General features: G+C 63.0%; 42 protein-coding genes and 4 pseudogenes. 30 read left to right on the top strand and 16 right to left on the bottom strand.

Annotated elements, in window-relative coordinates:
* The first annotated feature begins 232 nt into the window (after positions 1-232).
* The 14 genes from MRAB57_RS00245 (at position 233) to MRAB57_RS00170 (ending at position 16264) form a co-directional block, all read left to right on the top strand.
* On the top strand, positions 233-1219 hold the full coding sequence (locus MRAB57_RS00245) for an Acg family FMN-binding oxidoreductase (protein ID WP_077085774.1): 987 nt from the start codon (positions 233-235) through the stop codon (positions 1217-1219).
* A 1042-nt stretch (positions 1220-2261) separates the two neighbouring features.
* The gene (locus MRAB57_RS00235) at positions 2262-2696 is read left to right on the top strand and encodes an HSP20 family small heat-shock protein (RefSeq protein ID WP_077090292.1); all 435 of its coding nucleotides are present in this window, start codon (positions 2262-2264) and stop codon (positions 2694-2696) included.
* An 18-nt stretch (positions 2697-2714) separates the two neighbouring features.
* The gene (locus MRAB57_RS00230; protein WP_077085772.1) at positions 2715-4757 is read left to right on the top strand and encodes an erythromycin esterase family protein; all 2043 of its coding nucleotides are present in this window, start codon (positions 2715-2717) and stop codon (positions 4755-4757) included.
* Between the two features lie 512 nt (positions 4758-5269).
* On the top strand, positions 5270-6115 hold the full coding sequence (locus MRAB57_RS00220; RefSeq protein WP_077085770.1) for a universal stress protein: 846 nt from the start codon (positions 5270-5272) through the stop codon (positions 6113-6115).
* Positions 6116-6194: 79 nt separating this feature from the next.
* Positions 6195-6854, top strand: coding sequence for a response regulator (locus tag MRAB57_RS00215; protein ID WP_077085769.1), 660 nt, complete (start codon positions 6195-6197; stop codon positions 6852-6854).
* Positions 6855-7084: 230 nt separating this feature from the next.
* Positions 7085-8734: a GAF domain-containing sensor histidine kinase gene (locus MRAB57_RS00210; RefSeq protein ID WP_083743252.1), complete on the top strand. Its 1650-nt coding sequence runs from the start codon at positions 7085-7087 to the stop codon at positions 8732-8734.
* 187 nt (positions 8735-8921) lie between these two features.
* Positions 8922-9560 (top strand): GNAT family N-acetyltransferase, encoded by a 639-nt coding sequence (locus MRAB57_RS00205; RefSeq protein WP_342743331.1) that lies wholly within the window; start codon positions 8922-8924, stop codon positions 9558-9560.
* 13 nt (positions 9561-9573) lie between these two features.
* Complete coding sequence (locus MRAB57_RS00200; RefSeq protein WP_077085766.1) at positions 9574-10458, top strand: universal stress protein; 885 nt, start codon at positions 9574-9576, stop codon at positions 10456-10458.
* 99 nt (positions 10459-10557) lie between these two features.
* Complete coding sequence (gene fdxA / locus MRAB57_RS00195; protein WP_077085765.1) at positions 10558-10902, top strand: ferredoxin; 345 nt, start codon at positions 10558-10560, stop codon at positions 10900-10902.
* Between the two features lie 221 nt (positions 10903-11123).
* Positions 11124-11951, top strand: a complete 828-nt coding sequence (locus MRAB57_RS00190; RefSeq protein ID WP_077090291.1) for a slipin family protein — start codon at positions 11124-11126, stop codon at positions 11949-11951.
* A 51-nt stretch (positions 11952-12002) separates the two neighbouring features.
* A complete protein-coding gene (locus MRAB57_RS00185; RefSeq protein WP_077085764.1) occupies positions 12003-12911 on the top strand; it encodes a universal stress protein in 909 nt (302 codons plus the stop codon).
* A 117-nt stretch (positions 12912-13028) separates the two neighbouring features.
* Positions 13029-13919 carry a universal stress protein gene (locus MRAB57_RS00180; RefSeq protein ID WP_077085763.1) on the top strand — a complete coding sequence of 297 codons (891 nt, stop codon included), beginning with the start codon at positions 13029-13031 and terminating at the stop codon, positions 13917-13919.
* Positions 13920-13976: 57 nt separating this feature from the next.
* Positions 13977-15476: a bifunctional aminoglycoside phosphotransferase/ATP-binding protein gene (locus MRAB57_RS00175; RefSeq protein WP_077085762.1), complete on the top strand. Its 1500-nt coding sequence runs from the start codon at positions 13977-13979 to the stop codon at positions 15474-15476.
* A 473-nt stretch (positions 15477-15949) separates the two neighbouring features.
* Positions 15950-16264, top strand: a complete 315-nt coding sequence (locus MRAB57_RS00170; protein ID WP_157900536.1) for a hypothetical protein — start codon at positions 15950-15952, stop codon at positions 16262-16264.
* 344 nt (positions 16265-16608) lie between these two features.
* Here MRAB57_RS00170 and MRAB57_RS00165 read toward each other — a convergent pair whose 3' ends face one another.
* On the bottom strand, positions 16609-17889 hold the full coding sequence (locus MRAB57_RS00165; protein ID WP_077085760.1) for an NRAMP family divalent metal transporter: 1281 nt from the start codon (positions 17887-17889) through the stop codon (positions 16609-16611).
* A gap of 136 nt (positions 17890-18025) precedes the next feature.
* Entirely contained in the window at positions 18026-20404 is a 2379-nt protein-coding gene (locus MRAB57_RS00160; protein WP_245835771.1) for a phosphoketolase family protein, read from the bottom strand.
* A 397-nt stretch (positions 20405-20801) separates the two neighbouring features.
* Between MRAB57_RS00160 and MRAB57_RS00155 the strand changes: the two genes are divergently transcribed.
* The 4 genes and pseudogenes from MRAB57_RS00155 to MRAB57_RS00140 all read left to right on the top strand — a co-directional run.
* Positions 20802-21272 carry a hypothetical protein gene (locus MRAB57_RS00155; RefSeq protein ID WP_083743251.1) on the top strand — a complete coding sequence of 157 codons (471 nt, stop codon included), beginning with the start codon at positions 20802-20804 and terminating at the stop codon, positions 21270-21272.
* 229 nt (positions 21273-21501) lie between these two features.
* Entirely contained in the window at positions 21502-22098 is a 597-nt protein-coding gene (locus MRAB57_RS28425) for a hypothetical protein (protein ID WP_157900535.1), read from the top strand.
* A 631-nt stretch (positions 22099-22729) separates the two neighbouring features.
* The gene (locus MRAB57_RS28420; protein WP_157900534.1) at positions 22730-23011 is read left to right on the top strand and encodes a hypothetical protein; all 282 of its coding nucleotides are present in this window, start codon (positions 22730-22732) and stop codon (positions 23009-23011) included.
* A 604-nt stretch (positions 23012-23615) separates the two neighbouring features.
* A pseudogene (locus MRAB57_RS00140) lies at positions 23616-24239 on the top strand (phosphoketolase family protein); the annotation flags it as partial.
* 36 nt (positions 24240-24275) lie between these two features.
* On the opposite strand, the gene MRAB57_RS00135 reads toward MRAB57_RS00140, so the two are convergent.
* On the bottom strand, positions 24276-25088 hold the full coding sequence (locus tag MRAB57_RS00135; RefSeq protein WP_077085756.1) for a universal stress protein: 813 nt from the start codon (positions 25086-25088) through the stop codon (positions 24276-24278).
* Between the two features lie 30 nt (positions 25089-25118).
* Positions 25119-26006: a universal stress protein gene (locus tag MRAB57_RS00130; RefSeq protein WP_077085755.1), complete on the bottom strand. Its 888-nt coding sequence runs from the start codon at positions 26004-26006 to the stop codon at positions 25119-25121.
* A gap of 301 nt (positions 26007-26307) precedes the next feature.
* Here MRAB57_RS00130 and MRAB57_RS28415 point away from each other — a divergent pair, with 301 nt between their 5' ends.
* The 5 genes from MRAB57_RS28415 to MRAB57_RS00105 all read left to right on the top strand — a co-directional run bounded on the left by MRAB57_RS28415 (position 26308) and on the right by MRAB57_RS00105 (position 31280).
* Positions 26308-26640, top strand: coding sequence for a hypothetical protein (locus MRAB57_RS28415; protein ID WP_157900533.1), 333 nt, complete (start codon positions 26308-26310; stop codon positions 26638-26640).
* 148 nt (positions 26641-26788) lie between these two features.
* A complete protein-coding gene (locus MRAB57_RS00120) occupies positions 26789-27223 on the top strand; it encodes a CBS domain-containing protein (RefSeq protein WP_077085754.1) in 435 nt (144 codons plus the stop codon).
* A gap of 234 nt (positions 27224-27457) precedes the next feature.
* Positions 27458-29119 carry an HAD family hydrolase gene (locus MRAB57_RS00115; RefSeq protein ID WP_077085753.1) on the top strand — a complete coding sequence of 554 codons (1662 nt, stop codon included), beginning with the start codon at positions 27458-27460 and terminating at the stop codon, positions 29117-29119.
* 620 nt (positions 29120-29739) lie between these two features.
* Positions 29740-30489, top strand: a complete 750-nt coding sequence (locus tag MRAB57_RS00110; RefSeq protein WP_342743330.1) for an SRPBCC family protein — start codon at positions 29740-29742, stop codon at positions 30487-30489.
* A complete protein-coding gene (locus tag MRAB57_RS00105; protein WP_077085751.1) occupies positions 30486-31280 on the top strand; it encodes a universal stress protein in 795 nt (264 codons plus the stop codon). Before MRAB57_RS00110 ends, MRAB57_RS00105 begins: the two co-directional genes overlap by 4 nt.
* A gap of 299 nt (positions 31281-31579) precedes the next feature.
* Here MRAB57_RS00105 and MRAB57_RS00100 read toward each other — a convergent pair whose 3' ends face one another.
* The 6 genes and pseudogenes from MRAB57_RS00100 to MRAB57_RS28995 all read right to left on the bottom strand — a co-directional run.
* The gene (locus MRAB57_RS00100; RefSeq protein WP_077085750.1) at positions 31580-31963 is read right to left on the bottom strand and encodes a cation transporting ATPase C-terminal domain-containing protein; all 384 of its coding nucleotides are present in this window, start codon (positions 31961-31963) and stop codon (positions 31580-31582) included.
* A gap of 58 nt (positions 31964-32021) precedes the next feature.
* Positions 32022-34823, bottom strand: coding sequence for a cation-translocating P-type ATPase (locus MRAB57_RS00095; RefSeq protein ID WP_083743249.1), 2802 nt, complete (start codon positions 34821-34823; stop codon positions 32022-32024).
* Positions 34824-35188: 365 nt separating this feature from the next.
* The gene (locus MRAB57_RS00090; protein WP_077085748.1) at positions 35189-35431 is read right to left on the bottom strand and encodes a dsRBD fold-containing protein; all 243 of its coding nucleotides are present in this window, start codon (positions 35429-35431) and stop codon (positions 35189-35191) included.
* 863 nt (positions 35432-36294) lie between these two features.
* Positions 36295-39945 (bottom strand): trehalose-phosphatase, encoded by a 3651-nt coding sequence (otsB, locus tag MRAB57_RS00085; RefSeq protein WP_077090289.1) that lies wholly within the window; start codon positions 39943-39945, stop codon positions 36295-36297.
* Complete coding sequence (locus MRAB57_RS00080; RefSeq protein ID WP_083743248.1) at positions 39942-40982, bottom strand: 1-phosphofructokinase family hexose kinase; 1041 nt, start codon at positions 40980-40982, stop codon at positions 39942-39944. Before MRAB57_RS00080 ends, otsB begins: the two co-directional genes overlap by 4 nt.
* A 151-nt stretch (positions 40983-41133) precedes the next feature.
* A pseudogene (locus tag MRAB57_RS28995) lies at positions 41134-41332 on the bottom strand (3-oxoacyl-ACP synthase); the annotation flags it as partial.
* 258 nt (positions 41333-41590) lie between these two features.
* Here MRAB57_RS28995 and ppsA point away from each other — a divergent pair.
* The 3 genes from ppsA (at position 41591) to MRAB57_RS00060 (ending at position 46492) form a co-directional block, all read left to right on the top strand.
* A complete protein-coding gene (gene ppsA, locus MRAB57_RS00070) occupies positions 41591-43864 on the top strand; it encodes a phosphoenolpyruvate synthase (RefSeq protein WP_077090288.1) in 2274 nt (757 codons plus the stop codon).
* A 27-nt stretch (positions 43865-43891) separates the two neighbouring features.
* The gene (gap, locus tag MRAB57_RS00065; RefSeq protein WP_077085747.1) at positions 43892-44908 is read left to right on the top strand and encodes a type I glyceraldehyde-3-phosphate dehydrogenase; all 1017 of its coding nucleotides are present in this window, start codon (positions 43892-43894) and stop codon (positions 44906-44908) included.
* Positions 44909-45334: 426 nt separating this feature from the next.
* On the top strand, positions 45335-46492 hold the full coding sequence (locus tag MRAB57_RS00060) for a cation:proton antiporter (protein WP_077085746.1): 1158 nt from the start codon (positions 45335-45337) through the stop codon (positions 46490-46492).
* 397 nt (positions 46493-46889) lie between these two features.
* Here MRAB57_RS00060 and MRAB57_RS29355 read toward each other — a convergent pair whose 3' ends face one another.
* The 3 genes and pseudogenes from MRAB57_RS29355 to MRAB57_RS00040 all read right to left on the bottom strand — a co-directional run bounded on the left by MRAB57_RS29355 (position 46890) and on the right by MRAB57_RS00040 (position 50608).
* Complete coding sequence (locus tag MRAB57_RS29355; RefSeq protein ID WP_281254349.1) at positions 46890-47126, bottom strand: DUF5709 domain-containing protein; 237 nt, start codon at positions 47124-47126, stop codon at positions 46890-46892.
* A pseudogene (locus MRAB57_RS00045) lies at positions 47029-49358 on the bottom strand (heavy metal translocating P-type ATPase); the annotation flags it as partial. The pseudogene MRAB57_RS00045 and the gene MRAB57_RS29355, both read right to left, overlap by 98 nt.
* Positions 49359-49766: 408 nt before the next feature.
* A pseudogene (locus tag MRAB57_RS00040) lies at positions 49767-50608 on the bottom strand (universal stress protein).
* A gap of 197 nt (positions 50609-50805) precedes the next feature.
* Between MRAB57_RS00040 and MRAB57_RS00035 the strand changes: the two are divergent.
* The 3 genes from MRAB57_RS00035 to MRAB57_RS00025 all read left to right on the top strand — a co-directional run bounded on the left by MRAB57_RS00035 (position 50806) and on the right by MRAB57_RS00025 (position 52557).
* On the top strand, positions 50806-51201 hold the full coding sequence (locus MRAB57_RS00035) for an XRE family transcriptional regulator (protein ID WP_077085745.1): 396 nt from the start codon (positions 50806-50808) through the stop codon (positions 51199-51201).
* Positions 51198-51857 carry an RES family NAD+ phosphorylase gene (locus MRAB57_RS00030; RefSeq protein ID WP_077085744.1) on the top strand — a complete coding sequence of 220 codons (660 nt, stop codon included), beginning with the start codon at positions 51198-51200 and terminating at the stop codon, positions 51855-51857. Before MRAB57_RS00035 ends, MRAB57_RS00030 begins: the two co-directional genes overlap by 4 nt.
* Before the next feature lie 457 nt (positions 51858-52314).
* Complete coding sequence (locus tag MRAB57_RS00025; protein ID WP_077085743.1) at positions 52315-52557, top strand: hypothetical protein; 243 nt, start codon at positions 52315-52317, stop codon at positions 52555-52557.
* 295 nt (positions 52558-52852) lie between these two features.
* Here MRAB57_RS00025 and MRAB57_RS00020 read toward each other — a convergent pair whose 3' ends face one another.
* The 3 genes from MRAB57_RS00020 to MRAB57_RS00010 form a co-directional block, all read right to left on the bottom strand.
* A complete protein-coding gene (locus tag MRAB57_RS00020; RefSeq protein WP_077085742.1) occupies positions 52853-53107 on the bottom strand; it encodes a hypothetical protein in 255 nt (84 codons plus the stop codon).
* A gap of 117 nt (positions 53108-53224) precedes the next feature.
* Positions 53225-55003 carry an ATP-dependent helicase gene (locus MRAB57_RS00015; RefSeq protein ID WP_077085741.1) on the bottom strand — a complete coding sequence of 593 codons (1779 nt, stop codon included), beginning with the start codon at positions 55001-55003 and terminating at the stop codon, positions 53225-53227.
* Positions 55004-56764 (bottom strand): ATP-dependent nuclease, encoded by a 1761-nt coding sequence (locus tag MRAB57_RS00010; RefSeq protein ID WP_077085740.1) that lies wholly within the window; start codon positions 56762-56764, stop codon positions 55004-55006.
* 530 nt (positions 56765-57294) lie between these two features.
* On the opposite strand from MRAB57_RS00010, the gene MRAB57_RS00005 reads away from it, so the two are divergent.
* Positions 57295-57543, top strand: a complete 249-nt coding sequence (locus MRAB57_RS00005) for a DUF2188 domain-containing protein (RefSeq protein ID WP_077090287.1) — start codon at positions 57295-57297, stop codon at positions 57541-57543.
* The last annotated feature ends 128 nt before the right edge of the window (positions 57544-57671 follow it).

Genomic DNA, 57671 nt, shown 5'->3' with positions numbered 1-57671 from the left:
GGCGGCACTGGTGACTAGGGTCGTATGTCCCCGTCGGCAAGGGCCGTTCGCCAGGAAACGCTGCTGTGCCAACGCTCGACGACGACGACCCACCGAACATGTCGCGGACGGCCCTATGAACGGTCTAGCAGCCTGGCAGGGTCCAATGACCTGACGCTGAGGACCAAGGACTCTGGCGTCAGATGTTCGGCTGCCAGAGGGTCGTAGCTATACAGGAGGAAGGTGAAGCGCAATGACCCAGACCATGGCGGACACCGGGGTGATCAAGACGGCAGTCGAATTAGCCTGTCGTGCTCCCTCGCTGCACAACAGCCAGCCTTGGCGGTGGATCGCTGGCCCGACGAGTGTCGATTTGTTCGTTGACCCGCATCGAACAATCACATCGACTGACAGGTCAGGTCGCGAAGCGATCATCAGCTGTGGCGCGGCGCTCGATCACTTCCGGGTCGCGATGGCTGCCGTTGATTGGACCACGAACGTCGCACAGTTTCCCAATCCGAACAATCTCGACCACCTCGCCTCGATCGACTTCACTTCGGTCGAATACGCGTCGCAATCCCGGCGCGAGCTTGCGAACGCGATACTGCGTCGCCGAACCAACCGACTACCCTTCCGAGCGCCAAAGCACTGGCCAAGGATAGAAGCCTTGCTGCGCAGCTCATTAGGAAACGATTTGGTCACCCTTGACGTATTGACCGACGATGTGCGACCGCGGCTGGTGGAGGCTTCTAGACTCACCGAAGTCCTCCGCCGCTATGACGACCTATATCACCATGAACTACGTTGGTGGACAGAGCCGTTGAGGGACTCGGAAGGGATACCCGCAAGCGCGCTGGTGTCAGAGTCGGATAGCCGCCGAGTCGAACTGAACCGCCGTTTTCCCGCCGACCGGTATTCTGAGCGAAGTTCTGCGGGCACCGACGACCAGGCGAAGATCCTCGTGTTGTCCACACCCACAGACACGCGTGTCGATGCCCTTAATTGCGGCGAGGCGCTTTCAACGATCCTGCTTGAGTGCACGCTGGCGGAACTGGCAACGTGCCCGGTAACGCACATCACGGAACTGAATGCCAGTCGCGACGTTATTCGCGATCTGACGAGTGGTCCCGCAGCGGTACCCCAGGTCTTGATCCGCGTCGGCATCGAACCTCCCGACGAGTTGACTCCCAAACCGACGCCGCGGCGACCCTTGAGCGAAGTGTTTGCGATTCGTCGCTAACCCATCACCTCACCCGGAAGACGCATCTTGCAACAGGCACACAAGTGAAGCCGACCCTTTCTCGACCCGCATGAGGGAAAGAGTGATAAAGGCTGAAGGAGTGAGACAAATGGACATAGGTCAGGCAGCAACACCTGCGATGCTTTTCCGCGCGCAGAAATCTGTCGAACACACGATTGCTGAGCCTCCTGCCGAAGCGCGGTCATCGCACCCTGATAGATGCGGTCTTCATCGGAGGATTCCTGAACGTAAGCAGCTGAATTGGTGTCAAGCATTCATCATCGCCAGTTCGCTCTGGCCGCTTCTTGGAAAGTCTTTCAACAAGCCGGCAGGCGGATTGGCAGCAACAAGCGGACATACGAAGGACGCGCTTTCGTCACCGGTCGTGTGATGCCTAGCAATCGCGTGTCATCCGAGAGGCAGCGGACCGTGTCAGTAGATGACTTCGGGCCCTATCCCGTGCTGCTCCCGACCGAAATCATAGGACAAACATAACGACTCGACTCGAGCCGTCTACATGGCAAAGGATGTGAAATGGCTACCACGTCAGGCGATCCGCCTCAGTTGACTGATTCCGACGTAGATGGGTTGGCGTGGAAATTTTTGAACTCGGCCTACGCTGACAAAACGTATGCCGATTGGCCGCTGGATCAGCGCCTCGACGGATTTCTAGGGCGGCAGGGATTGCGGCGTATCGCTGAGGACGGCGATGCATACGGCCGGGTCCTTGCCCGTGTCATGAGGCACATCGGCGTGGCGTCCCGCTCGGGTTTTGAACAGCCGAAGCGGTCGTCGTCAACGTCGAGACGGCAATCTAGGTCACAGCATTAAGAACCGGGTCAAGCCCCGCGCAGTCTGTCGGCGTTTCGCGGCGACGTTTCTGCTGCCCGTGGGCCGCGGCATTCGTTCCACCTGCCAACGCGGCAACGAGATTCGACAAACGTCCCCTGCAGCGGGGACTTCGGTCCCTATCGCCGAGTGTGACGGGGCTGGTCGAATGGATGTTGTCCGTTTGTACGAACTTCACGATTCAGGAGACACCATGACCACCCTTCCCGTTCGGCGTCCTCACCCGAGGTCGTTTTTCCCTGAGTTTTCTGAGCTGTTCGCCGGCTTTCCTGCCCTAGCCGGAGTCCGTCACGCGTTCGACACCCGCGTCATGCGGCTCGAGGACGAGATGAAGGACGGCCGCTACGTAGTCCGCGCGGAAATGCCAGGCATCGACCCGGCGAAGGACGTCGACATCACGGTGCGCGATGGGCAACTGAGCATCAAGGCCGAGCGCACCGAGAAGAAAGATTTCGATGGGCGTTCGGAATTCTCATACGGCTCATTCCTTCGCACCGTGTCGCTGCCGACCGGCGCCGACGAGGAGAACATTGAGGCCACGTACGACAACGGCATTCTCACTGTCTCGGTGGCGGTTTCGGAGCCGAAACCGGCCGAGCGGCACGTCCAGATCCAGTCTGCCAACTGACAAGAACCGTGGTGCACAATGACCGGAGCAGCTGATGTCGCCCTGCACTCGCCGCGGCGCGTGTTCCGCGACCGTCGCGAGGCCGGGCGGGTGTTAGCAAACCTCCTCACCGCCTACCGCGATCGACGGGATGTGATCGTCTTGGGCTTGGCGAGGGGTGGAATACCGGTTGCGTGGGAGGTGGCGGCAGCGCTGCGCGCCCCGCTGGATGCCTTCGTCGTCCGCAAACTCGGCGCCCCCGGTCATGAAGAGTTTGCAGTTGGAGCGTTGGCGAGTGGTGGCCGCGTCGTGGTCAACGACGATGTCGTGCGGGGCCTGCGGATCACGCCGCAGGAACTGCGCGACATCGCCGAGCGTGAAGGTCGGGAGCTGGTCCGGCGGGAAGCTGCATACCGCGGCGGACGTCCACCTGCCGATGTGACCGGAAAGACGGTCATTCTTGTGGATGACGGTTTGGCCACCGGCGCAAGCATGTTCGCGGCGGTGCAGGCGCTGCGCGAAGCCGAACCCGCGCACATCGTAATTGCGGTACCGGCGGCCCCGGAATCCACTTGCCGGGAATTCGCGGGTCTTATAGACGATGTCGTATGCGCGAGTATGCCCACCCCCTTTCTCGCGGTGGGAGATTCGTTCTGGGATTTCCGCCAGGTGTCCGACGAGGAGGTTGCTCAGCTGCTTGCTACTCCGACGACAGGGGTCTCGATGACGAGACCTGTGGAGCGAACAGCGGCCGAGATGGTCCGCAGCGTTGCTATCGATGCCCCAGCGGGCATTCCGCCGCGGGAGACGTTGGAGGAGCTGATCGGCGACGCGCGCATTGTCTTGATCGGCGAGAGTTCGCATGGGACGCACGAGTTTTACGAGGCCCGCGCCGCTATTACCAAATGGCTGATCGAGGAGAAGGGATTCGGCGCGGTCGCCGCGGAAGCGGACTGGCCCGACGCTTATCGCGTGAATCGGTATGTTCGCGGTCTCGGCGAGGACGAGAACGCCGATGAGGCGTTGAGTGGATTTGAGCGCTTCCCGGCCTGGATGTGGCGTAACACCGTCGTCCGTGACTTCGTTGACTGGTTACGCACCCACAACCGAGAGCAGCGGTCAACCGGTCAACCCCAGACTGGCTTCTATGGACTGGATCTCTACAGCCTGCATCGGTCGATGCACGAAGTGATCATTTATCTCGACAAGATCGACCCGAAGGCCGCGGCCCGCGCTAGGGCTCGTTATGCGTGCTTCGACCATGCGTCGGCCGACGATGCTCAGGCGTACGGATTTTCGGCCGCGTTCGGCGCCGGTCCATCGTGTGAACGCGAGGCGATCGAGCAACTGGTTGACTTCCAGCGCAACGCGTTGGCCTATGCGCGTAGGGACGGACTGCTAGCCGAGGACGAACTCTTCTACGCCCAGCAAAATGCCCAAACGGTGCGCAACGCCGAGGTGTACTACCGTGCGATGTTCGGCGGCCGTGTCACGTCGTGGAATTTGCGAGACAAGCACATGGCGCAGACGCTGGAGGCGCTTTTGACACATCTGGACCGCCACCACGATGAGCCATCCGCACGAATAGTGGTGTGGGCCCACAACTCACACGTCGGGGACGCGCGGGCGACTGAAGTTTGGGCCGACGGACAGCTGACGCTCGGTCAACTCGTTCGTCAGCGATTTGACGATGAGGCCCGCCTCATTGGGTTCAGCACCTACGGCGGCACGGTCACCGCTGCCAGCGAGTGGGGCGGCGTTGCCGAACGCAAGGCCATTCGGCCGGCACTCAACGGGAGCATCGAAGAACTCCTACACGCGACCGGCGGGAAAGCTTTCCTGGTATCGGCCCGCATTAGCCCGGAAGCCGCAGAGCCGCTGAGTGTCGTTCGATTGGGCCGCGCCATCGGAGTGATCTACCAGCCCACCACCGAACGACAGAGCCATTACTTCCACGTGCGACCAGCCGATCAGTTCGACGCGATGATTCACATCGACAGGACACGTGCGCTCGAGCCTTTGGAGCCGACGAGTCGGTGGATTGCCGGCGAAACGCCGGAGACCTTCCCGAGCGGGCTATAGCCTGGATACCGGACGGAGCCGACGAAATGTGGAGACGCCGGCGGAGTCGGCTCCTCGCCGAGCACCCGTCACGTTGACCATTACTCCAGCGATCGACGTAACGACAAGCGTTGTCTCTGTGCGTCGACCGAGAAAATGCGCTGCGGTGTTGCCCCCATGCCGCGCGCGATCGCCAGGGCAAAGCGGACTAACGGCTCCCGTTGGGGGACGTAAGTCCCTACCGGTGAATGCGGCGGGCTGGTCGGATGGATCTCGTAAGTAAGGCACTTTCGAGAGTTGTCCTGAGAGGAGTTGACCGTCATGGCGTTTACGTCAAGGGCGAGAGTAGTCATTCTTCGGTCACACCCGGTTTGGGTTGCTGCTCAGCAGCGTGCATATGAGCGCAGTGAAGCCATGCGCCGTCATCCGTCATATTTGGCACGAAAGATCGCTGCCGGACAGGGCGGCAACGACATTTCGACGAGGGACGGCTCGCCCGTTCTGGTCCGTCATTAGATCTGGGAAAGCGCGTGATGCAACAGTTGGCGACACCTGGGTCGATCGTCGTCGGTATCGACGGCTCAAAGGCCGCAATAAGCGCAGCACTGTGGGCCGTCGACGAGGCGGTTAGTCGTGATGTCCCGCTGCGTCTCCTGTACGCGGTCGAACAGGACGGCACTCGGGCCGACGGCATCGCGGCCAAACTCACCGTCGCAAATGACGCGCTCCGCCAGGCGGTCACGGCAGTCGAGGCCACCGGACAGCCCGTAAAAATCGAGACGGAGATGATGGATGGATCTCCGGTCAGCTCGTTGATTCGCGCGTCGGCGTCCGCGGCCATGTTGTGTTTAGGCGCGGTCGGATTACGTCACTTCCAACCCGGCCGGATGGGTTCCACCGCAGCGGCTCTGGCCCTCTCTGGACGATGTCCTGTGGCGATTGTTCGAGGTCGCGATGGCTACCGCCGACAGCCGGATGAGATTGTCGTCGATGTAGACGGGTCTCCCGAGAACGGGGTATTGCTGGGCGCCGCCATGGGGGAAGCTTTGCTGCGGAACACCCCAATTCGGGCGGTCATCTGCCGGCAGACCGTGTCGGGTGATGAGGGAGCAGAGCGGGACCGCGATCGCCGGTCGGGTGCCGACCTGGATCGTCGACTGGCCCGCTGGCGGCGGCAGTATCCGCACCTCGAAGTGCAGTCGGTGGTGGCGCACGGCAGCCTGCCGGACTACCTGGCCCGCAACCCCCGGTCTATGCGGTTGGTGATTGTCGGCGCTACGAACCGCCAGCACCTGAGGGAACTTGTCGGGCCAATTGGCACTGCGGTGCTGCAGGACGCTGATAGTTCATTGCTCATCGTCAATCGCCAAAATTTGTGAAATTCAGCAATTATCAAGATGTGGGATATTGAGTCAGCGTCCCATGATTTTGCCTTTGACCGGTCAGGGAGGATTTGCAATGGTTACGGTTTTCTTGGTCGACGACCATGAAGTCGTTCGCCGCGGGCTCGCTGACCTGCTCGCATCCGACCCTGAGCTCGAAATCGTCGGAGATGCGGGCTCGGTCTCCGAAGCAAAGGTGAGGATAGCGGCGTTGAAGCCCGACGTCGCCGTACTTGACGTTCGTCTTCCCGACGGCAGCGGAATCGAACTGTGCCGCGACCTGCTGTCCGACCTCCCGGACTTGCGGTGTTTGATGTTGACGTCGTTCACCTCCGATGAAGCGATGCTCGAGGCGATCCTGGCCGGGGCCAGCGGCTACGTCGTCAAAGACATCAGGGGCATGGAGCTGGCTCAGGCCATCAAAGACGTCGGTGCAGGTAAATCACTGCTGGACAACCGGGCGGCCGCCGCGTTGATGTCGAAACTCCGCGGCTCCGCGGAGCGCAAGGATCCACTATCGGGATTGACCGACCGCGAGCGGACGCTACTTGCACTTCTTAGCGAAGGGTTGACAAATAGGCAGATCGCCACCCGAATGTTTCTGGCCGAGAAAACGGTGAAGAACTACGTGTCGCGGCTGCTGGCCAAGCTCGGCATGGAGCGGCGGACCCAAGCAGCAGTGTTCGCCTCGAAGTTAGACCAACAGTCCGCCCCACCGATTACGGGGACCGAATAAGCGCCGGATTGAGCAGCCCGTGGATCTAAGCCGTGTTTTGGGGCGAGAATCACCTGTTATTTGACGTCTGCCTCACTGGGCCTAAACTCAGCTAAGGCTCCTTCACATTCTCGCTCTGGGTAACCACCAGCTGCCAAGGGGTCGAAGTGTCGTGGAGGTATCGGGCGTTGTCCGGCGACGATAGTGGCTCGGCTTTCGCCGGTCTCGGTCGGCGTGGGCTTGTGCACAGGATGCATGAGCAACTCGACGAGTTGCTGACCGCGCGCGACCAAATGGAGCAATTGCTGCGCTTGATCGTCGAGATCGGTGCAGATCTGGATCTGGACTCAACACTGCGCCGGATCGTTTCGGCGGCCAGGAAATTGACCTCGGCCCCCTACGGCGCCATCGCCGTACGTGATCCAGCGGGCGCGTTGATCGCGTTTGTCCACCAGGGAATTGACGATGACCGCGTACAGCGAATCGGGCACTTGCCGGTTGGCAAGGGAGTTCTTAGCCTGTCGCTCTTCGATACGCCGGTGTTGAGTCTGGATGATCTCGGGGCGCACCCGGCTTCGGTCGGGTTCCCCGAGCACCATCCTCCGATGCAGGCTTTTCTTGGAGTGCCGATCACCATCCGGGGAACGATATTCGGCAACCTGTACATAACCCATGACGAGCCGGGCCGGGTGTTCTCGGAATCCGATAAGGTCGCCGCCCGTGCGTTGGCGTTCGCCGCGGCGGTCGCCATCGACAACGCGCAACTATTCGAGCGCGAACGCACGTCGGTGAAGTGGATGGACGCGAGCCGCGAAATCACCACCGCCCTGCTGTCCAGTGTCGAGCCAACCCGGTCGCCTTTGCAGTTGATCGCCGAACGCGCGTGTGCTCTGACCGAAGCCGAACAGGCGATCGTTCTTGTCCCAGACGACGCCGACCTGCCCAGTGACGAAGTCGACACGCTGGTTGTCTCTGCCGCGGTGGGGCTTCGTGCCTCCGAAGTTATCGGCCAGCGGGTTCCGGTGGACGCTTCCTCCAGCGGCAGCGTTTTCCGCTCTGGCCAGCCGCTGATCACCGAGTTGTTGAGTTACCCGATTCAGGCGTTCACCGATGTCGGACAACGCAGTGCGATTTTGATGCCGCTGTGCGCTGACCATGAAGTCGCCGGGGTGATCGCCGTCGCCCGCAGCGCAGACCGGCCCCCATTCGACAACAGTTACCTCGACCTGGTGAGTGATTTTGCGAGTCATGCTGCGATAGCACTCATGCTCGCTTCGGGCCGCGAGCATGCACGCCAGCTGACCGTTGTCGCCGAGCGTGAGCGCATCGCGCATGACTTGCATGACCATGTCATTCAAAGGTTGTTTGCCGCTGGCATGAATCTGCAGGGCACGGTCGCCCGGGTACGCTCACCCGAGGTTTCCGAGCGGCTCAACCGCACGCTCGACGATCTTCAAGCCATCATCGAGGAGATTCGCACGACCATCTTCCAGCTGAAATCCCCGTTAGAGACCGATGGCGGGTTTCGAAATCGGATTCAACAAGTGGTTGCCGACCTGACCGAAGATCGCGACATTGTGACTACTGTGCGCCTGCACGGGCCGATGACCGCCGTTGGCGGCGAACTCGCTGCGCACGCCGAAGCGGTTACCGCGGAAGGTATCAGCAACGCCGTTCGGCACTCCGGTGCTTCACGACTGACCGTCGAGGTCAGTGTCGCCGACATGTTGACTCTCGACATCATCGACAACGGTTGTGGCGTGCCCGCCGACAATCCGCGCCGCAGCGGACTGGCCAATATGTCGCACCGTGCTGAGCAGGCTGGGGGCAGCTGCGAGATCACTAGTCCACCAGAGGGTGGTACCTGGGTGCACTGGGCCGCTCCGCTGACCGACCACTGATACCCAGCGAAACCCTCGTCAGCACCCGCGAACACGAGGCTAACGGAGCACCAAATCCGTTGCCGCGCGGTCCCCGAGGTGATCAGCATGAACGACGAGGCACGTCTGTGCCGGGACCAACGGCGCAGACGTCGGGCCCAATGACCCTGCCAAATCGCACGGATCAGCCATAACGTCATGTGCAGTCATGGGCATGACCGGACGGTTATATCTGTGTGGTCGACCTTCAGGACCACTTCGGGTTCGATCGGTCGAGACGCGTCGAGGAGGGACGATGAGCAGTCATGCGGTGGGATTCGCGGACACATGTCGACTGCAAGATGGGCGACTCGTCTCGCTGCGCAGCCTTGGTGCCGCTGACGCCGAAGCTGTTGTGGCGCTTCATCGATGCCTCAACGATCATGACCGTTACTACCGTTTCTTCACACTGAGCCCCGTTCATCTCGACCAGCTGGTAAGTAAGTTGATTGAACCCACGGACGGGCGTTGTGCCCTTGGCGCATTTGACGGAGAACGACTCATTGGTATTGCGAACTACGCGGTCGTTGATGACCCGACGGTCGCCGATGTCGCGATCGTTGTCGCTCATGCGGATCACCTGCATGGCGTCGGAACGGCACTGCTTAGACGGCTGGCTCAGATCGCCAAAACTCGCGGGATACGACGATTCGTAGCCGACATCCTGTCCGAAAACCACACCATGTTCCAGGTCTTGTCCGATCTGGGTTGGTTGGGGGACCGACGGCCTTGCGGATCAGTTCGTCACGTGGAGATCGAGCTTCCCGACTGTCCCGCAGACGCGTCGACCTCCAACGATCTTCCATAGCGAGGAGTATGAAATGGTCTCGACTACAACGAAATACGGAATATTAGTTTGTGTTGATGGGTCGGCGGCATCTGACACTGCGGTAGCCTGGGCAACCCACGAGGCCATCATGCGGCATCTGCCTATCACGCTGCTGCACGCTGAGGCTCCAGTTGTAGTCGGCTGGCCAGTGGGTCCGCTGTATTTGGACATGCCCGAGTGGCAGAAAGAAAACGGACAGCACGTTATCGACCAGGCCCGAAAGACGCTGAGCGCTAGCCTGGGCGGGTCTAAGCTGCCCGAAACGCACACCGAGATGGTGTATTCCAGCGTTGTTCCTACACTGATTGACGCCTCCAGAAGTGCTTCGATGATCGTCGCCGGCAGCCAGGGCCTGGGTGCGTTGGGCCGCCTGCTGCTAGGTTCGGTCGCTACGGCGCTGATGCACCATGCGCATTGCCCGGTCGCGATTATTCATTCCGGTGAAACCGCGGCCGCTGACTCCAATGCGCCTGTGCTACTGGGCATCGACGGATCCCCTGCGTCGGAAGCGGCGACCGCCCTGGCCTTTGATGAAGCTTCCCGCCGAGGGGTTGGGCTGTTGGCGCTGCACGCGTGGAGCGACGTGGGAGTGTTTCCGATGCTCGGGATGGACTGGCGGGATAGCGAGCGTAAAGGGCAGGAGATCCTCGCCGAACGCCTCGCCGGTTGGCAAGAGCAGTATCCCGATGTGCACGTCGAGCGGTTGCTGTTCTGCGATAAGCCTTCCCGGTGGTTGCTTGAGGAGTCTGAACGCGCCCAGCTGGCGGTAGTCGGTAGCCACGGGCGCGGGGGGTTTCCCGGCATGCTTCTGGGTTCGGTCAGCTCCGCTGTCGCTCAATCGGCAACAGTCCCAGTTATCGTGGTTCGCGGCAGTTGATAAGACGCCCATCGTTGCGCTGCAGGGTCTTTGGTCCCTCCATGATGAGTACATTCGGCAGGCACCTGGCCCCAACCGCGTCCGCTAGTTTCATGGCTTATGACCTATGTGATCGGCACGGCGTGCATAGATGTGATGGATAAGTCCTGTGTTCAGGAATGCCCAGTCGACTGCATCTACGAGGGTGCCCGGGCAATGTACATCAACCCCGACGAGTGCGTGGATTGTGGGGCTTGCAAGTCGATTTGCCGCCTCGACGCGATTTACTGGGAGGGCGATCTTCCCGACGACCAGCAACAGCACCTCGATGACAATGCTGGCTTCTTCAGCCAAGTGCTCCCGGGTCGCAGTTCCCCCCTGGGCTGCCCGGGTGGTGCCGCCGGTGTGGGGCCAATCGGCGTTGACACGCCGTTGATAGCCGCGGTGCCTGCACCCAGCGAGTGATCGTTCCAGTTCGCGATTCGTGTGCTGAGTGATGCGAAAGCTCCATCGGGTCTGGCGCCGGTTGGTCGTTTTCGATAATGGGGCCTTTCGGCCGCGCGGATCGGGACTTCTGGCTCCTGACTGACGGTAACCGGGCTCATAGAGTTCTTAGTCGTACGAAGTGGATGCCGTCGTCGACTGGTAACGGCGACAGGGAGATTGGATGGTCGATGAGCCACAACATGACAGTTTTTACGGGTATCGCGGTTGCGGCGCTGCTGCTCTTGCTGACCGCCTCGATTCGGGTGGTGCAGCAGTATCAGCGCGGTGTGCATTTCCGACTCGGCCGGGTAATCGCGGTTCGCGAACCGGGACTGCGCCTGATCATCCCGGTGATCGACCGGCTGTGGCGGGTTTCGATGCGCATCGTGACCATGCCGATTCAATCGCAGGGCATCATCACCCGCGACAACGTCAGCGTCGACATCGCCGCAGTCGCGTACTTCCGCGTCGTCGATGCCCGCAAATCGGTCGTGGTGATCGAAAACGTCGGTGCTGCAATAGATCAAATCGCGCAGACGACGCTGCGCAATGTTGTGGGACAACATTCCCTCGATGAGGTCCTCGCCCAAACGGAGAAGATCAACGCCAGCATCCGCCAGATCCTGGACACCACCACCGTGGAATGGGGCGTGGAGGTGACCCTCGTCGAACTCAAGGACATCCAGCTTCCAGACAGCATGAAACGCGCCATGGCCCGCGAGGCCGAGGCTGAGCGTGAGAAGCGAGCCAAAATCATTGCTGCCGAGGGGGAAGCACGCGCCGCGGCGGCGCTCGGCGACGCTTCCGACACCATGATGCAGCACCCGCTGGCATTACAGCTGCGGAATCTGCAGACTCTGGCGGAACTGGGGGTGGAGAAAAACACCACCATTGTGTTTCCCGCCCCTTTGATGACCGCGATCGGAGAGCTCACCGGCTTTCTGAACCGCGAGCGGACCGCCTCGAGGTCCGGCCAGCCTAACGGGCTGTCCGACCCCTTACTCACTCATGCCACGAATTTGCACTGAACGCCGTAGCGCTTCCCAGATTGAGTACGTTTAGCTGAGAGTAGGAACGAAATGTCAAGTCACGAAGTGAATTCGGGCGTATTGGTCGGCGTCGACGGGTCTCGATCATCCAAGAGGGCTGTTCAGTGGGCTGCGCGCGAGGCGAGGATGCGCAATGAGCCGCTCACCGTGGTTCATGTGGTCGTCACACCGTCGTGGGGTCCGGCGCCATGGCTCTTGTCTAATGCCCCTCTGCCGCTGCCCGCCGAGGAAGACCCGGCATTGGAAAGGTCAGGCCGGAAGATCATCGCGGATGCGATCAAAATCGCCGAAGAAAGTACTCGCGAAAATGGCTGTCCTGCAATTAACAGTGAGCTCTTCTTTTCAGTGCCCGTGCCGACACTTGTCGGCCTGTCCAAAGAGGCGCGACTTGTAGTTGTGGGACGCCGCGGGCAGCACCGTCTGCGTGGAGTCCTGCTCGGCTCGGTCAGTACGGGCCTGATCCATCATGCGCACTGCCCAGTCGCGGTGATCGGCGACGGGGCTCCAACAGGGTCGAAGGACTCCGGGCGGCCAGTAGTGGTCGGTATCGACGGTTCGCCCGCCTCGGAATTAGCCACCGAAATCGCGTTCGACGAGGCATCATTCCGGCGTGTTGACTTGGTCGCCATACACGCTTGGAGAGATCCAGATCTGTCAAAAGGGTTGAGCATGGAATGGACGGCGCAACAATCGATCGCAAGTAAAGACCTCGCCGAGCGGCTGGCCGGTTGGCGCGAACGCTTTCCGGACGTCACCGTCCATCCCCGCATCATGTGGGGCGATCCGGCCGATCACCTGCTCGATGAGGCCAAGTCAGCCCAGCTGCTAGTTGTCGGCAGTCACGGCCGCGGAGGATTCGCCGGGATGATGCTGGGATCAGTCAGTACGGCCGTTGCACATGCTGCCCGCATCCCCGTGATTGTAGCCCGGCGACGCTAACCGCCACCCGGGGGAACCAACAAGGTCTGACGGCCACGTGGTTGGGGACTAAAGCCTCATGACCGACGACTATCGGGCCAATAGTGTTTCGGTTACCGGAAACAAGGGAGAAACGAAATGTCTTTGTCGACAAAGCGTTACGGCATCGTCGTCGGCGTCGACGGGTCGCCCGCATCGGATTTCGCCGTCTGCTGGGCCGCGCGCGACGCGGCTATGCGAAACGTCGCCCTGACCCTTGTCCACATGCTCAAGACATTCGTGCCCACGTATCCTCAGATACCGATGCCGGCCGGAGTTGCGCTATGGCAGGAAGACGACGGGCGCCGGGTCCTTGAAGAAGCGGTCAAGATCGCCGAAGACGCCGCCAAGACATGCCGCAGCATCGACATCGCAAGCCAACTGCTGCTTTCACCTCCGGTGCCCACGCTGGTCGATTTGTCCGAGGACGCAGTGATGGTCGTCGTCGGCAATAACGGACGCGGCGCAATGGCCCGGGTTGTGCTCGGGTCGGTCAGCTCCGGTGTGGTGCGGCGCGCGAAGTGTCCGGTCGCCGTCGTCCGCGACGAAGACCCGTTGATGTCTCACCCTCTGCAAGCGCCCGTGCTGGTGGGAATCGATGGTTCGCCGGCCTCGGAACTTGCGGCAGCCATTGCGTTCGAAGAAGCGTCGCGTCGCGGTGTCGTGCTGAAGGCGCTACACGCGTGGCGCACCGTTGAGGATTTGGACCTCCCTGGATTGGACTGGTCGGCGATACAGTCCGAAGCGGAGCGCAGTCTGGACGAACGCCTAGCGGGCTGGCAAGAACGCTATCCCGATGTCAAAGTTGATCGACTCGTTGTCGGTGACCGGTCCCCCGCTCGAGAGTTGGTCGAACAGTCTGAATCGGCGCAGCTGGTGGTGGTGGGCAGCCACGGCCGAGGCGGCTTGACCGGCGTGCTGTTGGGCTCAGTCAGCAACGCGGTGGTACACGCAGTCCGTGTGCCTGTGATCGTGGCGCGGCCGGTCTAAGTGGACCCCGCGAAATCGACCTAAGACAACCAGATTTCGAATTACGAAGGGGCGGTCATGGCGAACAGGCTCGTTGAGTCGAGAACAACTGCGGTGCCTTACGTCGATGTGCACGAAACTCATACGGGCATGGTTGTGCTGGTCGGCGACCGAGCGTTCAAGGCGAAAAAGCCAGTCTTCACTGACTTTCTCGACTTCCGCACGCTCGAGCAGCGTGAGCGCGCGTGCTTTCGGGAAGTCAAGTTGAACAGTCGGCTGTCTCCCGACAGTTACTTTGGAGTCGCGCACCTCAGCGACCCCACCGGCGGCCCAGCCGAACCGATTGTCGTCATGCGACGGTACCGCGATGAGGACCGGTTGGCGTCCATAGTGACCGGTGACCGGTCTGGCCAGTCGGCCCAGCGACTACTCGACCGTATCGCCGAAGTGCTGGCCGACTTTCACGAACAAGCCGAGCGCGATCCGGTAATCAGTCAGCAGGGGACACTCAGTGCGATCGAGCAACGCTGGCACGAGAACCTGACGGAATTGAACAGGCATGCAGCCGAGACGATTTCGGGTGTATCGAGCCCGTCTGTATCGAAAATTGAGCATCTAGTCACCGAATTTATCTCGGGGCGTGCGGCTTTGCTTTCGAGTCGCATCGAAGGAGGTTACATCGTCGATGGCCATGGCGACTTGCTCGCCGACGACATTTTTTGCGTCGATGGTGAACCGGCTCTGCTCGACTGCTTGGAATTCGACGACGAGCTCCGCTACATCGACCGCGTCGATGACGCCGCGTTTCTTGCGATGGACGTAGAGTTTCTGGGCCGCAAAGATCTTGGAGAGTATTTCCTCGAACAATACGTCGCACACTCGGCGGACACGGCACCGCCGTCACTTCGAGACTTCTACATCGCGTACCGTGCAGTCGTAAGAGCCAAGGTTGACTGCGTGCGACTGTCGCAGGGAAAAACGGAGGCTGAAGCCGACGCCGCTGCGCATGTGGACATTGCGCTCCGGCACCTGGAAAGCGGAGCCATTCGGCTAGCGCTGATCGGTGGCAATCCGGGCACCGGAAAGTCCACCCTCGCGCGGGCTCTTGCTGAAAAGGTTGGAGCACAGGTCATCTCCACCGATGACGTTCGTCGAGAACTACGAGAATCGGGCGCGATCGACGGAGATCCGGGTGTGATGAACTCGGGACTGTACACCCCGGACAACGTCACGGCCGTGTATGAGGTAACGCTGCGCCGGGCCCGCGCGCTTTTAGGCAAGGGCCACTCAGTGATCCTCGACGCTACCTGGCGTGATCCCCAAATGCGTGCACACGCTCAGTGCCTTGCGACGGAAACGCACTCGGTGATGGTGGAACTCATGTGCGTGGCCACGATTGACACGGCCGCACAGAGAATAAGGGCGCGGCGGCCTGGGAACTCCGACGTGACTCCGGAGATCGCGGTGGAATTAGCCACCCAAAGCGACCGCTGGGACGACGCATACCGCGTGGACACCTCGCGGGGACGCGACCTCTCAGTGCTATCGGCTCACTCTGTCTGGCGCCGAGCAGTCTAGGCAAGGAGTAGACATGTCATCGAAAACTACTGTTTGAGGTTATGTCTCGGACATATCAACTTTGCGTATTCGCGATACCGAGGAGGCCGGCGGTAGGGCGACAGCGTGGGTGAGCTGTCGATACCGACCTTCCGGTTCCACCGGGCTTCGTATTGATGCGGAGCAGCTATCTGGCGTCGATGCAGAGCGTCATGGTCAGCCGCTCGTCGCGCCGCAAACGCAGGTTCAACCGCTTCGTCAAAGGGCTGCCGTGCGCCATTTGTGATGTGACCGCGAGTCCAAAAGACAGCAAGGGGCACAACCGCTGGGCCGACCGATGATTGGCGGCGGGGATACTGCACACGCTTCGACCATGAGCCCTTCGGCTCAGGCGAAAGGACTTTCGGCCATGGCGCCAGTCGCCGGATTGCATAAATCTTAGTTAGAGCAATGGCCGCAATCGGCCTCCGACGAACGTGTAGGACTAATCGACTATGCCTCACATTGCACCGCCTGCTTTCGTCAATTTGCCCGCGCTGCTGTCTTCGGTTTCAGACCAGACATTGCTTGCCGATCCGGCACTGCGGGCGCTCGTGGTCGAGCACTCCTGCTACGAGCTGCACCTGGCCGACTGGTATGCGCGACAACCGCCGCGACGCCATTGTGAATTCAACGACTGGATCATCGAAGGCCGGGGACTGCTCGACGGACTCGACGAGCTCAAAAAAACGGTCTACGGCTACCTTCGACGTGAGACTGACGCGCAGTCGGCGCTGGGCAACGCACGTAAGAACGGAAGGCCATCGTGATGTTGACCGTACGTCCGGCAACCACAGCCGACCTCGCAGAAGCCTGCCGCAGCCGCTTTAACCTTCGCCTCAATCGCTGCGCGTCCTCGCCGATGTAACGGCCTTGCCCTGTGCGACAGATGAATTTGCCAAGAGCGCCGCTCGGGTCAAGCACCCTTTGAGCCGTCCGGACGAGATACCTATGGGCCGACGCGGCTCGGCCTGGCCAGGACGATGATCGAAAGTCCAGCACGCCGGGGTCGCTATCGGCTTCTTCGTCCTGTCGGACGAAGAAGCTGCTCATCGGCCCAATGCACAGCGCATGGTCGCCGCGCCCAAGCCGACGCCGCCCGGCCACTCGCGTCCTACATGTCGGCGATCAGCGACCCGATCAAGGCCAGCGCGCACACGCCCATGATCACGACGATCGCCCAGCCCGTGAGGTTAGCAAACCAGTTATTGACATGGCGGCCCATGATTGCCCGGTTATTACCGACCAACGTGATCATCGCCATCAAAGGTGGTGCCAGCACGCCATTAACCGCAGCGGCGTAGTACAGCAACCGAAACGGGGGAATACCTACGAAGTTCAGGCCCACGCCTACAAGCGTTGCCAGGGCGATCACCACGTAGAACGCGCGAGCCTCGCGGAACGTGTAGCCGAGGCCGGCCTTCCAGCCCAGCGCCTCCGATAGCGCGTAGGAGGCCGAGCCGGCCAGCGTGGGCACGGACAGGAAGCCGACGCCGATGATCCCAATTGCGAACAGCAGAAAGGCCAAATCACCGGCGAGCGGCCGCAGCGCCAAGGCCGCCTGATCGGGTGTGTCCACGGTCGAAACGCCGGCTGCGTGCAAGGTGGACGCACAGGTCAAGATGATGAAGAACTGCACGACGTTGGAGAAGCCCATCCCAACAGCGGTGTCGGCGCGCATATTGCGGATGTCGCTTCCGAGCACCACCGGCACACCCGCGCCGTAGAACTTCATCCGCCCGCGAGCGAAGTCCTCCTCCGCCTCCTGGTCGGCCTGCCAGAAGAAGCAGTAGGGCGTGATGGTGGTCCCCAGTAGCGCGACGATATTCAGCACGTAGGCGCCCGACCACTCGACATGCGGAATGATCGCGCTGACCGCGACGGTTGGCCACCACGGATGGTGGACGATGAACGCCGCCGCGACGTAGGCCAGCAGGCTCAGACAGGCATATTTCAGGAACCGGGCGTAAGCGGGGTAGGGCACGAAAATTTGTAGCGCCAAAGAGATCCCGACTATCACCGCCAGCCAAGCCAGAAACGGCAAGTGAATCAGCAGCTGCCCAGTCGCCGCCATCGCGCCGAGGTCGGCCCCGACATTGACGACATTCGCGATCATCAGCAACGACACGGCGACATAGAGCACCGGGCGCGAGTAGTGCTCGCGCAACACCGCAGCCAGGCCGCGGCCAGTGACCATGCCGATGCGCCCGCAAATCTCCTGGATCGCACTCATGAACGGGTAGGTCCAAGCTGCTACCCACAGCTGGGAGTAGCCGAACTGCGCACCGGTCTGGCTATACGTTTGAATGCCCGATGGGTCGTCGTCGGACGACCCGGTGACGAAACCCGGCCCCAGAATGCGCCATCCGGATGCGGCGCGGGCACGTACCGTCACGCCTGCATTATGACACAGGCAAGTGACGGTTTGGGTCCGGCGGTGCGTGCCGCGCTAGTAGCCGCCCAACACTCGATAACCAGACACGCCTGACCGATTGATTCGCGACGTGTGTCGGGCGACCGACCGACTCCGTTTAGTTGCCCGTCAGACTAGCGGCTTGATACTGATGGTCCCATGCCCAGCTTGCGATGGCCGGGTCGTCCTCGCCGAATTCCCTTGTGTAGCGACGAGCATCGAGTCGGGCGTCGACCATCCGTTGTCGAAGCTCAGCGGCATGATCGCCCAGCCCGTCGACGCGGTCGATGACATCCATGACAAGGTGAAACCGGTCTAGGTCATTGAGCATCACCATGTCGAAAGGTGTTGTCGTAGTGCCGCGCTCCTTGAATCCCCGCACGTGGAAGTGGGCATGGTTGTTCCTGCGATATGTCAGCCGATGGATCAACCATGGATACCCGTGGTAGGCGAATATGACCGGAGTGGTCGTCGGAAAAAGCGAGTCAAATTCCCTGTCGGACAAACCATGCGGATGCTCTGAATCAGGCAGGAGCCGCATGATGTCCACGACATTGATTAGTCGGACCTGCAGATTCGGTAGTTCGCGACGCAGAATGTCCACGGCGGCTAGTGTTTCCAGCGTCGGAACGTCTCCCGCGCAGGCAAGCACGACATCGGGCTCGCCGGTGGTGTTGCTCGCCCATTGCCAAATCCCGAGACCGCGCGCGCAGTGCTTGACTGCGTCGTCCATGTTCAGGTAGGTCAGCGCCGGCTGCTTGCCCGCGACCACGACGTTGACGTAATTGCGACTGCGCAGGCAGTGCTCGGCCACCGACAGCAGGGTGTTGGCGTCCGGTGGGAGGTACACACGCACCACCTCGGGTCGCTTATTCGCGACGTGGTCGATGAAACCGGGGTCCTGATGCGAAGCGCCATTGTGGTCTTGGCGCCAGACATGTGAGCTGAGAAGGTAATTGAGCGAGGCAATAGGACGACGCCACGGTAGGCGCGAGCTGCTAGTCAGCCACTTGATGTGCTGGTTGACCATCGAGTCCACAATATGGACGAATGCCTCATAGCAGTTGAAGAGACCGTGGCGACCGGTCAGGAGATAGCCTTCCAACCACCCCTGGCAGAGGTGCTCGGACAACACCTCCATCACTCGGCCATCGGCGGCAAGGTGATCGTCGCCAACAATTGTTTCAGCAGCCCATGTGCGATCAGTGGTCTCGAAGACCGCAGACAGGCGATTGGACGCGGTCTCGTCGGGTCCCATCAGCCGGAACCGGTCGCCGTTGCGGGCGATGATGTCGCGCAGAAAGGTGCCGAGGACCTTTGTTGCTTCAGCGGTTTCGGTAGCCGGCTCGGCAACCGTTACTGCGTAGTCGGCGAAGTCTGGCATGTCGAGGTCGCGGAGCAATAGACCGCCGTTGGCGTGTGGGTTGGCGCTCATTCTGCGGTTGCCGACGGGAGCCAGAGCTCGAAGGTCGGCGCGCAGTGCTCCTTCTTCGTCGAAGAGTCTCTCCGGGTTGTAACTGCGCAGCCATTCCTCCAGCTGCTTTCGGTGCTCTGGGTTGGTGCGCGTCTCCGCGAGCGGAACCTGGTGGGAGCGCCAGGTCCCCTCGACCTGTAGACCGTCGACGATCGCCGGACCCGTCCAGCCCTTGGGAGTACGCAACACGATCATCGGCCACATTGGCCGCTGTGTGGCACCGTCATAGCGAGCGGCTTGCTGGATCGCCGCGATCAGGTCGAAAGCCTCATCAAGCGCGGCCGCTAGTAGCTGATGCGCAACTTTCGGGTCATCGCTTTCCACGGTGATCGGCAGGTAGCCGTACCCGCGGAGGAGTGAATCCAGTTCCTCTGCAGGAATTCTCGCCAACACCGTCGGGTTGGCGATCTTGTACCCGTTCAAATGCAGCACCGGCAGGACCGCCCCGTCGGTAACCGGATTGAGGAACTTATTCGAATGCCAGCTCGCGGCTAACGGACCGGTTTCGGCTTCACCGTCGCCAATCACACAGGCCACCACCAGATCCGGATTGTCGAACGCAGCGCCGTAGGCGTGCACCAGGGCGTAACCGAGTTCGCCGCCCTCGTGGATGGAGCCTGGTGTCTCCGGGGCCACGTGGCTGGGGATACCGCCGGGAAAGGAAAACTGGCGGAACAACTTCCGCATACCTTCAGAATCCTCCCCGATCCCGGTGTACACCTCGCTGTAGGTTCCCTCCAGGTACGCGTTGGCGACCAGGCCCGGCCCGCCGTGGCCGGGTCCCGTGATGTAGATGACGTTCGCATCGCGCTTGCGGATGATCCGGTTGAGGTGCGTATAGATCAGGTTGAGCCCCGGGGTGGTGCCCCAGTGTCCAAGCAATCGGGGTTTGACGTGCTCGGCTTCCAGTGGTTCCTGCAGGAGCGGGTTGTCCAGCAAGTAGATCTGGCCCACCGACAGGTAGTTGGCCGCGCGCCAGTATTCGTCGATCAGGTTCAGTTCGTCGGATTTCAGCACTGTCATTGCGTAATTGTCAGTCATAGCCGGAGCCGCACCTAGTGCCGACAGACGCTCAAACCGCTGCCAAAAGTCCCTAGGAATGCCGCGCAGGCGATCTACGGCGCGGTCGTATGCGGGCGCTGATGCCCGCTTGCCTTGTGGCATGCCCACGGACAGCGGGGGCCACGGGTGATTCGGGCGCAGTGGCCGGGCATTCCACGCACCCCCGCACCCCCTGCGCGTGTCCACGTCGGTGAGAAGGTCCCCGCAGCGAGTGACCAACGTCCCACGCGGGTGGGACGTCAGTCCCTATCGTTGGGCCGCGGTAAGCGGATCGAATTACCCATGGGATTTCAGGATCCCAACGATGTCAACACCACTGTCATCGCTGTCCGATGACGCCCCGAAGGGAGATACATCAATGAGTTCGTCACCGCAGATCCAAGCCCGCACAGGCCTGTTCGCCCGTGTGCTCGGGCCCTACCTCATCGTTGCCGCGCTTACGATGGTGGCACGTGCCTCCTACATGAGCACACTGCTGGCGCAATTCGACGCAGACTCTGTGTGGCCATGGGTCACCGGCGCATTCGTGCTGCCGATGGGCCTAGTCGTTATCGTCCTGCACCCCTACTGGCGCGGTGCTGCCGCGACCATCGTGTCGCTATTGGGATGGCTGACCGCCTTCAAGGGCCTGGCGTTGATGGCCTTTCCGCACGCCTATCTGTCCATGGGGCACAACGCCGTTGGCGTCGCGCCCTGGTGGCAGGTGGGCACGGTGATCGTCGCCCTGGTCGGGCTGTATCTGACCGTCATCGGCTGGATCCCCGCCGCGAGCCAGCCGATATCACGCGGTGCGGCTCGTCCACCGCGCGATTTGCCGCGCGCTGCCTGACCAACTATCGAGTTGGACGCAATGACCCCCGGACCGGTCCCCGTAAACCGGTCGCCTGACCAGCCGGTGTGCCGACGGCGAAGGCGACGACCGTGCTCAGGTCGCCGCCTTCACATTGACAGGCATGACCAAATGCCCCTACCTGAGGGCTAAACGACTCTCGCTCCCCGGGACCGTCGCGCATAGCGTCGACAGATTTTGGGAACTAATCCCCGAAGGTAGAAGCAGCATGGTGAGTTACGTCGATGAGTATCCGAACCCGTCCGACGGGGAATCAACTGGGCGGGGCGGGATCCCGTTCGGACCGGGATCCGAGCCGGCCAGAACCAAGTCGAGACGCCGGGCTAAGTTGTTCATCGGCGGAGCATTACTCATTGCTCTGTTCGTCGGTGGGGCGGCGAGCGTGGCCGTTGCAAACCACACGCGGCATAACGGTTCGTCGGGTCCGGCGACGTCCAGCGTGACGGCGTTGCAACAATGGTGGGCAGGGGCGGAAAAAGACTTCACTGATATGCGGAACGCGTCAGATGACGTTCAGCAAGCTTTCAGCCGCTTCAGGCCTGGCGCGTTAGCGGCGGCATGCCAGCATGTGCATGATGCTGCGGAGATTGGGATGCTGAGCCGCCTACCCAGCCCCAATCCGAAGCTGACTGCCGCATTGCACGCTGCGATCAAGGATTTCGTTTTCGCCGCGCATTTGTGCCTGACAGCGGTGGCCGGCTCGCCCGGAGACTATGACGGCGAATTCCTGTCGCTGATGGCTCGGGCGAATAAGCAGATGCGGACCGCGCAGGACATCATCGATCAGACGTTGACTAACGTTTAACACTCGTTGCCGGTCGAATCACAGCTGGCACCTGTTCACTCGCGGATGATGAGCAATGAGGAATGGGTATGGCGGAAGACGGGATGGTCTTCCGGCCCAACGATCCGCGCGAGTTCTCCAGCGTCGGCGGCACCAACTACGGCCATCGGGAGTAGGTCATCGATCGTCTTCAGAAAACGCGTGACGTTGGCGCCTGTGGTCACGGGATAGATGTGGACGTCCGGATACCGACGTCTCCATGCCTACAAGCGGTTGCCAGAAGCCTGAGGCGCGCGACCTACTGTGACGGCGCGACAGGTGCTCACTGCGGGCAATGCGGCGCACCGCTAGACCTTCCGCTGGAAGATAACCGCTGCGCTGGCTGTGGCCACGAGACCCATTTCGCTGATGGAGCCTTTACCGGCGGCGGCGCTCTGACTAGCCCAGTCGAGGTCCCGCCAGGCAGGGACTGGCGGCAGAAGTGGCGAGAGATCGCGTACGGCATCCAACGGCTGCAGACTGTGTATTCCGCGAATGTCATCACAGGTGACGAGCTGGACCGACAAATTGAGGACTTGTTCGGGTACTTACGGGAGCTGGCCGACTGGTTGGATGAAGAGGAGTTCAGCGGGGTGAGTGTCGCGAAGCGGCGGTGCACGACCTGGCCTATCCCGCGCTGGGGATTGGTGATGGTGTGGCACAGACCAAAAAGCACGGCGTCGCATTAGGTGCCTTGCGCCAACCCTTCGGTAAGAACCAGGACCCCATAACCGCCAGGATCGGACACACTCACGGTGACGGCACCGTGCGCGTCGATGTCGACTGGGCGCGGTGGACCGGTTGTGCAAGCGGCACAGAGGATGCGCTCGACCTTGCTCGCCGCTGCGTGCAGGAATGGAAGCAGTTCTTCGCAGTGCATGGCCTGAATCCCTGAGCGGAGCCCTTCGGGGGAATTAGGTGACGGTGGATACCTGCACGGTGGGCAAGCTGCGATGCGCAACGTGTCGACGGCAGCCGAAGATTGATCAGCTGGCGGCCAGCGAAATTTGTCCAGCTTGGTTCCATGGTCGTCGGCCCGCCGTTTGCCAAAGACCCGACTCGCGAGCGACGGATCCTGTTGGCCCGTGACTACTACTTGCACGTGGATAATGACGACTATCCACGGAAAATTGCGCCGTTATCATGATGTCGCACAATATATCTCACCCACCCCGGAGAGTTGGTCACGCCGGGCAAGCAAGTGAAAGCCGCCGCCAACTGGTGTCCTCGCGGTTGCCTTGGGCGCCCGTTTGGCATGGTCAATGGCGAGTGGCGGTGGTTGCGTCGCAGGTCGAGCACGTGTCGATCACGGTTGTGTGAGGGCGCGTGTCGTCGGGAAACGGAAGCCCTCACTTGCCGCAGCCTGGCGCTATGGCCGATGCCTCGAACGTGCGGCACGACACCATCGTGGTGCCCGAGACGATGAGCCCGGCCCAAGTAAGGGCGCTGGTGTGCTCGGCGCTTTTTTGCGCGACGTCATCGCGCTCAACGACGAGGCGGCGTTCATCCATATTGTCGACTCGATGTTCAACCAGCACGCCAAATGGCTCAAGGTCACCGCGCAACTACCGTGGCGCCGCGATATCGCCTCGCTGAATTACCTGCTCTCATCTCATGTCTGGCAGCAAGACCACAACGGTTTCACCCACCAAGACCGCGGCTTCCTAGACCATGTGGTGAATAAGAAAGCCGACATCGTGCGGGTGTATCTGCCGCCGGACTCCAATTGCCTGCTCTCGGTGGCCGATCATTGTCTGCGCAGCCGTCACTACGTCAATGTCGTGGTCGCCGGGAAGCGCGCGATGCCGCAATGGCTGAACATGGACGCCGCTGTGGTCCACTGCACCGAGGGCATCGGCATCTGGGAATGGGCCGGAAACGACCGCGGCGTCGAACCGGACGTGGTCCTGGCGTGCTGCGGCGATACTCCGACCCTCGAAGTGCTGGCCGCGGTCTCGATCCTTCGGGAACACTTGCCCGACTTGAAGATCCGGGCGGTCAACGTGGTGGACCTGATGAGGTTGCAGTCGGCCAGCGAACACCCACATGGACTGAGCGACCGCGACTACGACACCCTGTTCACCACCGACAAACACATCATCTTCGCCTTCCACGGTTACCCGGGCATCAAGGTGGACCTCGGTCGATCTGCTCGATTGTTAGCGGCGCACCAGTAGGACCGAGCAGTTTGGGTAAGCAGGCAGTGCGTAGCCGTGAGGACCGATTAGCCGGCTTAGCTTGTTAGCGTCAGCCCTGCCGGTGACAAGTAATTGGATGGATTCGTTTCGTGTCACCCGGTACTCGGTTGCAGTGTCGGTGATGCACTTGTCCACCGTCACATCGGGATAGCGCGGTAGCCAGTTGCCGAGTCGTCGATCAAGTTCTTGCTCGGAAATCCCCCCGAGTTTCCATCGCCTTACCCCCAGTGCCAGGACGGGAGCCCTCCGCAGTCGCGCTTCATCAAGGGCGTGGTGTATGACGTCATCGCTGTCAGGGTAGCGATCGACGACTGCCACAATTTTCTTTCCATGCGGCGGTTCGCCGTCGGTGCGGATGATGGCGACGGGGCAGTGCGCATGCTTGGCCAGGGCTACCGCACTGGACCCCAGCAGCCGGCTGGCCACATGTCCAATCCCGACCGACCCGACGCAGATCATCGCTGCGCCGCGAGACTCCTGGATCAAGGTGAGGTCAACGTCGCCGCGACGAATTGCCGTATCGACTTTGACCGGCCTGCCGCTGGCCAGGATTGCGGTATGAGCCGCATGAAGCGCTGTTTCGGCGTATTGCGTTGCCAAATCGTCATCCTCGCCGCCGGCGGTTGATGCCGCCTCGGCACGCACGACCTGAACCAGCCGCAGCGCAATTGCTCTGCCGATCGCTTCATCGATAGCCCAATGAGCCGCGTTGATCGCGGCAGTCGACCCGTCAATTCCAACTACGATCGGACCAGCACAGTCCGTAGGCCTCATCGCATGCCCTGCTTTGTCGGGAAAAAGGGATTACGACTGCCTAGCCACGATTACCGGCATACGCACGGATTGAACGACAGCGTTGCTGACCGAACCTAAGAGCATGCCGGCGAAGCCACCACGTCCGTGACTCCCGAGGACGACAAGCTGTGCGGATTCAGATGTTTCGACCAGCGCGCGGGCTGGCCGATCACAAACGAGGAGCCTGGTCACGGTCACGTCGGGATAGCGTTCTTGCCAACCCGCCAGCCCCTCGGCCAAAATGCGCTCTTCTTCAGCCTTTACCGCCGACCAGTCCAAACCCGGAAGTTCGAAAACCTCCGTGTCACTCCACGCGTGCAGCGCTATCAAGTCGACGCGACGACGCGACGCTTCGTCGAACGCTATTGCCGTGGCAAGTTCTGAGGCTGGCGAGCCGTCGATTCCCACGAGTACGGGAGCCTGTGCGGGATGCGGCATTCGCGGATCCTCGTCGCGGATGACCGCGACCGGACAATGGGCGTGCCGCACCAGCCCAGCACTGACCGAACCGAGCAAACCGCGAGCCAATGCTCCGCGCCCGTAGGTGCCTACGACCAGCAGCTCGGCCCCTTTGGACAGGTCGACGAGCGTCGGGACGGTGTGCGAAAACATCAATTCGCTCTTGATTGCAATCGGCGGATTATCGTTCGCGGTATCACGGGCGATCTTCAATGCGTCAGCGAGGATCCTGCGACCCTCGTTTTCGTTCCATACCGCAAAATCGTCTAGCGGCGGGACCTGCGACCACGTTGAAGCCACGGGATTGACGACGTGAACCAGGGTTAGCGGTATACGGCGCATCACTGCGTCACGCGCCGCCCAACAGACGGCGACATTCGATGCGGGTGATCCGTCGGCGCCGACGATGATGCCATAGTCCTTGGCCTGTACTGACATTTCGCTCCCTCTCGGTCCAAAAGGAACGCTAGCCCGCGTCGACTCGCCGGTCATGGGGCGTTAGTCCTCAATCGCGCGGTCGTAGGACCCTTGTCCGTGCGATGCTGCCGACCGCACTCGGTGCCCGTAGTGACATTGCCGGCGAATCGGGGTCGAACGGCTCTGGGAAAGCAGCGACGCCGGCGTGGGCCCCGGAGTGGAACGTGTTCCTACCGGGGCCGCCCATGCGCGAGATTGATTTGGCGACGTCCACCATTACCGAGACAGGTATGACCGACCCACATGCGCTCTGTCGGTCCTCGTGGGCATCGATGGCTCAGATGCGGCTATTTCTGCTGCCCTGTGGGCCACTGACGAGGCGATCGCCGGGATGTGCCACTTCGACTGGTTCACGCCGCCGACGTCGCGGCTGCTCACCCGCGCGGGTACAGGATCCAGATCGCCGAGGCTGAACCGCTATTTCGCGCCGCCGCGACGGCTGTGGCGGCGGCTGGCACGACGGTCAAAGTTGAGGCAGCCGTTGTCGTGCGGGACCACGGCCAGGCTTGATCAGCGAATCACGCTCAGCAAAGATGCTGTGATTATTGAACGCGGATTTGCCGAAGCCCGGCTGCGCCGCAATGTCGATTGTTGACTTGTGCTCGGTTTTGGTGGTGCGCGGCTAACCGAATCATCTATCACACGAAAGGTCTAACGGCCCTACAGAACTGCGCGCTACTGGCCATAGGTTCAGCAATGTCGGGGAACCGACGGATTAAGAGAAGTCACTAAGGAGAGAAGTCATGGTCACTGCGCGAGACATCATGCATAGCGGAGCTAGCTGTATCGGAGAACACGAAACCCTCAGCACCGCAGCCCAACATATGCGCGATCTGGGTGTAGGAGCCCTACCTATCTGCGGCGACGATGACCAGCTACACGGTATGGTCACCGACCGCGACATCGTCGTCAAATGCCTTGCCGCTGACCGTGATCCTGGTGCCGTCACGGCCGGTGAACTCGCGCAGGGCAGCACCTACCACGTGGATGCCACAGCCAGCGTCGAAGAGATGCTGAACGTGATGGAGTCCCATCAGGTTCGCCGGCTGCCGGTTATCGACAACCACCGGCTGGTCGGCATCGTCACCGAAGCTGACATCGCACGACACCTTCCCGAACAAGCCATCGTCGACTTCTTGAGGGCCATCTGCTCGCAGCAAGCCATTACCAGCCACTGACTCGGGCCCACGCCCCCGGCGCTGCGATCGTCCCGGGTTGTCGGGTCAGTCAGGCCGGGATCCGACGCCGGCGGCCCAGATCCCGCGACGTTGATGGTGATTCGGCAAGAGATCGGCTGCGGTGCCCTCGCTGGTCCAGAATGCTGCAGCATCGATATCACGGGTCGGTTGGCTAGGCGCTTTAGGCCGCGCGCCGGGCTGTTGGACCGTTATCGGCAACGGAAGGGTGACGCTGTGGCGTTTTTAAAGGTGGTCGCGATCGACTTCGACGGCACGCTTACGTCGGGCGGCGGCATAGCGCCGCATGCCATGGAGGCGATCGGGCAGGCCCGGTGTAACGGCCTGGCGATTGTGCTTGTCTCTGGCCGCATCGGAGCTGAATTGCAGGCTGAGTTCCCACAGATAGCCGGCCACGTGGACGCGATGGTGCTCGAAAACGGCGCGGTGATCGTGATCGACGGACGAGCCCACGCGTTGGCACCTCCGGTGGATGGCGGCCTTGCTCAGGCGCTCGGTGATCGCGGGGTGCCGTACCGACGCGGCGAGGTGCTGCTCGCCGTTGACGGCGAGCACGCCGCGACCGTCGTCGAGGTAATCGGTCAGCTCGGGCTCGACTACCAGATCACCCGAAACCGTGCTGCCCTCATGGTGCTGCCGGCAGGCATCACCAAGGCCACCGGACTGGCGGAAATGCTGGCGGAGATGAACCTGTCTCCGCACAACACCGTGGCGGTGGGCGATGCCGAGAACGACTTATCATTGTTCGCTATCGCCGAGATCGGCGCAGCTGTGGCCGACGGTGTCCCGTCAGTTCGGCGAAAGGCCGATATTGTCCTTGACGAACCGGACGGCGCCGGTGTCGTCGAGCTGTTGAACGGCCCGTATCTCAACGGGGCACAACGCTGGTGCCCACCACGCCGGTGGGTCGACATCGGAACATTTGATGACACAACCTCGACCCGGATACCGGGAAGCCAAGGCCGCATCCTGGTTACCGGACCCGCCGCGTCGGGAAAGAGCTATGTAGTTGGCTTGATGGCCGAGCGATGGATCCTGGCCAACTACTGCGTTCTTGTCCTCGACCCTGAAGGCGATCACGTGCAATTGCAGCAGTTTAACCAGGTCCAGGTCGTTGACGCCGGCCATTATCTTCCCGAGCCAGCCGAACTGGTCAACACGCTGCATCCGTACTCCAGCGTGGTGGTGGACATGTCGGGAGTGGCCGAGCCAACCAAGGTCGATTACGTGCATCGCCTGCGGTCGACCGTCGAGGCGCACCGCGAGCGGTACGGATTCCCACACTGGGTGATCTACGACGAGGCCCACCTGCTCGGCACCGATGAGCAAGCGCACTGGGCACGCCGAGGCGGCTATGTGTTGTCCTCATTCGCCCCGGCCTCACTGCCTGCCCACGAGATCGACAGCAGTGACGTCGTGCTAACACTCATTAACGCCGAAACTTCGGCAGACATCGCTTCCCGACGGCGGGCCACCATACGTTTCGGTTCCGGGCCGGCTCGTGGGTTCACGATCGCAGATCGTGAGACCACCCACGTACGACACTGGCACAAGTATGCCGATATCCGCCTGCCCCAAGAGCGGCACTTCTACTTCCACGTCAGCGGCGGCCAACCTATCGCTCCAGCCGCGACTATGCGCGACTTTAGCACTGCAGTAAGGCATCTCGACCAGCGCGCACTTGAGTACCATCTCGAACGCGGCGACTTTTCTCGCTGGTTTGGTGGCACCATCGCCGATAAGGAGCTCGCAACACAGGTGGCTGGCTGGGAGGACGAGTTACTGGCGCGTCGCGCCGTCGAGCTGGAACGCATACGCCACCAACTCATCCACGCGGTCGAGCAACGGTATCTACCCGTAGATGAGCAACTCGACTGAACGAGCAGGCAAGTCCGCCATTGCTTTCGGCCAGTTCGGCTCCGGCGCAGCCCTGCATAGGGTGTGCGTGATATGGCCCGGGTTACTCGAAATACATTCCGTCACTTCATCATTGCTGCTATTGCCCCACCGGAATCCCGGCAAGCCGAACGCAATGCTCCTGCATCGGCACGACCATCGAAGTCCAACGCCCTTGACCCGAGGAACAGGTTTACCGATCCTGCCAGCCCGGCTTGGGAAAACGACGATCACGGCAGCACCGCAGCGCATGGATCGATAGTGCCGTTAGTCTCGGAGCGGTGGTTCTTGCCCCAGGCTTGAGCGATTAGCGGGATGCCAGGGCTTAGTGGGCCGCGTGGGCGCCCGCAGCGATCCGTCCGCGATGTCGTGCCGGCCGCGAGGCGTGATGGCCCCGGTCATTGTCTCGTCACACACACATTGCGGATAGGGCCCAAAGTCATCGACAGTGCAGGGGCCGCACGTCGTGTCCGTAGGAACGCCGAGCCGGAATAGCAAGCGCGCTGTTCACATCTGCTGGCATAGGGTGCGGGCATATCGGCGTGGCCGCCGAGGACTATTGGCCCTGGTACGCCGCGCAGTGCAGACGCAGACTTGGCGCCATGGCAAAGGTCCCAGGACCGATCACGCGAACGGTGGCGCTCGTTGCGGTGCTCTATGCCGCGCGACAGTACTACCGGAATTGGGGCGCAACCAAGGAAGAGTGCCTGCTGCAGCTGCCTGGCGACGCACTGGTCGGTGATCCCGTTGTCCAGGTGACCGAGGCGGTGTACATCGATTCGCTGCAATCAACAGTCTGGGCCTTGCTAGCGCAGATGGGTCAGGACCGGAAGGACGCCGGGCGTATCCGTCCGGAGTCGCAACATCTTGAAGTAGGGGACGTTGTGCGCCTGGCTCCTAAGGGCTGGATGGGGCTCAGGGACGGGTTGAGGATGTGCGTCGAGGAGATCGAGCCCGAAAAGCGCATTGTGCTGAGGGCCACGCGACCACGCCTGCTGTGGGACGTGGTGTTGTCGGTCCATGTCTTGCCGCATTGGGAGGACCGTGTCCGACTCCTTGTGCGAGTACGGATCGGCTTGCGCCACCTTGGCGAAGTGGTCGTCATGGAGCTGGCCAGGTTGTTGGTCGCGTTGACGACGCGCAGATTTTTGTTTGAATTCAAGCGCCGGGTCGAGCGGTTGCCCTCGACACAACCGCGGCCAGTTGTCGAATCCTCGGCCCGCCCAGCCGGGACCAGGCATGACCGCGCATCGTCACGATGCGGACAACTATTCCAACGCTGGGTGATCCCGCACCGGATCGATAGCACCCGTTGGTTCGGGGAAAGCTCTAGAGAGGAGCGCGGACGATGAAACCGATCATCGTGGGTATCGATGGTTCGCAAGCGGCGATCGCGGCCGCGCTGTGGGGTGTCGATGAGGCCATTGGCCGCGGTGTCCCGTTGCGTCTCGTCTCGGTTCTCAAGCAGACGCATCCATCCTCGGACGACTACTCGCGCGATCTCGCGCATGCCGAGACATCGCTTCGCGAAGCGCAATTCGCGGTTGAGGCCAGCCGAAAGCTGGTCAAGATCGAAACCGAGATCCCACGTGGTCCGGCCGGCCTGGTGCTCGTGGAGGCATCCCGCGATGCCGAGATGATTTGCGTCGGCTCCGTCGGGATCGGGCGCTATGCCCGCTCGATCTTGGGTTCGACGGCAACCGAGCTCGCTGAGAAGGCGCATTGCCCGGTCGCGGTCCTACGTACCGAATCCGACCAGCCACCGCCCGACATCAACTGGATCGTGGTGCGGATGACCGACGCACCCGGCAACGACGCCGTCGTCGAATATGCTGTGTGGGAGGCAAAGTTGCGCAGCGCGCCGATGCTCGTCCTTGGAGGCCGACCCGAGGAACTCACCGAACATGCCGACAGCGAGTTCGAACGTCGGGTACAGGATTGGCGGCAGCGCCATCCCGAGGTGCGCGTCTACCCGATCACTACCAAGCACGCCATCGCCAGCTTCCTGAGAACCAACGACGAGCGAGTTCAATTCGCGGTGATCAGTGGCGCCGAGGCCGATCAGCTAGCGCGGCTAATCGGTCCTTTTGGACATCCGCTCTTCCGCCACCCCGAATGCTCAGTTCTCGTCGTCCGTGGATAAGTGCCAATATCGATGAAATATGCTGCTTGGCAGACGAATTCGCCTAAACGCCGGAGCTAGGCCACCGACTCGGATCTCACGACTGGTCCCGCAGCGGTACCTCAGGCCTTGATCCGCGTAGGCATCGAACCTCCGGACGAGTTGACTCCCAAACCCACCCGCGGCGAGCCATGAGCGAGGTGTTGGAGATTCGCCGCTGGGCCATGGCCTTGCCAGCGCCGCGATACCAAGTGATTCCGGCCAAAGTGGGGAAGACACGATGCGATTTGCGTATCGCACGGGTGGCGTGCGGACTGGTCTTAGCCGTCGCTGGCAGCTCGGGTCTGCACCGTTGGACCGGGTGTGCGCCGGTGTGCAGGGCGTCGACGCGACAGTCGGCGCAATTCGTCGGCGCCCCACACGATGAACGGGAACGGGACTACCAGCAAGAGTTGCCCGGCCGACAGTGCGGCGGTGCCGAATAGCGAGTGCAGGAACGGTGTGTACACCAGCGTCAGGGCGAACACAATCTCCGCCGCGATGCCGACGAGTAGCGCCGGATTGCTGAGTACGCCAATCGCGCGCAGCGACGCGTGATCGGTGCGTGCGGCGAACGCGGTGCCGATCTGGCAGGCGACGATGCCCAGCCACGCGGCCTTTAAGACCCGGACGGCCAGATCTGCGATCGAGACAGGCTGAGGCAAAACACGTCTCATGTGTGCAGCCCGGCTGTGCTTACACCTGGGTGCCAGATGACGACCCCTATACACGAACCGGCGCGGCTTGGACCGGGTTAGCGGCAGGGTCACGCCGTACCCGATCATGCCACCGGCGTAACACCAAACGACGAAGTTCGTCAGCACCCCAAACCAGGAATGGGAAAGGCGCCAGCACCCACAGATCCGCCGACGCGGGGGGCTCCGTGCCCAAGACAGACTGAAAGAACGGTACACAGACGAATACGGCGGCCAGCACGAGCTCGGCGGCAACCCCGGCGAGCAGATAACGGTTACTGAAAACGCCCACCGACCGTAGTGAAGCGCGCTGGGTACGCACCGCGAAGGCGGTGCCGATCTGCCCGGTGATCATGCCCAGAAACGTCATGGTGGTGGCTTGCCGGTACGCGTGATACAGCGGCGTTCCCGCGTCGACTGATGCGCCCGGATGCCAGCCCTGTCTGGTCAGCACGTAGAAGAACGCGACCATCGCTAAGCCCGCCACGATAAAACCGAGAAATAACCACGCGCGCAGCAGCATTGGAAGGCGAATCACGCCTTCATCACGTGGCCGGGGTGGACGCTGCATGATTCCTGGCTCAGCTGGATCACGGCTGAGCGAAAGCGCCGGAAGCGTTTCACTGCCGACGTCGAACGCCAGAAGCTGCATAATCGTGAGCGGCATAGGGATAGCACCGCCGCTGAGTGCGAACACCAGGAACGGAACCACTTCCGGGACCGCGTGCGCGAAAATGTAGACGATGAATTTTCGGACGTTGTCGTAGATGCGCCTGCCCGCCTCTACCGCGGTCACGACTGAGCCGAATGCATCGTCGGTCAGCACCATCGTCGCTGCTTCCCGCGCGACATCGGTGCCCGAAAGCCCCATGGCCACACCGATATCAGCCCGACGCAGCGCTGGAGCGTCGTTGACACCATCGCCGGTCATCGCGACGACGTGGCCATCACGACGCAGCGCCTCGGCGACGCGCAGCTTTGCCTCCGGCGAGGCGCGGGCAAAGATGACTTCGGGTTCCTCTCGCATCAGCGCGGAAAGCTGTTTGTCGTCAAGGCGTTCGAAATCCTCCGCGGTGACGACCACCGGCCGCGGACCCGTGATACCGATGCGCTCAGCGGTGGCCGCAGCGGTGAGCGGGTGATCGCCAGTGATCACGATGATGCGGATGCCCGCGGTGCGGCATTGCGCGACCGCCTCAACAACGCCCGGTCTTGGCGGGTCGAGCATCGCGATCAATCCGGCGAAGCACAGATCCTGCTCGGCGTTGGCCCGGTCATGTGGGGGTCGCTTATCAGGCGGTAGTTGGCGCTGCGCAAAGCCAAGCACCCGCAACCCCTCTGCGGCAAAGGCATTCACCGCCTTTTCGACACACTGCCGTCGCGGTTGGTCTAGCGGCAGCGCTTGCCCGTCGCTCTCGAGCACGTGGCTGCACCGCGCCAACAGCGCCTCCGGCGCACCTTTGGTGTGTACGACGGGCGCCCCGTCGTCGGATCGATCGATCGTCGACATCAGCTTCAGCTCGGGATCAAAATAAAATTGCCAGCGCCGGTTGGCTTCCCGTAATTTTGTGCCCGTTTCCGCTCCGAGCGCTCGGGCAGCCGACAGGATAGCGATCTCGGTGGGATCGCCGGTCGGACCCGATGGATCGTCGAGGCGGGCATTGTTGCAACCCGCTGCGATGCGGCCCAGCGACCTGAGCGCCGGGGACAGGCGTGACGCGTCATCCGACCCTTCGGGGTGCTCGAGGTCAACGTCGGTGCGACCGGCAGTGGTCCACGCCGCGACTGGGGTCATCCGGTTTTGGGTCAGCGTGCCGGTCTTGTCGGTGCAGATCACGTCGGTGGAACCCAGCGTCTCGACAGCACTGAGCCGCTTCACCAGGGCACCACGGCCTGCCAAGTCCCGTACCGCCACCGCCAGGGCGAGCGTGATCACCGGAAGCAATCCCTCCGGCACCATCCCGGCCAACAATCCCGCTGCGAATATCAACGAGTTGATCAGCGTCAAATGCGCCACGAGCGTCGCGACCGGGATGAACGATAAGCCGAGGATCACCGAGACCGCGGCGATCAGCCATGCCGCACGTCTGACCTGCCGTTCCAATGGGCTGGGATCGGGCTTGACGCGCTCAGACAGGGCCGCGATGCGGCCGATCTCGGTGCCCATCCCGGTGGCGAATGCGACTCCCTTCGCCTGCCCACCGGTGCAGTTCGTCCCGCTGAACACCAACTCGTGCGCGCTTAGCAGTGGCACATTCACATCGACGATCGCCGCCGACCGCAGCGCGGGAACCGACTCACCGGTAAGAGCAGACATGTCCACTTCGATGGCACCGCCCAACAGCCGGATGTCGGCGGCGATCCGATCGCCCTCTTCGATGATCACGATGTCGCCGGGTACCAGTTGCGTCGCATCGATTTCGGTGACAGCACCGTCACGCTCGACTTTGGCTCGTTGCGGTAAATATTTAGCTAGGGCCTCCACCGCCCGCTCGGCCTGTACTTCCTGCACGAAGGAAAATGCGGCGTTCAGGATGATGATCGACACCACGGCAACCGCCACCACGTGCGACCCGACGATCACCAACAACCCCGCGGCCAACCACAAAAGCAGTGCCAGGGGATGAGTCAATTGCCGCGCCAACTTCCGTGGCCACTTCGGACCGCCCCGCCGAGTCAACTCGTTCGGCCCGAACTGAATCAGGCGCCGCTCCGCTTCGCTTGTCGATAGACCACTGCGGTTACTTCGCACATCACGTAAGAGGCGATCAGCCGCCTCCTCTGGATCGAGTTGGGGCGGTGAAACCCATTCACTGTGTTGGCTGCGCACGCAGCCATCCTGACGTCCCGTCATTGATCATGTAAGGGCCGACCGGTGCGGGATCGAGTGACTTTCGGCCTGTCAGAGTGTGACCTTCACCGGCACAGGTGCGGTCCTCCGCCGCTACGGGAGGTGCTCGCACCGGCAAAACGATCAGATGTCATGGAGCAGGACTCTACGATTTTCAGCCCGGCCGCATTGTTTAGAGGCCGTTAGGCCCATATCCCGCCGCAGATGGTTCCAAGCGAAAGGCCTAAGGACTCCTGAGGACTACCCGATAACCCCATAGCGTGAGGTTGTCGTCTCCGATGACGCAGATCTCTCAGCGGCACAAGGAACTATGCGCGGGGGTCGGGTCGGCACCGGCGGTGAATTCACGCACCGTCATTGGTCGACGCTGGGTGCCCCGCATCTATGCCGCAGGTGCTCACTGCGAGCAACCGGTCCGCAAGATCCGAGAGGGCACGTGCGGTCGCCAATTCTTGACCGGCCTCGTCTGTCAGGCAATCGGATGGGAGCCGGTACGCAACTCCGGTTCCGGCCAGGTACCGTCCGGCCCAATGCAATTCGACCTTGGCTTGAGTGCGGCCGCCTCTTTCCTTGACCGCGATGCTCATAGCCGAATGTGTCGCGTCGTGAGTGGGGGATCGTTGCGGTGCATCGTCTGTGCCTCCAAGGCGACTGTTGTATGAGCCGTGACAAGCCGCGGGCCGTGGTCTCACTTCGAGCCTATAGACGGCAGTAGCGGCCCCTAGGGACTTTGGTCACCACCGCCGCAGCCACTGGGCCTCAAGCGAAGCCAGCCGCAGGCGACGTAGTCCTGTGCATGGAATCATCGCTGAGAGCGGAGGCGTAGCTGACCAACCCCAAGCTGCAGGTGCGCCTCGGCGAGCAATCCGCGCCGCCGTTCAAGGGTTATGCCTCGGAATGAGTTCGGCTGCCAGGGTTTCGAGACGAGGAGACGGGGTCGGAACCGCCGCGCCGAACCCCCGCGGGCCGGAACCACCCCATCGGCGCAAACCGCGACGTCCGGGCGCACGCTGGTTCCTGTATTGGTTCTCCGGCGAGAATGTCAACGGCGTCATCGCCCCTTTGGAAGCCGTGCCCGAAGCCGACATCCGCGACACCCTCGCAAACGCCGGCTGCCGCATCGACTTCCTCGGACCCACCACCTTTTGTGGGCAACACGTCAGGTTTCACCGGCAGCTTCGGGAAGCTGCCGAAAGCCCTTCTCCGACAGATGACATCCGAGCGGGCCGAACAGATGGTCCGCATGGCCGGCCACCATCCTGCCGCTCATCGACGACGGGCGCATTCACCTGCCGTGCAACGTCTTCCACGCGACGAAGGTCGTCCATAGGCGAGGACTGAAACCGTGAGAAGCACGAGGTGGTCGGCCGTCAGCCAATCGGCAATTGGATGTTTCTCGAAGACGGCAGCCGTTGGTGCGATGGTCACAACGTGAACCCACCGCCAACGGTCAGCCGGGAAATCGGACAGTGGTCCCGGGCATCAGTTGAACGACTCGACCACGGCATTCCACTTCGACTCCGGCAGCGTCGCGTGGATCGACGCTGATGATCGCCCCCTTTCCGCTGATCCGCAGGTGCAGGTGCAGGCCGCGGTAGTGGATCGGGAATGACAGCACGCCAAGTGTTTCCGGCCAGTACGGGGAGAGGATGATGCGGTTGGACCGGGTTTCCAGCCCGGTAAAGCATCGCTGCATGAGGTCGACGCTGCCGGCCATGGCCGCCAGGTGTATACCTTCGGACGTGGTGCCGCCCTGGATGTCTGAGACGTCGGATTTGAGCGCCTGTTGGAAGAACTCCATTGCACGATCGCGGTTAGCCCGGGCGAGTACCCACGTATGCACCACACCGCTGAGCGTCGACCCGTGCGACGTGCGCGCTAGGTAGTAGTCGACGGTCATCGGGATCTGATCGGGCGTGAACCGGTAGCCGAGCCGTTCGAACACCTCGCGCAACTCATCTGATGACAGCAGGTAGAGCAGCATCAGCGCGTCGGCCTGCTTGGAAGCCTTATAGCGGTTCACGTCGTCGCTCTCGGCTTCCAGGATACGGTCGAGGCGTTGGATATTGCCGTACTGCCGCCGGTAACGGTCCCAATCCAGTTCATCCAACTCACCGTATCCCTCGAACTGGCTGATGACGCCGTCGTGGAACGGGACGTACATCCGTCGACTTACCTCTTCCCAGTGCGCCAGTTCGTCAGTGTGCAGTCCGAGTGTCTCCAGGAGATCGAGTCGGTTCGGCAGCGGCAGCAGTTGCAGTGCGTCGAAGGCCCGCATGATCACCCAGACTGCCATCACGTTGGTGTACGCGTTGTTGTCGATGCCGTCGTAAGGCGCGTCGGGGTAGCCCGAGTGGAATTCATCGGGTCCGATGACGCCTCGGATGCTGTAGCGATCGTGTTCTTCGTCGTAGGTGGCCCTGCTTACCCAGAAGCGTGCGATCTCGGCCAACGTCTCCGCGCCATAGTCGATCAGGTACGCGAGATCCCCGGTGACTTGATAAAAGTTCCACACGCTGTAGGCAACGGCGATGCCGATGTGGTGCGCACGAGCGCTCGAGTCGGGGTTCCACCGGCCGCTGCGCGGATTGAGGTGTAGGCGTTGGCTTTCCTCGCGACCGTCGCTGCCGGATTGCCATGGGAACATCGCGCCGGAGTAGCCCGCCGCCTTGGCGGCGTGACGTGCCTCGGGCAGGCGCCGGTAGCGGTATCCGAGCAGCGACCGGGTGATCATGGGCAGCCGTAAGTTGAGTACCGGGAAGATGAAAAGCTCGTCCCAGAAGATGTGCCCGCGATATGCCTCACCGTGAAGGCCGCGAGCCGGCACCCCGACATCGAGGTCGGAACTGTTGGGTGAAACCGTCTGCAGCAGATGCAGGAGATGCAGTCGCAGGATGCGCAATTCGTCTGTGATGGGTTCGAACTCGATGGACAGGCGCTCCCACAGATGTGCCAAGTCTTTCAGGTGCCCGTCACGCAACTCTGCAAACCGGCCGAGTCGGCTCAGCCAGCGCTGGGCGTCGATGGCGGGTTCGGACGTCGCGACATCGCGGCCGGTGAAGAGGGTCACGATCTTCTCTACCGTCAACGTGTCACCGACTGATAGCCGGATTGCTATGTCGTGACCGATTTCGGCTGCCTGGTCGACGAGGCGGAAGGTGGCCGGGACGGGAGTCCCGTCGCGCCAGACGGTGCTTCGCGCGGCCAGGGCAATGGGAATGCGCGATTGGGTGGTCTGAACTGTCAGGAGCACGGAGTTGTCGTTGATCTCGCGCTTTTCCACTAACCCGAGATGATCGTTGGCCAAGTCCCGGTAGCGCTCGACGAGCGAGTTCGTGACGTTGCCGTCCAGCGTCGAGCGAATCTCGATGGTCCCGGACCAGTCTTCGGCGACGATCGTCGTCTGAAGGGCACCGACGTGGGGCATGTGCATCGCGGCGAATCGTTGCTGTATCAGCGAACTGGTGCGTCCGGCGTCGTCACAGAAGCGCACCTCCCTGGTCAGTACCGCGCCGCGAAGGTCGAGGGTCTGCCGGTAGGACAGCACCCTGACCGCGTCGATGTCGAACCAGCTGCCGCCGTCGACCCGGAAGGTCAGGGCAAGCCAGTTAGGCAGGTTGACCAAACTCTCGTTGTCGATTGCGGCACCCGATACGTCGTCGACGAGACGGTTGTAAACCCCGGCGGCATAGGTGCCCGGATAGTGCACCCGGTCGGCCTTCGATTCGGGCGCCGCGCCCCGGGTGGCGAAGTAGCCATTTCCCACCGTACACAGCGACTCACGAAGCTTCTCATTCTGCGGGTCATACCCCTCAAAGGTGAAATCCCAAGCCTCGGACATAATTTGGTGGTTATTGGCAAGCCAGTGCGATCCCCGTTCGAGGAACTCCCGCACGTGATCGGGACTCTGCAGACTGAAGCGGGCGGCCGTCTTACGGTCGCCATCCTCGTCGTGCCGCACAACAATCCCGATACCGTCGAATCCGACTGCGTCGAAGGCGTCTTCGTCGGTGAGGTCGTCGCCGATGTAGATCGGCAGGAGGGAACCGGTAGCTTCGATACGGTCACGAATCCAGGCCAGCGTGGTCCCTTTGTCCCAGTCGATGTCAGGCCGCAGCTCGACGAGCATGCGCCCGTTGGTCACGCGTAGGCCGTCTCGCTGTCCGAGCTTGTGTGTGGCAGAGATGATCTCGCCGATGTGCTCCGGTGCGACCTCGCGGTAGTGAATCGCGACGGCGAAGCGCTTGTGTTCCACCCGTACTCCGGGAATCTCCGCCAGGCTCTCGCCTACCTCGGCCGCCGCACGCTCAAGGACACCGACTGCGGCGGCGGCCGCTTCGTTGCGGTGATAGCTGCCGTCTGGTTCGGTTAGCTCAAAGCCGTGGCTGCCCGCGTACCAGATACCCGGTATCGGTACGCGGGTGCGGATATCGGCGAGGTCGCGGCCGCTCAGTATGGCGATGGGACACTGCGATGCCAGGCTTTCCAGCGCCTTGGCCGCTCCGTCCGCGAGGGTGGCGGCGCCGGGATCGGCAACGATGGGGGACAACGTTCCGTCGTAGTCGACAAACAGCACGGGTGTTCGGGCACCCAGAACACCGACTATCTGACCGTATGAGTCCACCGCGTCGGGGAGCTCCGAGATTCGCCGGTCACCCGCGCGAACAGCGACTTCGTCGAGATCCGCAACCACAACGTCGGCGCCGCACACCAATAGTCGGTCGGCATGCCCGGTGCGGTCCACACCGATGACGAGTGCGAAACCGCGGTCGCGGGCCGCCGCTACCAGGGCACCGGCGTCATCGACGACGACAGACCGTTGCGGAATAACACCGAGTCGGCGGGTGGCTTCGACGAGGGCCGCGGCAGGGACGCCGTCGTCGACACAGACACCGAAAAGATCATCAATCCCAGCGGCTTTCAAGAGCTGTTGACCGTCCGGGCGCGCCGCGTAGATGGCCGTCGCGACCCCGACGTCAAGCAACTTTCGCACCAGATTGATCGTCGACTCGAGCAGAACACCATCTGTGTCGGCCAGCACAGCGTCGAGGTTGAAGACCACGGCGTAGTGGTAGCGCGGGTCGACGGTGACGGGCGTCATGGCGATGTCCTTGCTCGAGCGGACAACCATTGGTCTCCGGTTGCACGTCGCCGCTCCCCGTCGTTGCGCCTCGGCCCGTCGATGTCTATGGGGTCGGCAACCATCTCGAAAAGTCGCTCGACGTCTTCACGGGTGCAGTGCGCGGTGCCGGGGGTCAGCAGCATGGCCGCGCCAGCACCGATACCCAGCCGCATCGCCTTGTCGAGTCGCCAACCGCGGCTGAGGCCCACGGTGATGCCGGCAACCATGGCGTCGCCGGCACCCACACCGCTACCCGGAGGCACTGTTACCGCCGAATAACGTTGACTTCCATACGGTGTAGCAAGCAGTGCGCCCTGGGGCCCGCGTGACACGACGACGACCTGAGCGCAGCCGTGGTCGATGAGTTCGTGCGCCGCGGCGAGCTGCTCTGACTCGCTGATGAGTCCCCGCCCGACACATTCGCGCAGTTCTCGCACACTCGGCTTGAGCAGAAAGACGCCGGAAGAGATGTGTCGCAGTCCCGGCCCGGAGGTGTCGAGAATCAGCAGCGCACCGCGCTCGCGACAGATGTCGGCGACCCGCTGATAAAAGTCGCTAGGCACGCCGGGCGGCAGGCTGCCGCTCGCCACGACGAAGTCCGCGGATGCTGCCGCAGCACTTAGCTTGTCGAGGCACTCGGTCTGCTCGGCATCGGTGAGCCGCGGACCCGGGAGCACGAACCGATACTGCTGACCGGTGCTGTCCTCGTCTACCGTGAAGCTTTCCCTGGTGGAGCGAGCGACGGTGATCCGCTGCACCGGCACCCCTGAGTCAGCGACAAGATCGGTCACCTTGTCGCCGGCGTGGCCGCCCGCCGGAAAGAGCGCCGATACCGAGGCGCCAAGCACATGGGCGATTCGCGCGACGTTGATTCCGCCGCCGCCGGGATCGTAACGGGGCAGCCCGCATCGCATTTTGTCGGTCGGTGTGACCCGATTGGTGTCCGTAGTGATGTCGAGCGCCGGATTTATCGTCAGGGTCACAATGGTGGTTCCCGACCTCGTCGGTGATTTCATGACCGCTACGCCGGATGCAGCGCTTGACGGTAGAGAGCAGCACCCGCGGTGACTCCCGCGCCGGCGGCAATGAGCAGAACGCGGGCGGCGGGCGAGAGTTCTTCGGCCGCACTACTTAGTGCCGACACCAGCGAGGTGGTATGCATGCTCTCTCGTCGCCGATTGAGACGCGACGGTCGTAGATGCCGGTTAGCCGTTCCAGATCGATGTGCGTGTGATAAGGCGTGGTCGCCATCAATTCGTCTGTCGTTAGCACGGTGGCAGGCAGGTGCCGCCCCAGCCCCAGCCAGTCGGGCGCGAAAGGGCGCCGCGGGTCCATCACCCTCCATCACCAACCAGTTCTTGGGCATTCGTCGCTCTCCTTCGCTTTCACAGGATGGATTGCGACGGCACGGGCCACCAGAGCATTTGGACCTTAATGGGGAGTGATGAACTCCGCGGGTGGTGACATCCGCCAGATAGATCGGTGACTTAGGACCCTCCGGCCCGACGAGTTGGTGGTGGAAGCTAGCGAAGTGACCAACACCGAAGCGCGCCGGTCGGTGAAATGTGCTGAACCCCTGAATCGTTTTCAGTCAGAGGTCGCGGGCGTGCCCGAGGAGAGCGAAATGCAGACAGACCATTACGTCCGCGACATCTCGACTTTACGGATCGAAAACGCCAAAGAAGCTGGCGGCAAGGGCGCCAATCTGGGTGAGCTGGTCGCCGCTGAGCTGCCGGTGCCGCCCGGATTCGTGCTGCTGCGGGCTTGCTACCAGGACTCGATGCGAACGGGTGGAGTGAGCGACGAACTCGCCGCCGCCCATAGCAAGGCCTTGGCGAAAGTCGGCGACAGTTCTGAGCTTGGTGAGCTGTGCGAACGAATGCAGTCCTTGGTGCTCAAGGCCGGCATCACCGATGACGTCCGTGATGGGCTACTGGCGGCCTACCAACGGCTCGGGCCCAAAGCCGTTGTCGCAGTCCGATCGTCAGCGACAGGGGAGGATGGCCGCGAGGCGTCGTTCGCCGGGATGAACGTGACCTTCACCAACGTCACTGGCGACGACGGCCTGGTTGATGCCGTGCAGCGTTGCTGGGCATCGCTGTTCAGCCCCCGGGTTGTCACGTATCGGGCCGGCCGGGGCTTCGCGGCTGATCCGGCAATGGCCGTCGTCGTGCAACTAATGATTCCTGCCGAGCAAGCGGGCGTGGCCTTCACCGCCGACCCGAGCACCGGCGCGGTGGATCGCGTCGTCATCGAAGCCGCGTTCGGACAAGGTGAGGTCGTGGTGTCGGGCCGGGTCGAACCCGATACCTATATCGTCGCCAAGGACAACCTGAGCGTGCTCGACGCCCGCATCGGCCGCAAGACATTCAAGATCGTCCGCGGCCCCGACGGCCATGACCGCACTGTGCAGCTAGACCAAGACGCCGCCGAATCACGCGTTCTCGACGATTCCGCATTGCGACGGATCGCCAGCCTGGCGATCGCAACGGAGCGGCACAATGGTAGCCCGCAAGACGTGGAGTGGGCGATCTCGGCCGGCAAGACGTGGCTGGTGCAAGCCAGGCCGATTACGACGCACGGCATCGTTGCCACCGCTGATACCGATCAGACCACCGTGCTGGCGCGGGGGTTGCCCGCCGCGCCCGGCGTCGCGTCCGGGTTGGTGCGGGTACTGCTTACACCGGACTTGGGTGACCGTTTGGTCGACGGTGAGATATTGGTGGCGCCGATGACCAATCCTGACTGGCTACCCACCATCCGGCGGGCGGCGGCGATCGTCACGGACTCCGGCGGCATGACGTGTCACGCCGCGATCGTGGCCCGCGAGGTAGGGGTGCCCTGCATTGTCGGCGCTCGGAGCGCGACCAGCGACCTTCGGGACGGCACCGTGGTCACGGTTGACGGAACTCACGGGAAGGTTCACGTGGGCCGCCCAACCGCTACGGCACAGACATCGTCGATTGGCCGACCGGCGGCCGCCGGCACCGTCGAAGCCACGGGAACCAAGATATACGTCAATCTCGCGATGCCGGATTCCGCGGAACGCGTTGCGGCACAGGACGTCGATGGTGTCGGCCTGTTACGTGCCGAGTTCATGCTCACTGAAGCACTAGCGGGGCGCCACCCGCGTGACCTCATGGCGCACGGTGAGCAGCGACAGTTGGTCGAGGCGATGGCGGCATCGGTTGGTCGCATCGCCGCCGCATTCACGCCGCGTCCGGTGGTCTATCGCGCAACAGATTTCCGTAGCAACGAGTTCCGCGGTTTGCGCGGTGGTGAGACCTACGAGCCCGTTGAGCACAATCCGATGATCGGTTATCGCGGCTGCTACCGCTACGTCCGGGACCCTGATCTGTTCAGGCTTGAACTGGAAGCACTCGCGCGGGTGCGCGAGCAGAACCCGAACGTGCACTTGATGATTCCGTTTGTTCGAACCGGGTGGGAGCTCGAGGAATGCCTGTCATTGGTCGACGCGAGCCCGCTGGGCCGTCAGCGCGGGCTGCACCGGTGGGTGATGGCCGAGGTTCCTTCGGTGGTGCATTGGCTGCCTGAGTACGTCGGGATGGGTATCGACGGGGTGTCTATCGGCAGCAACGATCTCACACAGCTGATACTCGGAGTCGACCGCGATTCCGACGTGTGCGCGGAATTGTTCGACGAGAGCGATCCCGCCGTCCTCGACGCCATCGCCCAGATCATCGAAAAGTCCAACCTGCTTGGGATTACCTCCTCACTGTGCGGTCAGGCGCCGTCGACCAACCCAGCATTCGCCGAACACCTTGTCCGGCTTGGCATCACGTCGGTGTCGGTTAATCCCGATGCGGTTGACGCGGCGCGACACGCCGTCGGCGCAGCCGAACGACGGCTATTGCTGGAAGCAGCGCGTCGGTCATAGACCACAAAGAACAACGAGGAGATCACTATGAGTATCCGGGTAGGCGTGAACGGCTTCGGGCGGGTAGGCCGAAACTTCTTCCGCGCGGTGGATGTACGACAAGCGGCAGGTACCACCGACATCGAGATCGTCGCGGTGAACGACCTCACGGACAACAAGACTCTGGCGCACCTGCTCAAATACGACTCCGTCCTCGGACGCTTACCGCACGACGTGTCGGTCGACGACGAGGACCTTGTGGTGGGGGAGCAGCGGATCAAGGCGTGGTCCATCGCCGACGGGCCGGCGGCGGTGCCGTGGGGAGATCTCGGCGTGGATGTCGTCATCGAGTCGACCGGTCGGTTCACCGCCGCGGAGCAGGCCCGCGGTCACCTCCACGGCGGCGCGAAGAAGGTGGTGGTGTCCGCGACGTCGAAGGGTGCCGACCTCACCGTTGTGATGGGTGTCAACCACCGCGACTACGACGGCACGCAGACCGTCGTCTCCAACGCCTCGTGCACTACGAACTGCCTGGCGCCGATGGCGATGGTGCTCGACGAGGTGTTCGGAATCGAGCGCGGGCTCATGACCACCGTCCACGCCTACACCCCGGACCAGAATCTGCAGGACGGTCCGCACCGCGACCTTCGGCGCGCCCGCGCCGCGGCGATCAACGTGGTGCCCACGTCCACCGGGGCCGCCCGCGCGATCAGCGTGGTGCTGCCCCAGCTCGAAGGCCGGCTCGACGGGTACGCGCTGCGGGTGCCGGTGCCCACCGGTTCAGCCACCGATCTCACCGTCATCGTCCGCGAGCCGGCAACCGCCCAGGCGGTCAACGCCGCGTTCGCGGCCGCCGCCGGTGGTGAGCTGAAGGGCTTCCTCACCTACACCGAGGATCCCATCGTCTCCTCCGACATCGTGACCGACCCGTCGTCGTGCATCTTTGACTCCGGGCTCACCAAAGTCACTGGTGACCTGGTGAAGATCGTCGGCTGGTACGACAACGAGTGGGGTTACTCTCACCGCCTCGCCGACCTGACCGGCCTGGTGGCGTCTACTCTCTGAGCCGTGCAACTACAGCTGCGGCCCTGACTTCATAGTCGACGTCGAGATACCCAGGGATCCAAGTACAGCAAGCGGGTATTGGCGCCCAGGGCCCGAACCGCGCGGTGCACGAGTATCCGCTGTGCTGTTCGGCGACAGAATGCGGGCGTGGTTGGTCGCGTCCAAATTGCCCGAGCTGTGGATCAACCCATGGCCGTTGACTCGGTGTCTCCGTTGTCTCCTTTCGGGACGGTATCCGTCGACGACGAACAAAGCAGACTAATCCGTGCGGACGCACTCCGGGTTCCGGTTCCAGCCGCGGTCACGTAGCGAACGAATCTTGCGGCGTTGGCGCGGGCGGTATGGGATGACATCGTGGTAACCGAGAAGATGGCCTTCAAGCAGCTGGAAGTCTAGTGAGCTCGGCGTCGCTGAAGGGCCGCTGACGTGCAGGGGTTCGGCTTCGACACGCTGGCGCTGCTGACCGCCGTAGGTTTCGCTGGTCCGTTGCTGGCGTCACTGCCGCGCTCGCGGATTCCGGTAATCATCGGTGAGCTGATCGCGGGGCTCGTCGTCGGCAAGACCGGTTTTGGTGTCATCGATGTCGCCAACCCAACGTTTCAATTGCTCGCAAATATCGGCTTCGCGCTGGTGATGTTCGTCGTGGGCACCCATGTTCCGGTCCGCTGCCACGAGATGCGCTCGGCGGTGCCGCTGGCGCTGGCACGGGTGGTTCTGGGCGGTGCCGTCGCGGTGGCTCTCGGTGTCGGGCTGGCAGCGGAGTTCGGTACTGGCCATGCGGCGCTTTACGCGGTGCTGATGGCGTCTTCGTCGGCGGCGTTGGCATTGCCGGTGATCGATTCGTTGCGGTTGCAGGGACCGCGGATGCTCTCCGTGACTGCGCAGATCGCTATTGCTGATGCTGCGTGTATCGTGTTGCTGCCGTTGGTGATCGACGTCCGGAGGACACCAACGGCAGCACTGGGTGCGCTGGCAGTCACGGGCTGCGCGGTGGTGCTGTTTGTGTTGCTGCGCGCGGTCGACCGCAGGGGCTGGCTTCAGCGCGTGCACGTCTATTCCGAGAAGCACCGGGTTGCGCTGGAATTGCGGACCAACCTGTTCGTGCTGTTCGCGCTGGCGGCGCTGGCCGTCAGCACCCACGTGTCGATCATGTTGGCGGGCTTCGCGTTAGGTTTGGTGATCGCGGCGGTCGGCGAACCGCGACGGTTGGCGCGGCAGCTATTCGGTATCACTGAGGGGTTCTTCAGCCCGCTGTTCTTTGTCTGGCTGGGCGCCTCGCTGCAGGTGCGCGAACTGGGCTCCCACCCGAAATTTATTCTGCTGGGAGTAAGCCTCGGGCTAGGTGCTGTGCTGGCGCATTGCGCGGGAAAGCTGCTCGGCCAGCCGCTGACACTTGCGGTGCTGTCGGCCGCGCAACTCGGCGTACCGGTGGCGGCGGCCACTATCGGCACCGAGGAACACCTCCTCGTCACGGGGGAAGCATCGGCGTTGATGTTCGGCGCGTTGCTGACGATCGCCTGCACATCCATCGCGGGCGCGTTGGTGGCGCGGCCAGACCGCCGCAAAGGCAAACAAATCCGCTGAGACCGACCAGCCCACGTAGCGCGGCGTCGACGGGTCCAACCGCAGGCATGACGCGATCGGCGTTATTCGGCTGCTTCGCCTTCCCTGCGTCTTGTCTGGCACAAATGCCTCATACATTGATGTGTCGTTGAGCAGTCCGTGAGCGTAGAGCTCGAGAGCCGGCAGAATCATGTCCTTGCGGTAGTCCCGTAACACCGAGAACCGCTACGCCCGCGAGACCCATGACGTCGAGCAGGTCACTGGTCAACCCGCGCAGACCGTCGAGCAGTACGTCGGCTCGCACCCGGAACTGTTTGCCTAAATCCCCTGCCGTTGGGAACTTTCGACGCAATTGGCAGGCATGCGTCGAGCCAGTCGGTGGATTGGCCGCGGCTCGTGAATTCGCGCGCGAGACCAGCTACTCCTCATCGTCGATGACGTGAACTGCGGCCTCCTCGGCGGAGGCTGCGCCTCCGTCAATACCCACGTCATCAGCCGTGAATCGCGGAGTCGGCTCCCTCTGTCGGGCGCCGGGTTCGGGCGGTGTCGGCCGTCGTGGGTTCGTCCTGGACGAGGGTGAAGTAATTTTCTTCTTCCTGGACGAAGTGCAGCCGCAGCAGGGTGTACAGACCGTACAGGCACGCCAGCAGGTCATCGACTTGGTCGGACTGGATCGCTCCGGCCGATTGGGCCAGGCCCACGTGGGCGCCGATCCGATCGGCGAGCCGCAGGATCTCGGCATGGGTGCGGCTCATGGTGGCGGTAGCCTCGTCGCTGCCCAGCGGCCGCGCCAACGCCGGATAGAGCTGGGTTTCCTCCGCGCGTTCATGGGGCAGGATCCGGTCGGTGAGCAAACGGTGTGCGGTGGTCAGCGATTCCAGCGCCGCGGAGTCGGGGGCGGCGGCCAGCCGGTCGGCGCTGTCGCGCAGCAGCCCGAGGGTGTCGCGCAGTTCGTCATGTTCGGCGGCGAAGTGGCGCAGCATTTGTTCGGTGCCAGCGGGCAGCACCACCTCGGCGGCGGGGTTACCGCGCAGGGCCCGTAACGCGTTGAGGATCACCGCGACGTCGATGCCCTCCTGCAGCAGCGCACCCGCCGCCGGCGGCAGCCAGCCCAGCGCGGCGATCACCATCGCCAGCAGCGACAGGCTCATGCCCACCGCCGCGCTTTGCACGGCGATACGCCGCGACCAGCGGGCGATATCTATTGCATCGGCGAGCCGATCGACACGATCGGTGGTCAACACGACGTCGGCGGCCTCCGAAGACGCAGTGGCTCCCCGAGCACCCATCGCCACACCCACCGTCGCCGCCGCCAGCGCCGGCGCGTCGTTGATCCCATCGCCCACCATCACCGTCACCGCACGGTCCCGCTCGGCGCGCACCGCGGCGACCTTATCGGCCGGGGTCTGTTCGGCGTAGACCTCGTCGAGTCCCAGCACCGTGGCGACCTCGCGGGCCGGCTCGGCGCGGTCACCGGTGAGCATCACCAGTCGATTCAGGCCAGCCGCACGCAAGCGCCGCACCGTGCGGGGCGCGTGACGGCGCAACGGATCCCGCAACAACACCGCACCGGCCGGCTCACCTTCGATGCACACCCACGCGATAGCCGCGCCGTCCAATCCGGCCCGGTTAACCACCCCACGCGCCCACGCGCTGGTCACCGCGTCAGCGGGCAGTTTTCCGGCGCTCATCCTTCGCGCGCCGATCGTCGCGGTGACGCCCCGGCCGGGCTCCTCAGTCACATCGGTCGGCAAAGACAACTTCAGACCCCGAGCGAGCGCTTCGCTCACAATGGCCTCGGCTAGCACGTGCGGGGACAGCTGATCCACCGACGCGGCCAGTCGCAGCACCTCCGTCGCGTTACCGCCGGGCGCGGCGACCACGTCGATGACCACCGGACGCCCCATCGTCAGGGTGTGCCGGTCTTATCCATCACCAAAGTCGTTGCATGCCCGAGGTTTTCCAACGCGCCACCGCTGCGGATGATCACTCCGGCGCGGGAAGCCCGCGACAGCCCCGAGACGATCGCTACCGGCGCCGCGAGCAGCAGCGGACATGGGGTCGCCACCACCAGCACGGCCACCGCTCGCACGGGTGAGCCGCTGGCCAGCCACGCCGCACCGGCTAGGAGCAGCGCCAGCGGCAAGAACCACGCCGCGTAGCGGTCGGCCAACCGCACGATCGGCGCATTCTCGGCACCGGCCTGCTGCGCCAAGCGCACGATGCCGGCGTAGGTGCTGTCATCGGCCGTTGCGGTGGCGCGCAGTTCAAACGCGCCGCCGGCGTTGACCGCACCGCTACGGACGGGTTCACCAACACGGCGTTCAACCTGCAAAGGCTCACCGGTCAACACCGACTCATCCAGCACCGCGACCACGTCGACAACGCGGCCGTCCACCGGCACCACCTCGCCTGGGCCGACGACCAGCAGATCATCGACGGCCACCTCGTCCAGCGGGATCACGCTGACCTGCGTGCCGACACGTCGCCGTGCGAAACGTGGCGCCCGCTCCAGCAGGGCCCGAAGATCGTGAGATGCACGCCGCGCAGCCGCCGCGTCGAGCGCCCGGCCGCCGGCTAGCATCACCGCGATCAATGCCCCAGCCAGATACTCGTGAACGAGCAGCGTGCCAACCAGCGACAGCACCGCAATGACATCCACGCCGAGCCGCCCGTGGCGCAGCGCCACCACAACCCACACCAACGCCGGCAGCACCGCGAGCACGGTGCCGGCGATCCAGCAGCCGTCGGCGATATCGCGCCGTCCGACCAGCCACGCGATCCCGCCAGCGGCCAGCGCACCCACCGTGAGCACCACCAGGACCGGTTCGATCAGGGGGCGTAGCCGCGAAAACCACTGCGCGACCACAGAATCCGTACCGCCCATCACCACCACTAATCCTCTCGGCCGCCACTACCAGAGCGCACCGCGGGGTCGGTGGCGGAACGAACTCACACTGATTCGATCAGTAGCGACCAGCGATATACAGGGTCGCAATACCTCGCCATGGCAGGCCGAAAGACCCGCGCGACCAGTGAGGAGCGTAAGTCTCCGGGCAGGGCGACTGGTGTTGGCGATGCGCCGCAACACTTCGGTTTCCCGAGCTTCGCTGGGCACCGCCAGGCCCCAATCGTCGCCGTCGCGGCGATCGCTGACTACAGGCTGTGACGCCGCGCGGAACGGTGCACTTAGGCGTTGAAGGAAACCCGGTGTAGGCCACGTGCTCGCGCGCATTCGATAGCGGCCTGACGGGCGTATGAGATGCACGGGTTAGCGTGATGCCCGGATGCGCCGCTATGACTCGCGGGCGACGATCACCACCGTCTGCGCCGCATGCGCGACGGCCGTGCTCACCGAACCCAGCAGCATGCCGGCGAATCCGCCGCGACCGTTACTGCCGACGACGACGAGTTGTGCGGACTCCGAGTGCTCGACAAGTTGACGAGCCGGCTGATCGCGCACCATCACACGTCGCACCGTGACATCGGGGTAGCACTCCTGCCATCCGGCGAGCCACTTGGCCAGCGCCACTTGTGCTTGCACTTCCATCGTCGCGAAATCCAGACCTTACACTTCCGACACGCGGACGTCCGACCACGCATGCAGTGCCACCAAGTCCACCCCCCGGCGAAAGGCCTGGTCAAAGGCGATCTCGGTCGCCAGTTCCGATGCGGGCGAACCATCGATTCCCACCAGCACCGGTGGCTGCGCGGGCGGCGGGGCCTCATCATGGACGACCGCGACCGCGACCGGGCACTGCGCATAGTTCACAAGGCCGGTGCTGACCGAGCCGAACGGGACCTGGCTAAACGCGCCGTCGCCCCGCCATCCCGAGACCATCATGTCGGCAATCTTGGACTGATTGACGAGCGTGGAAACGGTCGGGCCATGTACCACCACGCTGTACACGAACGGCGGGCCATGGTCGGCGGTGCTGTCGGCGACCGCCCTGCGCGCGTCTTCGAGAATTTGCCTCGCTTTGTCGTCCTGCCGCTCGAAATAGTCTTGAGGTATCGGAATCTCCGGCCACGGCGTAACCGCCGGCACGACCGGAGCGATGACGTGCATGAGTGTTAGCGGAACATTGCGCATCGCAGCATCGCAGCATCGCGAGCCGCCCAGTTGACCGCCGCCATCGACGACGCCAGTGATCTGCGGTTGCTGGTTGCCGATCGGCAGGTGTGCCGGGCGTAAGGCCGTTAGTCCGCTGCTCAGCCTCTCCAACCGCGAACCTTAGGTCGGGCCGCCTGGTGTGTTATCGGGTGTAGCTTATGGGTGAGTTATTGGGCTCTTAGATGGTAGTGTCTCGGGTAGATCAATATGGAGGTGCGATATGCCGGTCTTGACCGTCTCTGCGGCGCAGCGACTCGATGATCAGGCAGCGACGCTTTCGATCCGCGAGATCGCCGCATATCTGCAAGAAGCTGTCGGCCAACGCGTCGCGGCGGCGATGGCGGGCTTGGCTGACGCCAAACAAATCGGTCGCTACGCGCGCGATGGCGGCCCGGAACCTCACGGCGCGACCGAGCGCCGGTTACGCGAGGGCTACAAGGTCGTCAGGATGCTCGTCGACGCCTACGACGACAAGACGGCGCGGGCGTGGCTGTTTGGCACCAACACGCGCTTGGACGATCGCGCGCCGATCGAGGTGCTCGGTGCGGCGATCGACACCGCGGAGTTCGCGATGGTCGTACGGGCCGCACGGCAGGTCGCCAGCTTCCAGTCGTGATCGCGGCGCCCGAGCAAGGGCGAACCCTGTGGCGGGTCGGCTATTACGCTGACCCGCTCGGCTTCACTCCGCTCGAGCTGTACCAGTTCAGTCACCGTTTCGACGACGTCCACCGCCGTTTCCGCACGCTCTATTGCGCTGACTCGGCCGAAACGTGTCTGCGCGAGGTGCTGGCCGACTTCCGGCCGAACCTCGGCGCGCTGCGCCGCCATGTCGAGCGCTACGGACCCGAGGCCGCTCAAGACTTCACTGAGAAGCCGGTCACTGCGCAGTGGCGCATACAGCACGTCCTCGTTCCCACAGTCCTCAAGCTCGATGGCCCCTTGATCGACCTGACCGACGTCCCCACACGCCAGGAGATCGAGCATCGCCACGTCGAACTGCTGCTCGCCCACGACCTGCAGCACCTCGATCTCCACGAGATCACCACCAGTCGCCGCGCCATCACGCAGACGATCGCCGCGGACCTTTTTGACCGAGGCGCCGGCGCCGTCCGCTTCCCGTCCCGCCTGGACGGCAACGCTTGCGTCGCACTCTTCGAGGGCCGCGGCACCGCGAGCTTGGCGGGAGACCTCATCGCGCTCACCGACCCGCCGCCGCAACCGCTCACCAACGTCACCACGCCGTGGGGCCTGATGCTTGAGCCGGCGCCGTGAAACTGCTCCCAAATTGCACTGCATCCAGCCTGTCAGTTGCGGCCGATTTGGGTCATCTCATGGGGCCAATATGGGGCCAACGAGCCAGACCGACTGATCCAACACGTCCGAATGCCGGTCGCGCGGCTGGTCGGACCGGCTGAAACACGTTGGTGTAGGCCCGAACTCCGCCTGAAGAACGGAAGGTCGGTTGGATAATCCCGGTTATCCACGGCCAAAGTCTCCGTTATCATGTTGTCGCACAATATATCCCATCCACCCGGGAGAGTTGGTCACGCCGGGCAAGCAAGTGAAAGCCGCCGCCAACTGGTCCTCGCGGTTGCCTTGGGCGCCCGTTTGGCATGGTCAATGGCGAGTGGCGGTGGTTGCGTCGCAGCTCGAGCACGTGTCGATCACGGTTGTGTGAGGGCGCGTGTCGTCGGGAAACGGAAGCCCTCAGTTGCCGCAGCCTGGCGCTATGGGCGATGCCTCGAACGTGCGGCACGACACCATCGTGGTGCCCGAGACGATGAGCCCGGCCCAAGTAAGGGCGCTGGCGGAGCGGAAGGCTCAGGCTCAAGTCGGCGACGATGACATGGTCGCTTTTTTGCATCTCCGCGGATCACGGCCGGTCGGCGGTGAGCATGGCACCGAGGTCGAGTGGCGGTACAGTTACCAGGTGATACCGCCTGGCGGCCCCGCTGCTGATACGGCCGACTGACCGCAGCGGACAGGCGGTGCGTCGTGGAGGGTGGTGTCGCCTTTGCCGCTATAGCGCTTCACTACCGAATACGCCGAGATCGAATATGGCGGGTTACCGGTAAACCTTGGCGAGTCTATTATCATGTTGCCGCACACTGTATTTCGGTGCCGCGCCATCACCGATAACCACGGAGTCACCGTCATACGTAACCTAGCCTACGTCTGATGTGAGGTCGCCAAGGAACTGCAGCCAGCAAACAAGACGACTTGACCGCAGGGCCATCCTTGGGCACCTGGTTCGAAAAAACCGTTCGTTAGGGTGCGACCCGATCCGCTTCACCTTCGGTCAGTACACGGCCGGCCACCTCGACCAGATCGGCGTCGGCCAGCGCCGCGGCCACCGCGTGCGCACGCTGGGCACGGCTGCGGGGCAGACCCGCTGGGCACGGCGGCTCAGCCAGACCGAGCTTGGTGAAGGTGCGGTCGAGATCCTGATGGGAACGCGACCCCATCGAGGTGATCAGGGGTGTCAGCAACACCTGCAAGGCAGCCCGGTCGACGTGAGCCATTTGGGTCGATCGTTGCAGAGCGCACCGACATCGGTGGGCGGCGCGCGCCGCTGGCGATCGGTCGGCCGATGAGGACCCGTGTCGGGTTCGCTTCGAGGGGTCCGCGCCGCCGTGGTGCTACCAGCCGTCGGTGTCGTCGATGAGACCCAGTTCGTCCAAGAAGCGGCTGGGTCCCGATGAACTGGTTTTGCCTGAGCGCCACTCGACGAACCCTGAGTACAGCAGCAGAAGTTCATCGCGTGCCCGCGTCAGTGTGACGTAGAACTTTCGCCGCTCTTCGCGCATCTCGGCGGCGTCCCAGTCGGCCGCGAAGTACGGGATCCGACGTTCGTCGAGGCCCAGCACCGCGATCGCATCGTATTCGAGGCCTTTGCTTGCGGTCATGGTGCGGACTTCGACGCGGTCGGTCAGGCGCGCACGTTCGGCCAGCTCGGCCAGGGGTGCGTGACCGGTGGGGCCCGGCTGCACAGCGGTGCGCAATTTGGACACCTCCAGTGCGTCGATGGCCAACCTGGGGCGGGTCAGGACCGACTGCATTCCGGCGGCGTCGATCGCCTCGACGAAGTTGAGGGCCGACGCGCTGGCCGCGACGCGTGACTGGTCGAGCAGCACCGCCGTGAGCTGCACATCCTTCTGGGTGGTCCATTGGTCTGCCAGCATGTAGCGCCACGTCCGCAGCAGATCGGCCAGGCGGTAGTGGCTGGTCTCTTTGCCGAAACAGCACCACGCTGCGCAGGCTTCGATGAACATCGTCACCCGGGTCAATCTGTAGTCGTCTCTGCTGCGGTAGAGCGCGGGAATACCTGCCTGCCGCAGTGTGTCGGCGACTTGCTCGCATTGCTCGTTGGCCGGGCACAGCACGCCGATTTCGTGCAGCGGGTAGCGATCGCGGGCCTCGGTGATCCAGTCGACGGTGTAGCGGCATTGCTCGGCGAACCCCGTGGGGCAACACTGCGCCCGGGCGGTGCCGCCGTCGCGGTCGGTGACGGCGGCGGCGCTTTCCTTGAACGTTTGAGCCATGGCGATGATGCGGCGTCCGCACCGGTAGTTGGTCTCCAGGGTGACCGGTGTGACCTGGGGATGGCAGGCCAGCCGCTCCAGCAACTCGGGCATCGTGCCGGTGAATCCGTAGATTGCCTGATCGGGATCCCCGACCGCGAACAGTTGGCAGCCGGCGCCCGGATTCAAGCACAGCGTCTGGATCACCCGATCCAGGCCAGGTTCGAGGTCCTGGTACTCGTCGACGTAGATGCGTGGATATTTGGCTGTCAGGGCCCGGCGCACGAGATCGGAGTGCTCGGTCATCTCGATGGCCAGTTCGACGAGTTCGTTGAAGTCGGTGAGGCCCTCGGCGTGCAGCGCCTCGACGTATCTGTCGGCGATGATTTTCATGCGAGCGTCGTGGCGGCCCCATTGCTCGTCGGTGGCCATGCGCCGACGGTTGATGCGGACCGTTGAGGGGATGTTGCGGATATCGGCGTGTGGTCCGTAGACGTCGTAGACGATGCTGTTGAGGATCGCTTCGGCCTGGCTTTCGCCCACAATCGTGATCGTGCTCAGATCGTGTCGCCCAAGCAGCGCGGCGAAGGGGATGATGATCTCGTTGAGCAGGAAACTGTGCACCGTTCCGATGAAAATGTTCGGCCGCCGGAAATGGTGCAGCTCCTCGACGCGGGCACGCAATTGCTCAGCGGCTGCGACGGTCAGCGTCACGCAGGCCGTGCCACGCGGCTCGCTGATGTGATGCAGCAGATCCCAGGCCATCCGGGTGGTGAGGACTTCGGTTTTGCCGCTGCCCGGTGGGGCCAGAACGACGCACTGGCCCTCGGTGCGAAACGCCTGCCACTGCCGGGGGTTATTCCGCATCCGCGCGATCGACTCCGAGAGCGAGGTCATCTACGTCTGTGCCAGATACCTCAGCGCCTGGTCCACATAACCCGGCGGCTCGATGCTGGCCTCAGCCAGGCGCTGGGCGTAGCGGCCCTTGCCGCCCGCGTTGGCGATGGCCCGCATGAACGTGTCTTGATCAGGAACGGTGTCACCCCACCCCTTGATGACGGCCGCCGACGGCGCAGCCGACAGTGCGGTCAGGGCGTCGAAGGCCGCCGCCACGTTGCGCGGCTCGGATGCGACCAGGTCGTATTCGAACGTGGTGTTCCCGACGAAACATCCGTGCGCCGACGGTGGCCCGGCCAGTTCGAGTGAGGCGATCAGGTCGGCGGCACGTTTGCCGCCCCGGGATACGCCCGCGGTGTCGGGGTCGCCGTCGGTTAGCACGGCCCACGGAATCGACAGCGCCGCGCAGAACCTCACATACGAGCCGAAATGTGTGCCGTGCACCGCGCACACCGAGATTCCCAGCTTGTCGAGGTCGATGCCGATCTGGGCGGCCATGACAGGCACCAGGACCTGCTCGGCGAAGCCCTCGACGAGCAGAACCTTTCGCGCGAACACGATTTCGGCGCGGGTGGCATCCAGATAGCGGGCGATGTCGTTCCATTCGCCGGGTTGCAGCACCGCGCTTGTCGCGGCGCACACCGTGGTCTGATCGTCCTGGGAGCGCAGCATGATGAGCTTGCGGGGATCGGTGACACTGACGATGTGCGGGGACTGCGTCGTCACGACGACGGTGCGCTCGTCGTTGGCCTCGGTCAGGACCTGCCGGAAGATGACACGCTGCAGGTGCGGATGCAGGTGGGCTTCAGGCTCCTCGATCGCCACCACAGTGTGGGCGATCACCTGGTCGGACAGCCGGTCTTGGAGCCCCAAATCGAGCAGCGCCAAATAGATGATGTTCAGCGTGCCCAGGCTCGCGCTGGACAACCGGCGCCGCAGCGGCCCGTCGACGAAAATCCGCATGCTGCGGATCAGTCGCATCGGGTCTTCGGGAGCGACCGCAAGGTCAGTGTCGACCGCCTGATATGGCCCGACCATCTCGGTGAGGCGTTCGCTGATCCGTCCGCTCAGGTCCCGGATCTGATCCAGATCGTTGACGCGGTCGTTGGTCGTGCGCATCGCGGCGCGCACCTGGGTCAGATCATCATCGGACACCTCGCGCGCCGCACGTTCCAGGAGCTCCCGCAGCGGCGAGCCGCGCCAGCGCGCGATGTCGCTTTCGACATCGCGAAGCGCCGGCAGCAGATGGAAATGCAGCTGCCGGCGCACCGAGGTGGAGATATCGCGGGTATAGCTATCGCCGCCGTAGACCCGGCCCTGATAGCGCGAGGCGAGCGGTATCGCATCGTCGCCCATGTCGACCGGCCCGAACCGATAGGTCAGGCGCGCGTGGGGCGGGTCTTGCTCGACCAGAGCGTCAGCCAGTGCGGTCAGCACCCGGGCATTGTCGGCGAACCCCACAATGTCGATCGACACTTCGATGACATGGCCGGCGGACAGCGGATCCCAGTCCGGGGACCCGTCGCTGAGGCCGTCCCAGAAGTCGTCGCGGTCCAGCTGCCGATCAGCGATCGACAGCGTTGTGTCAAGGACGAGCCGCAGCGCGTGAATGAGATTCGATTTGCCAGAACGGTTCTCACCGACAATACCGAACCCGGATCCAGCGGTAAGTCGATCGCGGCGAGATTGCGGAAATTTTGGACACGGATCCGCTGGATGCGCATAGACATTCACTACCTCACAACCGTAGCCGCCGTCCACGACGCCGCGCTATCGCGCCGGAACCCGCGCACCAGACGGACAAGACACCTCCGGGCCGCCCTTGGTGCGGACGGCGTCAGCGGGCGCGACCACCTCGACTGTCCGGCGCGGCAATGAGCCCGACCGTCGCGCGACACGCGCGACACACCGAGAGTTGATGAATTCGGCAAACAATCGCAACAAATAACTACACTATTGTGATTTGTTATTTGGCGCTCCCACCTGGGAGTTCGCAAGCCACTGCACAGACTGGGTGGGCGCGCTCGAACCGTATCTCCATTGATGCAGATTCGTGGCCGCTTCGACATACCGGGAGTTGACCGGTCGGGCACTTATGCTTCCAAGAAGGTCCAGACCGAAGGTTGGTTTGGACCGAGCTCCTCGGTCTGGGACCCTCTTGGCTGCTTTGGCTGGCAGGCCTTGACGGTAACACCGGCGCCCGCCGGGGGCGGTGGCAACCCGCCGCTGCCCGACCTTGGACTTTGACAAGCACGGGTGAAGCCGTGCCTGAACAGTGCAAGGACCACACTATGGCCAAGAAGCAAATGCCGAACAGTCGCGACGTCGTTCCGAATCCCGGCGGCGGGTGGGACGTCAAGAAGCCGGGTGCGACCCGTTCCAGCGCCCACACCGACACCCAGAGGGAAGCGACCCAGCGCGCCGGCGAGATCGTGCACAACAGCGGTGGTGGTGAGGTGCGCATCCATGGCCGGGACGGCAAGATCCGCGACTCCAACACCATTGCGCCGGGTAACGACCCCTACCCGCCGAAGGGCTAGGTGTGATGTCCAGGGAGGTTGTCCCGTTCGGTGTCGGTGAGCCTGTGTGACAGGTGAAGGCCTCCGGTTGTGAAGTGGAGCTGTCTAGAAACCGCTTCACCAACCAGGAGGCCTTCGTGTCCCACGTT

Source organism: Mycobacterium rhizamassiliense (assembly GCF_900157375.1).
GTDB classification, from domain to species: Bacteria; Actinomycetota; Actinomycetes; order Mycobacteriales; family Mycobacteriaceae; genus Mycobacterium; species Mycobacterium rhizamassiliense.
Note: the sequence above shows the minus strand (reverse complement) of the source record. Positions and strands in the feature narration are given on the sequence as shown.

Coding starts and splice junctions, on each gene's coding strand:
- MRAB57_RS00155 (WP_083743251.1), top strand. CDS start 20,802: ATGAGTTCGTCACCGCAGATCCAAGCCCGCACAGGCCTGTTCGCCCGT.
- MRAB57_RS00015 (WP_077085741.1), bottom strand. CDS start 55,003: ATGACCTCGCTCTCGGAGTCGATCGCGCGGATGCGGAATAACCCCCGG.
- MRAB57_RS00230 (WP_077085772.1), top strand. CDS start 2,715: ATGACCGGAGCAGCTGATGTCGCCCTGCACTCGCCGCGGCGCGTGTTC.
- gap (WP_077085747.1), top strand. CDS start 43,892: ATGAGTATCCGGGTAGGCGTGAACGGCTTCGGGCGGGTAGGCCGAAAC.
- MRAB57_RS00135 (WP_077085756.1), bottom strand. CDS start 25,088: ATGAGGCCTACGGACTGTGCTGGTCCGATCGTAGTTGGAATTGACGGG.
- MRAB57_RS00180 (WP_077085763.1), top strand. CDS start 13,029: ATGTCTTTGTCGACAAAGCGTTACGGCATCGTCGTCGGCGTCGACGGG.
- MRAB57_RS00105 (WP_077085751.1), top strand. CDS start 30,486: ATGAAACCGATCATCGTGGGTATCGATGGTTCGCAAGCGGCGATCGCG.
- MRAB57_RS00235 (WP_077090292.1), top strand. CDS start 2,262: ATGACCACCCTTCCCGTTCGGCGTCCTCACCCGAGGTCGTTTTTCCCT.
- MRAB57_RS00190 (WP_077090291.1), top strand. CDS start 11,124: ATGACAGTTTTTACGGGTATCGCGGTTGCGGCGCTGCTGCTCTTGCTG.
- otsB (WP_077090289.1), bottom strand. CDS start 39,945: ATGACGCCCGTCACCGTCGACCCGCGCTACCACTACGCCGTGGTCTTC.
- MRAB57_RS00120 (WP_077085754.1), top strand. CDS start 26,789: ATGGTCACTGCGCGAGACATCATGCATAGCGGAGCTAGCTGTATCGGA.
- MRAB57_RS00170 (WP_157900536.1), top strand. CDS start 15,950: ATGCCTCACATTGCACCGCCTGCTTTCGTCAATTTGCCCGCGCTGCTG.
- MRAB57_RS00020 (WP_077085742.1), bottom strand. CDS start 53,107: ATGGCTCACGTCGACCGGGCTGCCTTGCAGGTGTTGCTGACACCCCTG.
- MRAB57_RS00175 (WP_077085762.1), top strand. CDS start 13,977: ATGGCGAACAGGCTCGTTGAGTCGAGAACAACTGCGGTGCCTTACGTC.
- ppsA (WP_077090288.1), top strand. CDS start 41,591: ATGCAGACAGACCATTACGTCCGCGACATCTCGACTTTACGGATCGAA.
- MRAB57_RS00005 (WP_077090287.1), top strand. CDS start 57,295: ATGGCCAAGAAGCAAATGCCGAACAGTCGCGACGTCGTTCCGAATCCC.
- MRAB57_RS00080 (WP_083743248.1), bottom strand. CDS start 40,982: ATGAAATCACCGACGAGGTCGGGAACCACCATTGTGACCCTGACGATA.
- MRAB57_RS00245 (WP_077085774.1), top strand. CDS start 233: ATGACCCAGACCATGGCGGACACCGGGGTGATCAAGACGGCAGTCGAA.
- MRAB57_RS28425 (WP_157900535.1), top strand. CDS start 21,502: ATGGTGAGTTACGTCGATGAGTATCCGAACCCGTCCGACGGGGAATCA.
- fdxA (WP_077085765.1), top strand. CDS start 10,558: ATGACCTATGTGATCGGCACGGCGTGCATAGATGTGATGGATAAGTCC.
- MRAB57_RS00130 (WP_077085755.1), bottom strand. CDS start 26,006: ATGTCAGTACAGGCCAAGGACTATGGCATCATCGTCGGCGCCGACGGA.
- MRAB57_RS00035 (WP_077085745.1), top strand. CDS start 50,806: ATGCCGGTCTTGACCGTCTCTGCGGCGCAGCGACTCGATGATCAGGCA.
- MRAB57_RS00205 (WP_342743331.1), top strand. CDS start 8,922: ATGGGCATGACCGGACGGTTATATCTGTGTGGTCGACCTTCAGGACCA.
- MRAB57_RS00215 (WP_077085769.1), top strand. CDS start 6,195: ATGGTTACGGTTTTCTTGGTCGACGACCATGAAGTCGTTCGCCGCGGG.
- MRAB57_RS00200 (WP_077085766.1), top strand. CDS start 9,574: ATGGTCTCGACTACAACGAAATACGGAATATTAGTTTGTGTTGATGGG.
- MRAB57_RS00210 (WP_083743252.1), top strand. CDS start 7,085: ATGCATGAGCAACTCGACGAGTTGCTGACCGCGCGCGACCAAATGGAG.
- MRAB57_RS00110 (WP_342743330.1), top strand. CDS start 29,740: ATGGCAAAGGTCCCAGGACCGATCACGCGAACGGTGGCGCTCGTTGCG.
- MRAB57_RS00160 (WP_245835771.1), bottom strand. CDS start 20,404: ATGACAGTGCTGAAATCCGACGAACTGAACCTGATCGACGAATACTGG.
- MRAB57_RS00185 (WP_077085764.1), top strand. CDS start 12,003: ATGTCAAGTCACGAAGTGAATTCGGGCGTATTGGTCGGCGTCGACGGG.
- MRAB57_RS00025 (WP_077085743.1), top strand. CDS start 52,315: ATGGGCGATGCCTCGAACGTGCGGCACGACACCATCGTGGTGCCCGAG.
- MRAB57_RS29355 (WP_281254349.1), bottom strand. CDS start 47,126: ATGACCTGCTGGCGTGCCTGTACGGTCTGTACACCCTGCTGCGGCTGC.
- MRAB57_RS00090 (WP_077085748.1), bottom strand. CDS start 35,431: ATGAGCATCGCGGTCAAGGAAAGAGGCGGCCGCACTCAAGCCAAGGTC.
- MRAB57_RS00220 (WP_077085770.1), top strand. CDS start 5,270: ATGCAACAGTTGGCGACACCTGGGTCGATCGTCGTCGGTATCGACGGC.